A 57,671-nucleotide genomic window follows, 5' to 3' on the forward strand; every position below is an offset into this window, starting at 1 on the left:
CCGAATGCGCGGCGTTGCCGGAAATCCGCCCGGGCATGCGCTGCCCGACAGGCGAGGTACGCGCCACCGCCGGCTACAACCTGCCGGCGCGGCATGTGCTGCACACGGTGGGTCCGGTGTGGCAGGACGGCCAGCGCGATGAGCCGGCACTGCTGGCCAACTGCTATTGGAAGTCACTGCAGTTGGCCGAGCAGCTGGGCCTGCATTCCATCGCGTTCCCGGCGATCAGCTGCGGCGTGTACGGCTATCCGCTGCACCAGGCCGCGCATATTGCCGCCACCGAAACGCTGACCTGGCAGCGTTCACACCGCGAGCCGCAGCGGATCATCCTGGTGGCCTACAACGCGGCGACCTTCAAGGTGTACCAGCAGGCGCTGGCGGCGCTGGGCCAGGCCGCAGCGTTGCCTGCCGCCAGCCTGGCGTCGACCCCGGTAGAGCCACGCTCTGCGTGGCTGACGTAGGCCCCGGCGAAACCCAGCCACGCAGGGCGTGGCTCTACGCCGCGGGGCTCAAAAAAAACGCCGGCGATCAGCCGGCGTTTTTTCACCACATGCGGACGGCGAGGATCAGCCGTTCCACTTGCCCAGTGCAGCCTGGCCGTTTTCCCTGGCGCGGTCGTACACGGTCTGCTGTGCCTTGGCGACATTGGCCTTGGTGTCCTTGGCCCACAGCTTCAGCGCGGCCTGCTGCATGGCGCGGCCGTAGGAGAAGCTCAGCGGCCACGGCAGGTTGCCCATCTGGTTCATGGCGTTGAGGTGGGCGGTGGACTGTTCGTCGCCCTGGCCGCCGGACAGGAACACCACGCCCGGCAGGATCGCCGGCACGGTGCTCTTGAGGCACATGACGGTCGATTCGGCCACTTCCTCGACATCGGCCTGCTCGTCGCAGCCCTTGCCGGAGATGACCATCGAGGCCTTCAGGATGGTGCCTTCCAGCAGCACGTTCTGCTGGTACAGCGCGTCGAACAGCGAACGCAGGGTGGCTTCGGTGACTTCGTAGCAGGTTTCGATGTCGTGGTCGCCGTCCATGATCACTTCCGGCTCGACCATCGGCACCAGGCCGCATTCCTGGCACAGCGCGGCATAACGGGCCAGCGCGTGGGCGTTGGATTCGATGCAGGTGCCCGACGGAATGCTTTCGCCGATGTTGATCACCGCGCGCCACTTGGCGAAGCGCGCACCCAGCTTGTAGTACTCCTGCAGGCGCTCACGCAGGCCGTCGAGGCCTTCGGTGACCAGTTCGCCCGGGCAGCCGGCCAGCGGGTGGGCGCCCTTGTCGACCTTGATGCCCGGGATCATGCCGTTGTCGGCCATGTACTTGGCGAACGGCACGCCGTCCCTGGTGGACTGGCGGATGGTTTCGTCGTAGAGGATCGCGCCGGAAATGTGCTCGTTGAGCTTCGGCGTGGTCAGCAGCAGCTCGCGGTAGGCACGACGGTTCTCTTCGGTGTTCTCGATGCCCACGCTGGCGAAGCGCTTGGCGATGGTACCGGTGGATTCGTCGATGGCGATGATGCCCTTGCCCGGGGCGACCATGGCCTGGGCGGTTTCGGCCAGCTGTTCGATGCTCATGTATTTCCTGTGGCGGGTGCGGGAAAAACACGATTATAGCGGGCCGCTTCCGTGAACTGCCTGTTCACGGAATCTGGAAGCGATTCCATCGGGTAATCGGTGACCGATGTTGATCGCGGCGATCATTACCGCCTGGGTCGGCCAACGGCCGACGCTACCGGTTGCGCGCGTAGAGCCGGGCTCTGCCCGGCTGCGCACGGGCCGGGCAGAGCCCGGCGCTACCTCAGAGGTCGCCCAGGCCGCCGGCGCGGCCGTCTTCACCCACTTCCAGCAGGCGCAGGGTGTTGGTGGCGCCATGGGTTTCCATGTGCTCGCCGCTGGTGAACACCACGCGGTCGCCGGCCTGCAGCTGGTTGGCTTCCACCAGCAGGCGGATGCTGCCGCGTGCCGCTTCACGCGGGGTGAAGCCGCGGCTGTCGAAATTGATCGGGAACACATCGCGCATCAGCGCCATCTGGCGGCGGGCGCCGTCGTGGCGGGTCACCGCGAACACCGGTGCCGAGGCGCGGAAGCGCGACAGGTAGCGCGCGGTGCCGCCGGATTCGGTCATCGCCACGATCGCGCGCACGCCCACGTGCTGGGACAGGAACATGGTGGCCATGGCAATGGCCTGGTCGGCACGTTCCAGGTTGCGCGGCGAGGCGCCGAAATCGGTCTCGGTCTGGAACTGGCGTTCGGCACCCAGGCAGATGCGGGCCATGGCCTCGACGGCCTTGACCGGGTACGCGCCAGCCGCGGTTTCGGCCGACAGCATCACGGCGTCGGTGCCGTCGATGACCGAGTTGGCCACGTCCAGCACTTCGGCGCGGGTCGGGATCGGGCTTTCGACCATCGACTGCAGCATCTGCGTGGCGGTGATCACCACCTTGTTCTGGGCCAGCGAGGCCTTGATGATCTTCTTCTGCAGGCCCGGCAGTTCGGCATCACCGATTTCCACGCCGAGGTCACCCCGGGCGACCATCACCACGTCGCTGGCATCGACGATTTCTTCGAGATTCTCGATGGCTTCGGTGCGCTCGATCTTGGACACCAGCGCGGCATAGCAGCCGTGCGACTCGGCGATGGCGCGGGCATCGTTCATGTCCTGCGCGTTGCGGCAGAACGAGACGGCGATGAAGTCCACGCCGATCTTGGCCACGATGCCGATCAGTTCCTTGTCGCGCTCGGTCAGCGCGCCCAGCGACAGCCCACCGCCCTGCTTGTTCAGGCCCTTGCGGTCGGACAGCACGCCATCGTTGAGCACGGTGTTGACGATGCGCTCGCCCTGCACTTCCACCACCTGCAGCTGCATCAGGCCGTCGTCGAGCAGCAGCACGTCACCGGCCACCACGTCCTGCGGCAGGCCCAGGTAGCTCACGCCGACCTGGGTGGTATCGCCGGCCGGCGCATTCGTCGAGGCGACCAGATCGAAGCGGTCGCCCGCCTTGAGGTGGATCTTGCCTTCGGTGAAACGCTCGATGCGGATCTTCGGGCCCGGCAGGTCCGCCAGGATGCCCACTTCCACGCCCACGCGCTGGGCGGCGGCGCGCACGTCGGCGGCGCGCTTGGCCTGGCCGGACGGGTCGCCGTGGCTGAAGTTGAGGCGGACCACGTTCACGCCGGCGCGGAACAGATCCTCCAGCACGCCCGGCGGGTCGGTTGCCGGTCCGAGGGTGGCAAGGATCTTCGTACGGCGCTGACGCTCAATCATGGTTAAAGGGCTCCCGGGAAAGGATTGAAATTAGCACACCCTTCACGTCCCATGAATACGTTTACAGCATTGTCGCGGCTGGGTTCTGCCGATGTCCTGCAGACAGTCCAACCAGACCGTGCAGGACAGGCCCGGACCCGGCGACGACATGCGGCGGCGTACGGAGCGCCGCCGCAGGAAACAACTCAGCTGCCGCGCGCTTCCAGTGCGGCGACCGCCGGCAGGGTCTTGCCCTCGAGGAACTCGAGGAAGGCGCCGCCACCGGTGGAGATGTAGCTGACCTGGTCGGCGATGTCGTACTTGTCGACAGCGGCCAAGGTGTCACCGCCACCGGCAATGGAGAACGCCGGCGACGTGGCGATGGCGTGGGCCAGCGCCTGGGTGCCGTGGCTGAAGGATTCGAACTCGAATACGCCAACCGGGCCGTTCCAGACCACGGTACCGGCCTTGGCGATCAGGCCTGCGTAGTGCTGGGCGGTCTGCGGGCCGATATCCAGGATCAGGTCGTCCTCGGCCACCTCATTGACCGCCTTGACGGTGGCCTCGGCATCGGGGAGGAACTGCCTGGCCACCACCACGTCGGTGGGCAGCGGAATATCGGCACCACGCGCCTTGGCATCGGCCACGATCTTCCGCGCGGTATCCAGCAGGTCCGGCTCGTACAACGACTTGCCCACGGCATGGCCGGCGGCGGCGATGAAGGTATTGGCGATGCCCCCCCCCACGATCAGCTGGTCGACCTTGCCGACCAGGTTGGCCAGCAGCTCCAGCTTGGTGCTGACCTTGCTGCCGGCCACGATCGCCAGCAGCGGCGGCGCCGGGGCGAGCAGCGCCTTGCCCAGTGCGTCCAGCTCGGCCATCAGCAGCGGGCCGCCAGCGGCGACCGGCGCGAAGCGGATCACGCCATGGGTGGAGGCCTGGGCGCGGTGCGCGGTGCCGAAGGCATCCATCACGAACACATCGCACAGCGCGGCGTACTTGCGCGACAGTGTTTCGTCATCCTTGCCCTCGCCCACGTTCATGCGGCAGTTTTCCAGCAGCACGATCGAACCCGGCGCGACCTCCACGCCGTCGACCCAGTCGCGCACCAGCGGCACGTTCACACCCAGCAGCTGGGACAGGCGCAGCGCCACCGGGGCCAGCGAATCGGCGTCGCTCCATACGCCTTCCTGCGGGCGGCCCAGGTGCGAGGTGACCATCACCGCCGCGCCCTTTTCCAGTGCCAGCTTCAACGTCGGCAGCGATGCGGTGATGCGCTGTTCGGACGTGATGCGGCCGTTTTCGATCGGCACGTTCAGGTCCTGGCGGATCAGCACGCGCTTGCCGGAAAGGTCGAGGTCGGTCATGCGAACGATGGACATGGGGCAGCAACTCTTTGGCGGAAAAGGAAAGGGCGCCGCGCACGGCGCAGACGCCCATTGTAACGGCCGGGGAGCGTCAGCCGGCCACACCCCCGACGGTAGCGCCGGCCGTTGGCCGGCCTCATGAGCGCCGGGCAGATCTGCATGGGCCGGCCAACGGCCGGCGCTACCGCTGGTTTCGCAACAGGCTCACGGCGAACCCGCCGACGACCAGCACGCCCAGCACCAGCAGGCCCCACAACAGCCAGCGCTTCCAGTCGCGCTCATGCTGCACGGCGGCGTCTCCGGCGAGCACCTGCGGTGGGCCGTGCACGGTGGCCACGGCCGGTTGCCACTGCGCGCCCTGCTGCTCGCGCAGCTGGGCGATGACCGTACCCACCGGTGCGTCGGTGCGCGCAGCGCGCACGCTGCCGGCAGCCACGCTGAACGGCGCCTCGCCCTGGCTCAGGAACACCAGCGCTTCAGGCTGGTAACCCAGCTTCAGCGTGGGTGCCGTGCTTACCTGCGCCTGCGACGCGGTGAGTTTCCAGAAACGGTCGCGGGTCGGCACCGCCAGCGCCTGCGCCCGCGACTGGTTGCGCCCGGCGCTGTCCTGCAGCTGGTAGGCCACCCACGGCCCGGCGCGCACCTGCCACGGCTGGTTGGGATCGTCGCGGCTGAGCAGGGTCCACTGCACGACGCTGTTGTCGGCGGTGGTGATGTTGGCCTGCGCGATCGGGAAGCGGCCGTCCAACGTGTATTCGAATTCCCCCGGCTGGCCCGCAGTGCCGGTCAGCGTTCGCCATTGCCAGTCGATCGCCTGCGCGGTCGGTACGCGTTCGGCCTGCACGGCGGTCAACGGCGGCAGCACGTCGGCGCCCTGCGGCAGGACACGGAAGTACTTCGCCTGCCGCCCGATTTCGATGCGGCGCTGCTGCAGCCGTTGCCCGTCGTGCTGCAGGTCGACCAGCGGCACGCCCTCGGCCACCGCCTGCCAGTCGCGCAGGTCGTCGCTTGCGTCCACCCGTACCCGCACCTGCAGTGCCTGCGCCGCCTGCCAGTCCAGGCGCAGCGCCTGCACGCCGTTGCGCAGCGCGCTGGCGTCCACCAGCCAGCCCCCCGGCTGCGCACTGCCGCCACTGCGACCGAGCCGCGCCTCGACCCGGCGCACGCTGCCGTCGCTGTTGCGTTCGGTCAGCAGTTGCAGGTCGTCGCTGGCGCCACTGCCCTGCGCCGGCAGCGGGAACCAGGGCAATGCCTGCCACTGCGCCGGCTGCGCCAACGGCTGGTCGGCCGCCAGCAGCGCCGCGGGCAGGGCCTGGCCCTGCGCGTTGAACACCTGTACGTCGGCCAGCAGCGGCGAAACCGCACTTCGGTACTGGTCCTCACCCAGGGTCAGCCGGTAGGCGCCGGCCTGCGGCGCCGAAAGCTGCAGCGGCCACTGTTCACGGTAATCCTGGCGGGCATCGGCTGCCCATAGCGCAGGCGCGGCCACGACAAGCGAAACGGCGGTGATCGCGCGTTGGAAGAATTTCACGGTTGCGGCTCCACGGTAGCGTCCGGCGCGCGCGGCGGAGCCGGCGCCAGGTAACCCACGACGGTGCACAGCAAGCCGTAGGCGATGAAGGAAGAAATACCGAGCAGGTTGCCCAGGTGCTGGCGATCGATCAGCACCAGCTTGGCCAGCACCACGCCCATCAGCACCGCACCGACCAGCCACAGCGCACGCTGCCCGCGACGCGAGCCCCACACCCAGCTGATCACACCCAGCACGCTCCAGACCACGGTCAGGCTGGTCTGCGCCAAGGTGGACGACCACAGCCGTCCGTTCCACGGCACCCCGCCCCAATGGTGCACGGCGTGCAGGGTAATGCTGGTCAGGGCGATGAAGCCGGCCAGTGCCAACAGCGGCACACGGCGGGCCCGCAGCGCCTGCGGTGCCGGGCCCCGCCACCACCAACGGGCCAGCAGGGCCAGCACCGCCAGTTGCGCCAATTCCAGCGGATTGAACAGCGGCACCCAGGGCAGCGGCAGGGCCGGGCCCGGTGCGAACAGGAACCCGCACCACGCCAGCCCCAACACGGCGAACAGGGTGCACTGCAGCGCCTGGCGGGCGACGTCGAAGCGTTCGCCCAGCGGCAGGGTCAGCCAGCGCCAACGCTGCAGCGCGATGGCCGCCACGGCCAGCCACGGCAGCAGCGTGGCCGCCAGCGCCCAGCCTTGCGCCAGCGCGAAATGGTCGGCCAGCCACGAAGCGGTGAGCGACAGCACCATCGGCCACAGCAACCACCAGATGAACTGCGCCGCGACCGCCGCACGCCCCTGCCCGCCGCGCAGGCACCACAGGCTGCGCAGCCCCAGCAGCGCAAACGCTCCCCAGGCCAGCGCTCCGTACCCGGCAAACGGCTGCCCATGCAGACCGGTCTGCCAGAGCGCCAGCGGGAACGCGCACAGCAGCATGCCCAGCGTGGTCAGCACCAGCGCGCGCGCCTGATGACGGCGGTGCACCTCGGCGGCGACCCAGCCGGTGACGCCCGCCAGCACCAGCAGCCCGTGCACGACCTGGTCGTCGGCGAGGAATCGCGCAATCTCATGCGTGTTTCCGCCGAGCCACCAGAGCAGGCCCCACAGGTAATACACGATGGCCGGCGCATCGCGTCCGGCGCGGCGGTAACTGAAGGCCGACGCAAAGCCCGCCAGCGCCAGCAGCAATCCACTCATGAACGTCGGGTTGGCGATGGCCGTGGCATCGTGCAGCCAGTAATCGGCCCCCACCACAAACCCGAACGCCGCCCCCATCTGCAGCAGCGCACCCGCGACCTGCGGCAACCACCGCTGCTGGCGAAGGCCCAGCCAGACCAGCGCCGCGCCCTCCAGCGCAAACACACTGGCCGTAGCACGCGCCGACAGCGCCAACGGCACCGCCAGCGTCGCAAAGCCCACCGCCAGCACCGCATGCGACTGACCCAGCGCCGCATAGCGCCGGCGCCGGATCAACGCCCACGCCAACCCCGCATACAGCGCGGCCAGCCCCAACGCGCACAGCGCCAGCACCAGACGGTCGTCATGCAGCATGCCCGCCTGCAGCGAGAACGCGATCAGCGGCGTTCCGAACACCAGGCTGCCATCGACCAGATCGCGCTTCTCCGCCGGCTGGCGGCGCGCGTACAGGATCGGGATGAGCAGGTAGAACGCAAAGAACAGCAGCAGGAACGGCTCGGTACTGGCGAACTTGTCCGCGTTGTACTGCAGCACGCCCCACACCGTGCCGATGCCGAAGGTGAACACAAAGCCCAGCAGGTTCAGCACCCGCCACGGACGCCACCACGCAATGGCGAAGATGGCCGCATTGAGCACCGCGTAATACGAGAACAGCGCCACATGGTTGCCACTGCCGGTGGACAACCAGATCGGCGCCATGAATCCGGCCAGGATGCCCAGCACCGCCAGCGTGCGCGAGTTCTGCACCACCGCCAGCACGCCCATGCCCGCGATCAACACGATGCTCAGCGCAAACGCGATGCCCGGATCGATCAGCTCATAGCGTTTGAACGCCGCAAAGATCGTCAGCAACAGGATACCGATCGCCCCGCCCTGCAATGCCAGCGCGAACATCCGCCGGCGCTCGCGCTGCACCCAACCGAACACCAGCCCTGCCAGCGCACCGGCCGCAATCGCCGCCAGCCGCAGCTCGATCGGCGCATTGAGCCAGCCCTGGTCGCTCGCATACTTCAGCAACGCCGCCACACCCGCCAGCAGCACCAGCATGCCGATCTTCACCGGCACGTTGCCCTCGGTGAACCAGCGCTTGATCGTACCCACGATCCGCTCGCCAATATCCGGACCGCTCGGCGGCGGCGGCACAAAGGGTTCGGGCCCAGGTGCGGCTGCCGACGGCAGCGGCGGAGGCGCAACGCGGGCAGCATCTGCAGCGAACGGTTCGGCGACTGGCTCTGCGGCGGCCAGCGGAACCTCCGGCGCCGGCGCAGGCACGGGAGCCGACGCATAAGGGCGCTCCTCCCATGCAGCACTCACGGCAGGTTTGGCCGCCGGCACGACGGTGTCGCTACGGGCTTGCTCCAGCGCCGCCACCCGTCGGCGCAGCCCGGAAATCATCACCAGCGCCACGATCAGCAACACCGGCACCGCCAACAGCACCAGGACCGCCAGGACAATCAAAGCTTCCATTCCGCGTCATCCTCAAGGGAACGCCACAGCCCACCGGGACGAGCGTGGCGCCAGCAGCAGCGCAGCCATGCTACCTGAATCGGGCACAAAACCGCTTTGGCCCCGGCTTTCCTCAATGGCCACCGACCCAGCGTCGGAGGGTCGCCGGGTGCGGGGGTACGGGACCGTAGAAAACATGGATGTTTTCTACGAGCCTCCATGGGTGAAGGCGCACTGCTTGCGAGGCACTGCCTCGCGTGCGACTGAACGCCCAATCGCTGGCGATTGGGCTGGGGCCCGGAGGGCGATTCACGGCGTGTCCCGTACCCCCGCACCCGGCGGCCCCAACCAGGAATCTGACACACCAAGGCTGTTCGCCAAAGATCGTCAGCCGCCGGGCGAGGGCCGGCGACACGTACCGCCGGCAAGTGCCGACCAAAAAAAACGGCGAACCGAAGTCCGCCGTTTGTTCTCATGCTTCATGGCCGTGCGAGGTTGCCGGCCATGGGCCGGCACTACCTGGCAACGACCTTGGCCATTTCCAGGCACTTGTTGGAATAGCCCCACTCGTTGTCGTACCACGACACCAGCTTGACGAAGGTGCTGTCCAGCGCGATGCCCGCGTCGGCATCGAACACCGAGGTGTGCGTCTCGCCGCGGAAGTCCGTCGCCACCACCTTGTCTTCGGTGTAGCCCAGGATGCCCTTCAGCGCGCCTTCGCTCTGCGCCTTCACTTCAGCGCAGATCTCGGCGTAAGTCGCTTCCTTTTCCAGCTCGACGGTCAGATCGACCACCGACACGTCCGATGTCGGCACGCGGAAGCTCATGCCCGTCAGCTTCTTGTTCAGCTCCGGGATCACCACGCCAACCGCCTTGGCCGCACCCGTCGACGACGGAATGATGTTTTCCAGGATGCCGCGACCACCACGCCAGTCCTTGTTCGACGGACCGTCAACGGTCTTCTGCGTCGCCGTGGCCGCATGCACCGTCGTCATCAGGCCGCGCTTGATGCCCCACTTGTCGTTGATCACCTTGGCCAACGGCGCCAGGCAGTTGGTGGTGCACGACGCATTGGAAATGATCGCCTGGCCGGCGTAGGTCTTGTCGTTCACGCCGTACACGAACATCGGCGTATCGTCCTTCGACGGCGCCGACAGGATCACCTTCTTCGCGCCCGCATCGATGTGCTTCTGCGCAGTGTCCTTGGTCAGGAACAGGCCGGTCGACTCGATCACCACGTCCACCCCCACCTCGTCCCACTTGAGGTTGGCCGGATCACGCTCCTGGGTCAGGCGGATCTTCCTGCCGTTGACCAGCAGGTCGCTGCCCGACACTTCCACGTCAGCCTTGAAGCGGCCATGCACCGAATCGTATTTCAGCATGTACGCCAGGTAATCCGGCTCCAGCAGATCGTTGATGGCCACGATTTCGATGTCATTGCCGAAATTCAGCACGGCCGAACGCAGCACGTTGCGCCCGATGCGACCGAAACCGTTGATGCCAACCTTGATTGCCATGTTCACAAGCTCCTGCAGCCGCGACAGTGCGGCGCCGATGGAAAGGGCCGCCATTCTAGCAAAGCCCGACCCGCCCCGGCCCCCGGGATCGGGATGGGAAGCGGTTACAAGCGGAAAATCCTGGATTGATCCGGATCAAGGCGCGCCAAGGCCCGGGCGGGAAAACTGGCCCCATTCCACCCCGCCACGAGACAGCACCATGCGCAAGCCCTCCCCCCTCCTGCCCGCCAGCCTCGCCGCCGCCCTGGCCCTGGCCGCCAGCCCCGCCATGGCCCAGTCCAAGGGCGACTGGACGATCGCCGCCGGCGTCCACCAGGTGGCCCCCAAATCCAACAACGGCACCCTGGCCGGCGGCCTGAAGGTCGACGTGGACAGCGACATCAAGCCCACCATCACCGGCGAATACTTCATCGCCGACAACCTGGGCATCGAGATCCTGGCCGCCCTGCCGTTCAAGCACGACATCAACATCGACGGCCTCGGCCGCGTTGGCAGCAGCAAGCACCTGCCGCCGGTGGTGTCACTGCAGTACCACTTCAACAGCAAGGGCAAGGTCTCCCCGTTCGTCGGCGCCGGCCTGAACTACACCACCTTCTTCAGCGAAGAGACCAGCGGCGCACTGGCCGGCAGCACGCTCAAGCTGGAAGACTCCTGGGGGCTGGCCGCGCATGCCGGCGTGGACTTCGCCATCGGTGACAAGGGTGCCCTGCGCGTCGACCTGCGCTGGATCGACATCGACAGCCACGTGAAGCTGGACGGCACCACGTTGGGCACGGTCAAGATCGACCCGCTCGCCTACGGCGTGGCGTACGTGTTCAAGTTCTGACAACACCCCTCGCCGCAATGACACATCCCCGGCGTCGGCCGGGGGTGTTTTCTGGCCAGATCTGGAAAATGTCCCCGGCAGAGCGGCCCGTTAGAATGAGCCGATGAAAATCGCCTCCCTGCTGTACTCCTCCGCGCTGGTGCTGGCGCTCACCACCGCTTCCACCGATGCCCTGGCCTGGGGCGCACAGGGCCACCGCCTGGTCGCCCGCATTGCCGAACCGCGCCTGACCCCGCAGACCCGCGCCGAAGTGGCCCGCCTGCTGGCCAATGAACCCATTCCCACCCTTCCGGCCATTGCGGCGTGGGCCGACGAACTGCGCGCCAAGGATCCAGGGTTGGGCAAGCGCTCGGCCGGCTGGCATTACGTGAACATCGGCGAAGACGATTGCCATTACGAGGTCGAACGCAACTGCCGCAACGGTAATTGCGTGGTCGAAGCACTGAAAGCGCAGACCGCGATCCTTGGCGACCGCAGCCGCACGGATGCCGAACGTGCGCAGGCACTGAAGTTCGTCGTGCACTTCGTCGGCGACATCCACCAGCCCATGCATGCCGGTTACGCCCACGACAAGGGCGGCAACGACTTCCAGGTGCAGTACAACGGCCGCGGCACCAACCTGCATTCGCTGTGGGACAGCGGCATGCTGAACACGCTGAAGCTCGATGACGATGCGTATGCGAAGCGTCTGTCCGCGCTGAAGGCGCCGAAAGTGGCCAAGCGCTCGGCCATCGCCACCGATGCCGTGCAATGGGCCGAAGCCAGCTGCCGCATCGCCATTGCACCTGGCGTTTACCCCACCCAGCGTACCCTTGCCCCCGAGTACACCGCGACCTACCTTCCGGTTGCGGACGCCGCGCTGCGCCTCGCCGGCGAGCGCCTGGCGGTGCTGCTCAATGACACGCTGGGTAAACGCTGAGGTTTCACCATGTCACCGCATGTCGCCAGTTTCTTCCACCCGGGCAGCAACACCTTCAGTTACGTGGTGCATGACCCGGCCACCCGGCAAGCGGTGGTGATCGACCCGGTGCTGGACTACGACCCGGACACCAACACCGTCGGTGCCGGGCCGCTGCAGCCGCTGCTGGCGCACGTGCGCCAGCACGCGTTGGACGTTCGCTGGCTGCTGGAAACACACGCGCATGCCGACCATGTCAGCGCGGGGCGCTGGCTGAAGCAGCAGTGGCCGCAGGCAACGCTGGCGATGGGCGGCGGGATCGTAGAGGTACAACGCACGTTCGCGCCACGTTATGGGCTGGATGTGCCCACCGACGGCTCGCAGTTCGACCACCTGTTCGCGGACGGCGAAGCCTTCGCTGTCGGCGACATCGCAGCCGAAGTGATTGCCGTGCCCGGGCACACCAGCGACAGCGTCGCGTACCGGATTGGCGACGCGTTGTTCACCGGCGATTCGCTGTTCATGCCCGATGGCGGCACGGCGCGCTGCGACTTTCCCGGCGGCGATGCAGCGTTGCTGTACCGCTCGATCCAGCGCCTGCTCGCCCTGCCCGATACCACCCGGGTGTTCATCTGCCACGACTACGGTCCGGGCGGGCGTGAGGTCGCTAATGAGACGACCATTGGCGAGCAGCGTGCCCACAACATCCACCTGCACGATGGCGTCGGCGAAGCCGAGTTCGTCGCCATCCGCCAGGCGCGGGACGCCACGTTACCGGAACCGAAGCTGATGCATCCTTCGGTGAAGGCCAACATCCAGGGCGGGGCGTAGATCCACGCGGGGCACAGTGCGGTATCCCGCATGAGCGGAGATACCCGGGCGCGTGGCGACGCGTTCATCGCATGGGCGCCCATCGATCATTCGGCGCGACTCTACCGCGTTTTTACCGTGTGCTGGCCATGCACGATTTCAAACGTGAAGGCGTACAACAGGCTCACCGCCACTGGCTCGATCCGAACGGCAGCGGTGCAATCGCCACGGTTGTCCGGCACGCTGCCCGCCGCGAAGTGACATATCGCCGCCGGTGTGTAGCGCCACTGGGCCACGGCTTCCTGTGCAGCGGCCAGCAGCGGCGCGTTTTCCGTCGCGATACCTGCCCTGCACTCTGCGCGATCGCTCAGCGGCACGCTGCGCTCCACCGTGCCTTCCGCGTTCACCACCACTTGCAGGCAGACCGTGGTCGGCGCCAGCGCCGTGCGCGGATCGCGCGCGCCCACGACCGGATCGGGGGCCGCATACAACTGCGGCATGCGGTAGCCCTCGCCTGGCTGCATCTCATAGGTCTGCACCGCGCCGGCACCTTCTTCCCCCTTCGCGGGCAGGCGCTGATGCCCCACGTTTTCGGCTCGCGTGTCCACCGTGGTGAGCTGCGGCCCGGTGGCGCACCCGGCCAGCAGCAGCGCTGCTGCCGGCACCATCAGCGCCAGCTTCACGGTGCGGGCTCCGGTTCATCCAGGGCAAAGGTCAGCGGAATCTGCAGCGCCGCCGCCACCGGCCTGCCATCGCGCAGCGCGGGCTCGAAGGTCCACCCTTTTGCCGCGGCGATGGAGACCTCGTCGAACACGCCGGTGGGGCTGGAGCTGAGCACCCGGATATCGTCAGGCCTGCCCTCGGTGTCCACGTTGACCCGCAGTACCACCTTGCCCGAAACGCCTTGTTCGAAGGCGTGCCTGGGATACGTCGGCGGCCCCATGTTGCGGACCTTGACGTCGGCGGTCGTACCGCCTTCCGCCATACCCTGCGCAGCCACGGCAGCCGCTTCAGTGCTGATCGATGGGCCTGCGCTGGCAGTGTCCTGGCTGGCCCAAGCCACGGTGCCCGCGCCGGCACACAGCCCGATCACCAGCACCTGCCCCGACAGCCACGGCAGTCCCTTCGGCTTGTGTTCCTTCAACATGGCAATGCGCTCCTTCAACATCGGTTGGCTGCGCCAGTGGCAGGCCACGGGCGCAACCGGGTGGACCAACTGCGCTTTCAGCAGCGCGTTGGCGTAAAGCCGGCGCAGGGCCGGATGCGGGTCCACCGTGCGTGCGTCACAGGCCAGCTCCTGGTCGTACAGGAACCGACGCGCCGCCCACGGCAGCAACGGGTGGAACCAGAACAGGCAGCGCAGCAGCGCCAGCGCGGCATTGGCCCAGTGGTCGCCATGGCAACGATGCTGGTGTTCGTGCTGCAGGATCAGGTCGCGCTCGGCGGCGCTGAAGCGCGTATCAAAATCCGGCCCCACCACCACGCGTGGCGCCCACAGCCCGACCAGTGCAGGCAGGCCCGGGTCTGCGCTGGCCTGCCAGCTGCCATCGCTGCGGGGTTGCAGCGCGCCCAGGCCACGTTCGAAGCGCTGCTGGCCGCGCCATTGCAGCGCCGCGACCAGTATCACGCCGGCGCCCCATGACGCTGCCAGCAGCACCGGCCACAGCGTCGCGTTGGAAGGCACCACCGGCGCACGCAGCGCAGCGCCCAGGACCAGCACCGGCGTGCTGTCCGCCAGCGGCAGCACGGGCGCGGGCAGCAACGGGGCCAGCAGCACCAGCGGCAGCAGCCACCAGCTGCGATACACCAGCGCCGCGCCACCCAGGCGTTGCAGCAACGGCCGCATCACCGCAAGCAGCAGGAGCGCTACCGCCAGCCAGGTACTGGCCTGAAGCAGGCCTTCCAGCAGCTCACTCATGGTCCAGCGCCTGGATCAGCTTCTTCAGTTCGGCGATGTCCTGTGCGCTCAGTTCGCCGCGCTGGCTGAAATGCGCGACCAGCGGCGCGACCCGGCCGGAAAACAGCTTGTCCAGCAACCCGCTGCTCTGCTCGGCCACCCAGGCCTGGCGCTGCAGCACCGGCGTGTAGAGGTAACGCCGCCCATCGCGGCTGGCGCTGACCGCGCCCTTGGTCAGCAGGCGGTTGAGCAGGGTCTTGATGGTGGGCTCGGCCCAGTGGCGGTCGGCCAGCGCCGCCACCACCTCGTCAGCCCCTTGTGGGTGCCGGTTCCACAGCACTTCCATGACCACTGCTTCGGCTTCACTGATCTGGCTCATCATTTACACCCGTAATCGACGGTCCGATTACAGGCGTAATCTCTCCTCTTGTCAAGACCCGCATCGACACCTGATTCATGCGCGGGGCGTGAAGATGCCTGGACGATGCCAGACTTTGCAGGAACGCGCCGCATGACCGAACACCTCACCGACCTGGACGCTGCGACCGACTGGCTGCTGCAGCGTGTCGACGGGCCGCTGCGCATCGGCGCACCGCTGGCGCTGGGCAAGCCGCACCGGCTGCTCAACGCGCTGTATGCGCGGATCGAGGGTGACCCTTCCCGCCCGCTGCAGATCTACACCGCGCTGTCGCTGAACCCGCCCACGGCCGGGGGCAGCGGGCTGGAAGCGCGCTTCATGGCGCCGTTCACGGCGCGGCACTTCGGCGAGGATTTCCCGCGCCTGGCCTATGCCGATGCGATGGTGCGCGACCGCCTGCCCGCGCACGTGCAGGTGGAAGAGTTCTACATGCAGTCTGGCGCCCTGCTCGGTTCAACGCAGGCGCAGCGCGGCTACACCAGCCTCAACTACACCCATGCCGCCGATGCGGTGGCGCAGCGCGCGCCGCACGCGATCGTGCAGAAGGTGGCGATGCGGCCGGACGACCGCCGGCTGTCGCTGTCGTGCAACAACGACATCACCCAGGACACGATCGATGCGATGCTGGCGCGCGGACTGCCGCGGCCCCTGCTGATTGCCGAGATCGATCCGCAGCTGCCCTACCTGGGCGGCTCGGCCACGGTGGATGTGTCCTTCTTCGATCTGGTGATCACCCCGCCGGCCCCCTACCCGGACCTGTTCGGCCTGCCGCGCCAACCGGTTGGCGATGCCGACTACGCCATCGGCCTGTATGCCAGTGCGCTGGTCCGCGATGGCGGCACGCTGCAGATAGGCATTGGCACGCTGGCCGATGCGATCAGCCACGCGCTGGTGCTGCGCCATACCGACAACGCCCGCTACCGGCAGATCCTGCACGCGCTGGACCCGACCCTGGCCAGCCACCCGACGGTGCTGGAATGCGGCGGATTGGAGCCGTTCGAGGTGGGCCTGTACGGCTGCAGCGAGATGCTCAACGAAGGCTTCCGCCGGCTGGTGCAGACCGGGGTGATCCGGCGCAAGGTGCACGATGACCTGGCGCTGATGGAGCGGATCGAAAGCGGCAGCACGCTGACCATCGACCACGCCACGCTCGAGGCCGAAGGCGAATACCTGCACGGCGCGTTCTACCTGGGCTCGCCGGAGTTCTACCAGTGGCTGCGCGAGCTGCCCGACGAGGAATGCAGCGCGATCGGCATGCGCCGGATCAGCGAGATCAACCAGCTGTACGGCGGCAACGAAACGCTGGAGCGGCTGCAGCGCCGGCACGCGCGTTTCTTCAACTCCTGCATGATGGCCACCGCGCTGGGTGCGGCGGTGTCCGACGCGCTGGAGGATGGGCGGGTGGTGTCCGGCGTGGGCGGCCAATACAACTTCGTGGCGATGGCGCATGCACTGCCCGAGGCGCGCAGTGCGCTGATGTTCCGCGCGATCCGCGAGGACAAGGGCACGCTGCAGTCGAACGTGCGCTGGAATTACGGTCACACCACGATTCCGCGCCACCTGCGCGATATCTACATCAACGAGTACGGCATCGCCGACCTGCGCAACCTCACCGATGAGGATTGCGTGATCGGCATGGCCGGGATTACCGATGCGGCGTTCCAGGGCGGTCTGCTGCAGACGGCGAAGACGTCGAAGAAACTGGCCACCAACTTCAGCGCACCGGAGCATTGGGCGCGCCGCAACACGGCCGCCGCGGTCAGCGCATCGCTGGCCCCGTTCCGCCAGTCCGGCGTCCTGCCCGACTACCCGCTGGGTAGCGATTTCACCGAGGTCGAACAGCACCTGGTCAAGGCCTTGGGCTGGCTGAAGCAGAACACCCAGACGCGGAGTGCCAAGCTGCGCACGGTGCTGGCGGCGCTCACCCAACCCGCTGGCGACGGCGATGTGGTGTACCTGCAGCGGATGGGGTTGGAGGCACCGAAAACGTTCGGCGAGAAGGTCGAAGCGCGGTTGGTGCGATTGGGGTTGGCGCGGACCGCGTAACGGCCAACGCGTGGCCTGGCTCAGCAGCGGCACGCATCCCGCGCCGGTTGGGGCGGTTCCCAAACGACCGCCGACCACGCCTATCGGCACGTAAACGCATGACCCCAACCGAAGCTGGCGCTTCGGCAGGCGCCGCCAATCATTTCCATGCGTTACCGGGTGCGGGTGCGTTACGTGCAGTCGTTTGGGAACCGACTCTACCAACAACAGCAACGGCAACAACAACGGCAACGGCAACAGAAACAACAACAGCACAGCCACCGCGACCAACGGCAGCGGCAACGCATTCAAACGCAAACGGCGCTTTCCTTGCGGAAAGCGCCGTTTGGGTTACTTCACCTGCTGGCGGTTAGCTGGCCAGCTGTGCCTTGGCCGCTGCCACCACAGCATCGGCAGTGATGCCGAAGTGCTTGTACAGCGCATCGGCCGGGGCCGAGGCGCCGAAGGTGTCGATGCCGATCACGGCGCCGTCCAGGCCCACGTACTGGCGCCAGAAACCGGTGACGCCGGCTTCGACCGCCACGCGGTTGCGTACCGCGTTCGGCAGCACCGATTCACGGTAGGCCGCGTCCTGGCGCTCGAAGACGTCGGTGGACGGCATCGAGACTACGCGGGTCTTGATGCCGGCCGCGTCGAGCTCGGCCTTGGCGGTCACCGCCAGGCCCACTTCCGAACCGGTACCGATCAGGATCACGTCCGGCACGCCGCCTTCGGCATCGGCCAACACGTAACCGCCACGGGCGATCTGCGCCACCTGGTCGGTGTTGCGCGGCTGGTGCGGCAGGTTCTGGCGGCTGAAGACCAGGCAGCTCGGGCCGTCCTGGCGGGTGATCGCGGCCTTCCAGCTGACCGCCGATTCGACCGCATCGCACGGGCGCCACACGTCGTTGTTCGGGATGTAGCGCAGCGACGCCAGGTGCTCCACCGGCTGGTGGGTCGGGCCGTCTTCGCCCAGGCCGATCGAATCGTGGGTGTACACGTGGATGGCGTGCGCCGGGATCAGCGCGCTCATGCGCACGCCGTTGCGGGCGTAATCACTGAACACCAGGAAGGTGGCATCGAACGGAATGAAGCCGCCATGCAGCGCCAGGCCGTTGGCAATGGCGGTCATGCCGAACTCGCGAACACCGTAGTAGACATAGTTGGCGTTCGGATCATCGGTGGCCACCGACTTGCTCGCCTTCCACAGCGTCAGGTTCGAGTGCGCCAGATCGGCCGACCCCCCCACCAGCTCCGGCAGCAGCGGCGCAAAGGCTTCGATGGCCAGCTGCGAAGCCTTCCGCGAGGCGATGGTCTGGCCTTCGGCCTGGACCTGGGCGATGTAGGCATCGGCCTTGGCGACGAAGTCGGCCGGCAGTTCGCCGTGCGAACGGCGGGTCAGTTCTTCGGCTTCGGCCGGGAACTGCGCGGCGTACTTGTCGAACTGCTGTTCCCACTCGGCCTGGCGCAGGGTGCCGGTACCGCCGGCACGCCAGCCGGCGTAGATCTCTTCCGGAATCTCGAACGGACCGTAATTCCAGCCCAGCTGCTTGCGGGTGGCCTCCAGCTCATCCTTGCCCAGCGGTGCGCCGTGGCTGGATTCCTTGCCGGCCTTGCCGGGCGAACCGAAGCCGATGGTGGTGCGGCAGCAGATCAGGGTCGGCTTGTCGGACTGCGACAGCGCGCGCTCGATGGCCGCCTTGATGCTGTCCGGATCGTGGCCATCGACGCCGCGCACCACGTTCCAGCCATAGGCCTCGAAACGTTCGGGGGTGTTGTCGGTGAACCAGCCTGCGGTGTTGCCGTCGATGGAGATGTGGTTGTCATCCCAGAAGCAGACCAGCTTGTCCAGGCCCCAGGTACCCGCCAGCGAAGCCGCTTCGTGGGACACGCCTTCCATCAGGCAGCCGTCGCCCAGGAACACCCAGGTGCGATGGTCGACGATCTGGTGCTCGGGGCGGTTGTAGCGCTGGGCCAGCAGCTTTTCCGCGAGCGCAAAGCCCACCGCGTTGGCCAGGCCCTGGCCGAGCGGACCGGTGGTGGTTTCCACGCCGGGGGTTTCATGGTGTTCCGGGTGGCCGGCGGTCTTGCTGCCCAGCTGGCGGAACTGCTTGAGCTGGTCGATCGGCAGGTCGTAGCCGCTCAGGTGCAGCAGCGCGTACTGCAGCATCGAGCCGTGGCCGTTGGACAGCACGAAACGGTCGCGGTTGAACCACTTCGGGTTGTTCGGGTTGTGACGGAGATAGTCGTTCCAGAGGACTTCGGCGATATCTGCCATGCCCATCGGCATGCCGGGGTGACCGGACTTGGCGGTTTCGACCGCATCAGCGGCAAGGAAGCGGATGGCATTGGCCAACTGGCGGCGGGTGGGCTGCGTCATGGTTCTGTCGGGTCGGGAGGCTCCCGCTTTCTGCGGGCGGGATATTGTCGCAGCTCCAGCGCTGGCGCGCTTGCGCTGCGCCAACATCTGCCCCACGTTTCGCGATGCGAAACGCGGGCCCCGGGGCATGTCTCCTATCCCCGCGCCTGTCGGCGCGCCCCCTTAGCGGCAAGCCGCCCACGCATGCCTCCTATCCCCGCGCCTTCGGCGCGCCCCCTTAACAAAGGGGGCTGTTTCACCGGATTGACTTCGCGCGGGCCTTCATTTTCATGAACGAAAACTTACGGTTGGCGTCATTCGCGGAGTACGACCGGGCCCGGGACAGGGCTTTCCTCGGTCTCTCCCTTGGCTACCAGGGTGGTCAGGGCCAGGTCGCCGGTGACGTTGAGCGCGGTGCGGCACATGTCCAGGAAGTGGTTCACGCCCAGGATCAGGCCGATGCCCATCGGGTCCACGCCGACCATGGCGCAGATCATCGCCACCACCGGCAGCGAACCGGAGGGCACGCCGGCGGTGCCGATGCCGCCCAGGATGCAGACCACCATCACCATCAGCTGCTGGGTGATGCTCAGGTCCACGCCGAAGAACTGGGCCAGGAAGATCACCGTCACGCCTTCGAACAGCGCGGTGCCGTTCTGGTTGGCGGTGGCGCCCACGGTCAGCACGAAGCGCGAGACCTTCTGCGGCAGGCCCATCTGGTCGGCCACGCGCAGCGCGGTCGGCAGGGTGGCGTTGCTGGAGGCGGTGGAGAACGCCATCACCGTGGCTTCCTGGGTATCGCGGAAGAACGCCAGCGGCGAACGGCCCGACAGCCACACGGCCGCGCCATAGGTCACCACCATGTGCAGGGCCAGCGCCAGCACCACCACGCCCACGTAGGCACCCAGCCGGATCAGCAGGTCGAAACCGAAGATCGCGGCGAGGTTGAACATGAAACAGGCCACGGCATACGGGGCCAGCCGGATCACCAGGTTGATCAGGGTCATCGAGACTTCGAACACACCTTCGATGACCTTGCGCAGCGGCGCGGTCTTTTCATCCGGGGACAGCACCATGCCGATGCCGAACATCAGCGCGAAGAACATCAGCGACAGGATCGCGCCGTTGCTCGAGGCCGCAGCCAGCACGTTGCTGGGCACGATCGACAGCAGCATGTCCATGCCCTTGGGCTGCTCGCCGATGTTGGCCACGATCTCGCGGCTGCGCTCGACGTTTTCATGCAGCAGCTGCTGGGCCATGGCCGGGTCCACGCCCACGCCCGGCTTGAGCACGTTGACCAGCACCAGGCCCAGGCCCACCGCGATGCCCGACAGCAGCACGGTGTAGGCCAGGGTCTTCCAGCCGATCCGGCCGAGCGAACGGATGTCGCCCATCTCCGACACGCCCATGACCAGCGCCGAGAAGATCAGCGGCACGATCAGCATGAAGATCAGGTTGAGGAACAGGCCCGACAGCGGCGTGGTCAGGTAGGTCATCACCGCGCGGGCGGCATCGGGCAGCCAGGGAATGCCACCGCCGATAGCGTGGACGATCAGCCCAAGCACCAGGCCAAGCGCGAAGCCAATGCCCATTTTCCAATGCAATGGCAGCTTCTGCCGGGTCGTTGCGGCCTCAGTCATGGAGCGGTGTTCCTTGAAATATAGAGAAAGAGCTTAACAAAGCCGACCATCACGGCCGGGGGGCCGCTCAGCGTCCCGAAGGATAGAGCGGCGCCAGGCCAGTATTTTCCGCCGCCTGCAGCGGCTGCCAGTGCGGTCCGTCATGGAAGGCGCGACGCAGCGCCTGTCGCGTCTGGGCCGCATCGCCACCGTCACGGCTCCAGCGGGCAGCCTGCATGTCGCACAGGGCTTGCCGTTGCGCCGGCGCGGCCAGGCGCGCCAGCACGGCATCCAGGCCGTGTACGCCGCCCATCCTGCCCAGCAGCGCGACGATCTCGTCCAGCCCCTCGTGGTCCAGGGCGCGGCGCAGCTCACCGCGTGACGGCATCTGCGCGGAAGCGGCAGGCCCCACCGCCGCGTGGGATGCGCCGGGCGCTGCCACGCGCCGGCGGCGCCATGCCCACGCCAACGTCAGCAGCCACAGTGCCGCAAAGCCGGCAGCAGCCGCGATCCAGCCCCAGGGCCGGTTGGCCGCCACGGCTACGGTGACGGCGTCGGACGGCGGCGCGCTGGCCCCCGGTAACGGCGAGGTGGTATCCAGCGCGGTCGGCGCTGGCGCCGTGCCAGGGGCTCCGGCCGCCACGACCAGGCGGAGGTCCGGCAGCGTGGCGGTGCGCGCCTGGCTGCCACGCACGTCCCACCAGGCCATCTGCGGGCCCGGAATCACCAGCGTGCCGGGCTGGCGCGGCACCACGGAATAGCGGCGGGTCAGGGTCAGGCGCGGGGTGCTGCCGTTGAAGGTTTCGTCGTACTGCGGCGGCTCGGCGAACACCTGCGCGCCCGGGCCGACATCCAGCGGCGGCAGCTCGGGGAACTGGGCGCGGGTGGCGCCATCGGCCACCGCCTCCACCACCACCGTGAGCGCCTCGCCGGCGCGGCCCCGGGTGGGCACGGCGGTATAGCGCAGGCGCAGGTCGTGCAGCGGCAGCCACGGCTGCGGTGCCGCGTCGGGTTGTGCCCGCACCTGCAGGGTGCGATCCGGCGCGTTGGCGCGCAGCCGGCCATCGCCGCCGAACAGGTCATCGAAGAAGCCGCCTGCGCTGCGGCCGTTGAAGCGTGCACCGGGCAGCACCAGCGGCCCGCTGCGCTCGGGAATCAGCAGGTAGCGGCGCTCGACCAGGTTGTAGCGCCGCCCGTTGACCTCGCGGACCAGGCTGCGATCCTCGCCGACGCGCTGCATCGAGGCGCCTTCCGGCGCATCCACGCCCAGTTCGCCCGACAGCAGTTGGGACGCGTAGTACAACTGCACCACCACGCCCACGCTCTGCTGCACGTACGGGCTGTCGTCATCGACCTCCATTTCGACGAAGGCGGTGGCGTTGCCGGGCACGGCGGGCGTAGCGGCTGCACTGGCGGCCACGGTCAATCGCAGCGGCGCCGTCCGCGCCGCGCCCACCTGGAGGGCGGGAATGGTCAGCACGCCACTGCGCCGGGGGCTGAGTGCCACGCCGTACAACGAGCGCGACTGCACCGCGCCCTGGCTCCACTGCACCTGGCGGCTGCTGGTCTGGCCGCTGAGCTCGAAATCGGCCTGCAGGGGCGCGTAATCCGGTGCGCCGGCATCGGTCTCGATGTTGAGCGTGACCGTGTCGGTATCGCTGATCGCATCCCGGTCCAGCCAGGCGCGCGGCTGCGCATGGGCCAGGCTGCTCACGCCCAGCAGCAGCCAGCCGCAGGCGCGCCACCAACGTTGCGTGGAGGTTGCTGCGCTCATTGTCCTTCCCGTTTCCTGCGTTCGCTTTCCAGTTGGAATTTCTGCCGCAGCAGGCTGCCCGGTTCGTCAGGCACCCGCCGCATCCACGCTTCTACCGCCTGGCGCTGCTCGCGCTGCTGCGGCGTTTCGCTCGCCTCGCGGCGCTGCGCCGGGGTTTTCCCGGCGTCGGCCGGTTGCCGTTCGAGCGCCTGGCGCATGCGCTCGCGCTGGGCCGCATCCGCACGCGCCTGCTCGGCCGGATCCGGCTTGCCCGCGTCGGGATCCTGCGGTGGCGTGCCCTGCCCCTGCTTCGGCTGTCCCTGTTCGCCCTGCGCGGCGGGATCCTGCTTCTGTTGCTGCTGGGGCTGCTGCTGGGCCTGCTGCGACGGTTGCTGTTGTTGCTGCTGTTGCTGTTGTCCGGAACCCGGTGGCGGCTTGCGCTTGCGCGCCGCATCCACGGCGGCACGGTTGGCCACCGCATCGGGCATGCCCGGACGCTGCCTGAGCGCCGCGTCGTAGGCGGCAATCGCGGCGTCGTACTGGCCCTGCCGGGCCAGCGCGTTGCCCAGGTTGTACTGGGCCTCGGCGTCGTTCACGCCCTCGAACTGCTGCTGAGCGGCCTGGAAATCGCCGCGCCGGTAAGCATCCACCCCGTCGGCCACGCGCTGCTGGTCGCGCTGGTCCGCGCGCTGCCACCAATTGCGTTCGGCGGCATGCGCTGGCGCGGGCAGGGCCAGCGGCAGCATGACGCACAACAGGGCCACGGCCGCCACGCCACGGCGACGGAACGCCCACAACGAGAGCAGCATCAACGGCGGCAGCAGCCAGAAGCCTTCATCGCGCCAGGCCATGCCCTGGCCTTCCCGGCTTTCCCGCTCGCCCGTGCCGGTACGCGGGTTCAGTACGCCCAGCGACTTCAGGTCGCCCTCGTCGTCGGCCACCGGCGCATAGCGACCACCGCCGGCATCGGCCACGGCGCGCAGGGTGTGCGGTTCCAGCTGCGCGCGGGCGATCTGGCCATCACCGCTGCGGTAGGCCGCGCCCGCTGCGGTGCCGAGCCCGAGTACCGAGACGTGCATGTTCTGCGCCTTGGCAGCGGCGGCGGCGGCCCGCGCCGCGTCATCGGCGCGGTCGGTCAACAGCAGGATGTCACCCCCCTTGGCGCCAGACTGCTGCAGCAACAGCACGGCGGCCTCGATGGCGCGGTCGGCGCGCTGGCCGTCGCGTGGCATCACGTCCGGGGCCAGTGCATCCAGGAACAGGGCCACGTTGGCGGTGTCGCCGGTCAGCGGTGCAACGGTGAAGGCATCGTCGGCATAGGCCAACAAGGCCACTTCACCGCCGCTGCGCTCGCGCAGCAGCGTGGCCAGCTTGGCCCGCGCCTGCAGCAGGCGCGACGGCGGCAGGTCGGTAGCGGTGGTGCGCGAAGACAGATCCAGCGCCACCACCAGCGGCGCCGGCGCCTGCCACAGCGGCTGTGGCAGTTGTCGCCAGCCCGGGCCGGCCAGGGCCAGCACGGCCAGTGTCCACCCAACCAGCAGCAGCGCCAGGCCGCTCCAGGCGCGGCGCCCGCCGGCGACCAGCAGGTGCGGCAGCAGGTGCGCATCCACGTTCTGCCGCCAGACGCTGCCGCGGCGGCGGCGCCAGTACCAGAGCAGCGCGATCAGCGGTAGCGCGGCCAGCGCCCAGAGCAGCACCGGGCGCGCGAAATGTACCTGGGTCATGAGCGTGTTCATGCCCAGCGCCTCGGCAGCAGCCAGCCCAGCGCACCCAGCAGCATGGCCAGGGCCAGCGGCCAGGCGTAGCGTTCGATATAGGGGCGCACCGCCGCACCGGCGGCGGTGATCGGCTCCAGCCGGTCCAGTTCGGCATAGATGCCGGCCAGTTCATCGGTGTTGCGCGCGCGGAACGCGCGGCCGCCGGTGAGGTCGGCAATGCGGCGCAGCGTTGCCTCGTCGACCGGGTCGTCGCCTGCGGCGATCTGCACGCCGAACAGGCTCATGCCGCCGTCGCCACCGAACGCCACCGGATACACGCGCACCCCTTCGGCCTTGGCCAGTTCGGCCGCGCGCAGTGGCTGCAGCACACCGGCGTTGCTGACGCCGTCGGTAAGCAGGATCAGCACGCGCTGGCCTTCGGGCTGTTCGCGCAGGCGCTTGACGGCCAGCGCGATGGCATCGCCGATGGCGGTATCGCGCCCGGCCAGGCCGACTTCACTGTCGGTGAGCTGGTTGCGCACCGTGGTGAGGTCGGCGGTGATCGGGGTCAGTGTGTAGGCGCGTTCGCCGAAGATCAGCAGCCCCACCCGGTCACCGGCACGGCGGTCGAGGAAGTCGGCGAGGACCGCTTTGGCGGCAGAAAGTCGCTGTACGACCTGGTTGCCCAGCATCATGTCGGGTTCGCTCATGCTGCCGGACACGTCCACCGCGAGCATCATCTGCCGGCCCTGCTGCGGCGGCGTGACCGCTTCGCCGAGCTGTTGCGGTCGGGCCATGGCCACGCACAGGCACGCCCAGGCCAGCCACAGCAGCAGGCGCCCGACCCGCCACGCATTTCCACCGCTGGCCTGGCCGAGTTCAGCCAACGCGCCGGCGGCATACGGCACGCGCAGCGCAGGGGCCGCAGCGTTGCGGCGCGGCCACCCGCGCATCAGCCACGGCAGGGGCAACGCCAGCAGCGCCCACGGCCAGGCCAGCGCATCCAGCCACGGCAGCACGGCGGGCAGTCCCGGGATCATCGGCCGCTTCCGCTGATCAGCTCGAGGAAGCGCGCGCGCGCAAGGTCGCGGACACGCTGGACGGCTACCGCGTCGAGGGCGCGGCGGTAGCCGCCGTCCAACAGCAGGCGACCCTCACCGTCGGAAAAGGCGCGGCTGCCGGGAGCATCAAGGAATTCAAGCCAGGCCTGGCCCTGCAGCAGTTCCGCGCCTGGTTGGCGGCGGCGCGCGGCGCGGCGCAGCAGTTCGGCGATCGCCGCGACCTGGGCACTGCCTGCGTCGGCGGCATCGACCGCGCTGTCGAACACCTGCAGCCAGCGGCGCTGCCGGCGCCGACGTTGCGCCCGCCATGCCCAGGCCAGCAGCACGGCCAACGCCAACGCCGCCAGGACCAGCCACCAGCCCAACGGCAGCGGCCACCAGGACGGGACGGCCGGCAGGTGCACGTCGCGCAGCTGCAGCGAGGCGGCCACGCTCATGCAACCACCGCCGACGGCAGCGGGCCGAGCCAGCAATCGCTGGCATCGTCGGTGCTGACCACGTGAACCTGGATGCGGCGCGCGCCGAGGCTGCGTTGCAGGTCGTCCAACGGTTCGACGAAGCGTGCATGCCAGTGCGCCCGCACCGCACTGTCGTGCAGGTCCAGCACCACCTGCCGGCCGTGCGACAGGAAGGGCAGCACGCCCTCCGGCGGCGCCAGCTCGAGCGGATCGGCCAGCAGCATCAACTGCACTTCGTGATGCATGGCCAGCGCGGTCCAGCGCGGAATGTCGATGGCGGCCGCACGTGCCGGGTCGGCCAGCACCACCACCCGGGCGCCGGGGCGCAGCACCCGCGCGGCCTGCTGCAGGGCATGGTCCAGCCCGGCGTCGTCGGGGGGCGGCGCGGCGTACCAGCGGGTCAGCGCATCAAGCACGCGGAGCACGCCCCGGGTGCCGCCGGCAGGCGGGATCGGCGCTTCGCTGCGGCTGCCCCGCAGTGCGGACAGACGGTCACCCTGGCGCTGTGCCAGCCACGCGGCCACGGCACCCACCCGCGCAGCCTGCACCGACTTGAAGCGCACCCGGGTGCCGAAATACAGCACGGGGTCGGTATCGGCGACCAGCAACGTCTGTCGCTCGCGTTCGGCCTGGAACAGTTTGGTGTGCGCGCGGCCGGTGCGTGCGGTCACCCGCCAGTCGATATGCCGCGCATCATCGCCGGCGACGTATTCGCGCGATTCGGCGTACTCCATGCCACGCCCGCGCATCGGCGACGGCGCTTGGCCGGCATGCGCCAGCCGAGCCCGGCGTGCCGGGGCCAGCCGGTGCGCGCTACGCCGCAGCGCGACCAGTTCGGCCAGGGTGGGCTGCACGCCGTTGCCCGCCAGCGCATCGGCCGCAGTGTCTTCCAGGGCGGTCATGCGAATCTCAAGGCACCGGGATGCGGGCCAGCAACTCGGCCACCAGCCGCTCGCCATCCCAGCCTTCGGCCGTGGCTTCATAGCTGGGCAGCACGCGGTGGCGCAGCACGTCGGGAGCGACACTGCGCACGTCTTCGGGAGTCACGAAGTCGCGGCCGGCCAACCAGGCGCGTGCACGCGCGCAGCGCTCCAGCGCGATCGAGCCGCGCGGGCTGGCGCCCCAGGCGATGCGCTTTGCCAGTGCCGGGTCATAGCGGCCCGGGTCACGGGTGGCCAGCACCAGCTCAATCAGGTAACGCTCAAGGGCGGGTGCCATGTGCAGCGACAGCACCGCGCGCCGGGCGGCGAACACGTCTTCCAGTGGCATGCGTGCCGGCGCCGCCGGCGCAGTGCCCAGCGCATCACGCGCGCGCTCGCGGGCCAGGCGCAGGATTTCAGCTTCGGCGTTGGAATCGGGATAGCCGATCCGCACGTGCATCAGGAACCGGTCCAGCTGGGCTTCGGGCAAGGGGAAGGTGCCCTCCTGCTCGATCGGGTTCTGGGTGGCCATCACCAGGAACAACGAGGGCAGCGCATAGGTATGCCGACCCACGGTGACCTGGCGCTCGCCCATGGCCTCCAGCAGTGCCGACTGCACCTTGGCCGGGGCCCGGTTGATCTCGTCGGCCAGCAGGATGGGGTGGAAGATCGGGCCAGGCACGAATTCGAAGCGCCCCTCCTGTGGCCGCCAGATCTCGGTGCCGGTCAGGTCGGCGGGCAGCAGGTCCGGAGTGAACTGCACCCGCGAAAAGTCGGCCTCCAGGCGGGCGGCGAGGGCCCGGATGGCAGTGGTCTTGGCCAGCCCGGGGGCACCTTCCACCAACAGGTGGCCATCGGCCAGCAGTGCGGTCAGCAGGCGCTCGACCAGTGCGTCCTGGCCGACGATCTCGGCCGAGAGCGAGTCGCGCAAGGCACGGAAGCCGGCATGCAGGCGGTCGTGTTCCGGGGTGTCAACGAAGGGCGTGGGGTCGATTGCGGGCATGGGGGGTGGCAGGTTCATGGCGTCCATCTGACCCACGCAACAGGCGTAAGGTTCCGCCCACATGATGGCAGGGGTTGCCGCGCAGCGGGATCAAGATTGCCTGAACGCGACTACGCTTGATCCCCACCGCCGAATATCGCGCTGCAGTAGGGACCCGCCATTTTGAAACGCCGGCACACCAGCGGCCGTTCGGCGTAGATGCCGCACGCCATGGTTGAACGGTCAAGCGCCACGCACCAGCCGTCCGCGCCTTTGGCCATCGCCCGCTGGCCACCCGCGATTTCGACCGTCAGCTCGGGCGGGAGGGACTCTGACGGCGCCAGCACCGCGGTCAGCCGGCAGCATTGCGCGGCGCAACGGGAACAGTGGGGGGTGGCCATGCGTCAGCATAGCGCGGCGCTCTTCGCCAACTGTGAACCGCACCGATCACCCAAAAAAAAGATCCGGTGCCTTTCCGGCACCGGATCCTTGATTACCGACGGTCTGCTGGAACCAGGACTCAGTTGGTCTTGGCCACGCGCAGCACCTTCGGGGTGACGAAGACCAGCAGTTCGGCCTTGTCCTTGTTGCGGCTGCGCTTCTTGAACAGGTTGCCCAGGAAGGGAACGTCGCCCAGGAACGGCACCTTGTTGACGCTGTTGCGGTCGGTGAACTCGTACACGCCGCCGATCACCACGGTCTGGCCATCATCGACCAGCACCGCGGTGTTGACTTCGCGGCGGTTGATCGAGGGAACCTGGCCGTAGCCTTCCAGCACGATGTAGCTCTCGACTTCATCCTTCTTGACCGCCATGTTCAGGAACACGCGGTTGTCGTTGGTGATGGTCGGGGTGACCTTGAGCTCCAGCAGCACTTCCTTGAACTGCACGTTGGGCGTTGCGGCCTGGCCGGCAGAACCACCGGTGATGGTGACGTAGCCGATTTCCTTACCCTGCTTGATCACCGCTTCACGCTGGTTGGTGGTGACCACGCGCGGGTTGGAGATCACTTCACCACGCGATTCCTGCTGCATGGCCGAGAGTTCCACGTCCAGCAGGTAGCCGGCGTTGAGGATCGACAATGCCAGCGAACCCGGGTTGCTGGCCGCGGCCACCGGCAGGTTCCAGTTCAGGCCACCGGTGTTGATGGTGCGCGGCCCGCGGACCGGTACCGGTCCGGTACCGCCACCGGCGGCCCACTCGTTGAGCGCTTCCTGGTACTCGGTCGCGTTCTCGCCATCGCTGGTGATGTTGCTGTGGTTGGTGGACGTGTTGCCGCTGAAGTACACGTTGTCGCGGCTGCCGGTGATGCCGAACTTGGCACCCAGTTCACGCGCGAAGGTGTCGGTGGCGATCACGATGCGGCTTTCGATCAGGACCTGGTCGACCGGGCGGTCGATCACGTTGATCAGCTCGCGCATACGCGCGACCTTCTTGGGGATGTCGCTGATCATCAACGTGTTGGTGCGCTCGTCGGCAACCAGGCGGCCACGCGAGGACAGGAACCCGCTGTCTTCCTGCGAGCTGCCACCGCCGGAACCACCACCACCACCGCCACCGCCACTGCCGCCACCGATGCCCTTGGCTTCGGTCAGCGCTTTGAAGATCTGCGCGGCGTTGTGGTAGTTGATCTGGACGTAATCGGTGATCAGGTCCTGGCGGTTTTCGATCGCGATGCGGGCGTCTTCCTTCTCCTGCTCGAACTTGGCCAGCTCCGGCTGCGGGGCAACCCACACCACGCCACCGTCACGACGCTTGTCCAGGCCCTTGGCGCGCAGCACGATGTCCAGCGCCTGGTCCCACGGCACGTTGACCAGGCGCAGGGTGACATTGCCTTCGACGGTGTCGGAGGCAACGATGTTCAGGTTGGACTCCTCGGCGATCAACTGCAGCACGGTGCGCACCGGCACGTCCTGGAAGTTGAAGGTCACCGGCTTGCCGCTGTAGCCACGCTGCGCGACCGCAGTAGCCGCCTGGGTCACGGTGGTGGCGTTGATCGCACCGGTGGCCGGGGCGCTCTTGCGGGCGCTGATCTCTACCACGTACTCGTTGCCGGTCTGGTAGGCCAGCGACTCGAAGGCCGTGTTGGTATCCAGCACCAGCTGGGTGCCACCGCCGTACGGACGCGGATCAATGCGCTGCACCGGGGTGGCGAAGTCGCCGACGTTGATCGACTTCTGCAGGTTCCCCGGCAGGGTCGCATTACCGACGTCGATCACGACGCTGTTGCCCTGGTTGCGCAGGTCCGGGTTGGCACCCTTTCCATCGAACTGCAGGATCAGCCGGCCGCTGCCGTCTTCACCCCGCTTGAAGTCGATCTTGGACACCGCCAGCGAAGCCGGTGCGGCGGCCGGCGCAGCGCCGGCCCCCTGGGTGGTGGCTGCGGCTGCCGGCGTGGCGGCCAACAGGGTGCCATTGGCCACCATGAGCGCGACTCCCAGCGCGCACAGGTGGATCAGCTTCGGGCGCCGGTCGGGACGCTGCAGCATGGCGTTGGAAAAGGTCATCGTGCTATCCCCATAATCATTCATTGATCTTCAAGCGCAAGCGATGCAGGCCGTTCCAGCCAGCCGCCCGCGCCATCCGGCACCAGTTCAATCAGTTCGATCCGGTCTTCGAAGACCCCGGTCACCCGGCCGTCGCTCTGCCCCATGTAGACGGCCGGACGCACCCGATAGGTGACCCTGTCCGGCGCCATCACCAGCGCGACCAGTGCGCTGCCCTTGCCGATCGAACCGACCATGTCCAAGGCATCCAGCGGGAAGGCTTCCAGCGGCTCCTTGCGGCGGTTCGGATCCGGGCGCAGGCCCGAACCTCCGGCCTGGGGATTGGCCCAGGCGTCGGTGAACGGATCACGCATGCCCTGTGCGGAGTACTCGAACGTCTCGAACTGCTGCATGACGGGCAGCGGTTCGAGCGGCGGTGCCGGGCGGGCGCGCACGTCGGCGACCCACTTCTCCAGGTTGGGCGCGTCACCGGGCGTGCTGGAGATGCTGCGTGCGCAGCCTGCCAGCAGGACCAGCATCAGCAGACCACATACCCGTGCGGTGCTGGCCAGCGTCATTTCTTGCCTCCCTTCGAACCTGCTGCCTGGGCGGCTGCTTTTTCCTGCGCTTCCATTTCCACGTCGTCCAGGTAACGGTAGGTCTTGACCGTGCCCGACAACTCCAGCGCGCCGCTGCGCGCGGTGATGCCGGTCTTGGGGTCCTTGGGCTTCAGGTTGATGTCGTGCATGGTCAGGATGACCACGCGCGGCAGCGAAGCCACGCCGCTGACGAACGCACCGAACTGGTGGTAGCTGCCCACCATGCGCAGGGCGATCGGCTTTTCGGCGTAGAACTCCTTGGGCACTTCCGCCCCGGGCTGGAACAGCTCGTTGACCAGGCCACTGGACAGTGCGGTCTGCGAGATGTCGATGATCAGGTCCGGCATTTCGGTCTTGCTGGGCAGCTGGCGCAGCATCTGCTGCAGCACCTGCTCCATCTGGGCCAGCTGCTGCTTGAGCGGCTCCAGGTTGACCGCACGGCCCTGCTCCTTCTCGAAATCGGTGCGCAGCGTGACTTCCGTCCGCTCCAGCGATTCGAGCTCTTCACGCTTGCCGCTGATCAGCACGAACCAGGCCAGCACGACGATCACCAGCGACAGCAGGGCACAGAAGACGATCTTCGGCTGCTGCGGCCAACTGCCGATGTTGTTGAAGTCCAGGTCCTTCAGGTTGACTTTCTTCTGGCTCATGCGGCCCCCTTCTGCGGCGTGCTGGACGCCGCCGGTTGCGTTGCCGGGGCGGGAACGATGCGGCTGCCCGAAGGCGCAGGCGCGGTCGGCTCGGTTGCAGGCGCCGGCGTGGTGGCCGGCGTGGTTGCCGGTGCAGCGCTTCCGGCCGGGGCCGGGGCCAGCGGGGCTACCTCGGGGGCAGCCGGCGCGGCATTCGGGTCGGTACCCGGTGCCACCACGGTGCCATCCGGCGCAATGCCATCAACCGCTTCGCTCTGTGCCGGCAGCGTCACCTTGACCACGAACACGTAAGGCAGCGCCGAGATATCGGAGACGGGGCCAACCGGCTTGTCCTTCTCCTGTTCCGGCTTCCGGGCTTCGATCACCGACAGTTCCGGCTTGGTCATCCAGCCAGAGCTTTCCAGGTTGCGCATGTAGGCGCTGACCCGGGCGTTGGACTGGGTGCGCCCTTCCAGCGTCAGGATGTCGCCTTCCTGCTTCAACGCGGTCAGCACCAGCCCATCGGGGATGGTCCGGACCAGCGCGTCGAACAGGTGCACCATCTGCGAGCGCTTGGCCTGCAGCTGTTCGATCACCTTCTTGCGCGCCAGCAGACGATCCTTCTGGCGGTCGAGGCGGTCGATTTCCTTGTTCTGCTCCTTGACCCGTGCAATCTCGGTCTGCAGGTACGCGTTGCGATCCCCCTGGCCACTGACCTGACGGTCGTAATAGAACCAGATGAGCGCCGACAGGACCACGCCTGCGATGGCGGCAAAACCCAGCATGCTCATGAACTCGCGCTGGCGTTGCTTGCGCCGCTCGGCGCGCCAGGGCAATAGATTGATTCTTGCCATCAGTCGAAGCTCCTCAGCGCCAGACCGGTGGCAATCATCAGCGCCGGGGCGTCCTGGGCCAGGGCATGTGCCTGGACCTTGGGACCCAGCGTCATCTGCGCCAGCGGATTGGCCACCACGGTGGCCACGCCCAGCTGTTCCTCCACCATCTCCGGAAGACCGGCCAGCGCCGCGCAACCGCCGGCCAGCACGATGTGGTCGACCCGGTTGAACTCGCTGCCTGCATAGAAGAACTGCAGCAGGCGGCTGATCTGCTGGACCGTGGCTTCCTTGAACGGTTCGAGCACTTCCATCTCGTAGCTTTCCGGCAGCCCGCCCTGGCGCTTGGCCAGCCCGGCTTCCTCGTAGGTCAGCCCATAGCGGCGCATGACCTCGTCGGTGAGCTGCTTGCCACCGAACACCTGTTCGCGGCTGTACAGGCTGCGCCCGCCGCGAAGTACGTTCAGGGTGGTCATGGTGGCGCCGATGTCGACCAGCGCGACCACGCCATCGCTGGCGATCGGCAGTTCACTGGCCACCAGTGCGAAGGCGTTTTCGACCGCGAAGGCCTCCACGTCCATCACCCGGGCGGTCAGGCCACCGAGTTCCAGCGCCGATTGGCGCAGCTCCACGTTCTCCGAGCGCGAGGCGGCCAACAGCACCTGGACCATTTCCGGGTTGTTGGGAATCGCGCCGAGCACCTCGAAATCGAGGTTCACTTCCTCGATCGGATACGGGATGTAGTTGACCGCTTCAAGCTCGACCTGGGCTTCCATGTCGTTCTCGTCCAGGTCAGCGGGCATCGGGATGAGCTTGGTGATGACCGCAGAGCCAGCCACGGCCGCGGCGGCATGCCGGGCCTTGGTGCCTGAACGGTTCACCGCACGGCGGATGGCCTCACCCACGGCCTCCACTTCCACGATGTTCTTTTCCACCACCGCATTCGGCGGAAGTGGTTCCACAGCATAGTGTTCCACACGGAAACGATTGCCACTGCGGGAAAGCTGCAAGAGCTTTACTGCAGTCGAGCTGATGTCGACGCCAATAAGCGGCGACTGGCTTTTTGGGATAAGCCCCACGGTTTCTCCCCTGCCGACGGGCACTTGGACGCATAACCTGCGCCCGCGCATTAATAACGTTTTATTTGCAAATGGCAACCATCAACGTGCAAAACGCGCAGTAGCTCACGTTTCACGCGTCCCCTGACGGTGACCGAAATGCTCTCCCCGGGAACAACCCCAGCCGTTCCCTTGCGTAATCTATACTCTGCGGCCACGAAATTCGCAATCGGAATCTGACACTGATGACTCGCCTTCGCCGCTGGCTGCGCTGGTTGCTGGTCGCCTTCCTGGTCCTGGCACTGATCGGCGCCGCGGTCGCCGGGGGCCTGTACTACGCCATTTCCTCCCGTCTTCCGGACGTCCAGACCCTGCGCGACATCGAGATGCAGGAGCCCATGTACGTCTATGCCGCCGACGGCAAGCTGATGGCGGTCTTCGGCGAGTCCCGGCGCACCCCGATCACCATGAAGGAGGTTCCGGAGCGCCTGAAGCAGGCCTTCCTGGCCACCGAGGATGCCCGCTTCTACGAGCATGGGGGCGTGGACTACAAGGGCATCGGCCGCGCGGTCTGGCTGCTGGCCACCACCAACGACAAGCGGGTGCCGGGCGGGTCGACCATCACCCAGCAGGTGGCCCGCCAGTTCTTCCTCAGCTCCGAGTACAGCTATACCCGCAAGCTGGCCGAGATCCTGCTGGCGCGCAAGATCGAGCAGGAATTGAGCAAGGACGAGATCTTCGAGCTGTACCTGAACAAGAGCTTCTTCGGCAACCGCGCCTACGGCGTGGCGGCGGCGGCCGAGTTCTATTACGGCAAGAAGCTGGGCGAGCTGAGCCTGGACGAGATGGCCTCGCTGGCCGGCATCCCCAAGTTCCCCTCCAGCGGCAACCCGATCAGCAACCCCGAGCGCGCCCGCGAGCGCCGCGACTACTACGTGCTGCAGCGCATGGCCAACCTGGGCTTCATCAGCCAGGCCGAGGCGGACGCGGCCAAGGCCGTGCCGATGCACGCCAGCGCGCATGAGCCGCCGGTGCAGGTCGAGGCCCCCTACGTGGCCGAGCTGATCCGCCAGGAAATGATCGCCCGCTTTGGCGGCGACGTGCTCAACAAGGGCTACCACGTCACCACCACCATCAACGCCGACATGCAGACCGCGGCCAACCTGGCCGTGCGCGACGGCCTGCTGGCCTACGATCACCGCCACGGCTGGCACGGGGTGGAACAGCAGGTGGCGCTGGGCGCAGGCGACGATACCGCCGCCCTGGCGGCCCACCTGCGCGGCATCAGTGCCCAATCCGGGCTGCTGCCGGCCATCGTGGCGGCCACCGGTGCCGATGGCAGCGCCACGGTGGTACTGGGCAACCGCAACGAACTGGTGCTGCCGGCATCGGCGGCCAAATGGACCGGCAAAAGCCCGGCCAAGCTGGTCCAGCGCGGCGATATCGTGCGCGTGCGCACCGGCGACAAGGAAGGCGAGTGGCTGCTGGACCAGATCCCGCGCGGACAATCGGCGCTGGTTTCGCTGGACGCTGAAACCGGCGCGCTGAAGGCGCTGGTGGGCGGCTTCAGCTTCTCCGGCAACAAGTTCAACCGCGCCACCCAGGCGCGCCGCCAGCCGGGTTCGAGCTTCAAGCCGTTCATCTACGCGGCGGCATTCGACAAGGGCTTCAATCCGGCTTCGATCGTGCTCGATGCCCCGGTGGTGTTCCGCGACCGCCGCGGCAAGACCTGGCAGCCGCAGAACGACGGCGGCGGCTTCCGTGGCCCGATGCGCCTGCGCGAAGCGCTGGTGCAGTCGCGCAACCTGGTGTCGGTGCGCCTGCTCGATGGCATGGGCGTGGAGTACGCGCGCAAGTACATCAGCGAATTCGGTTTCGCCGAGGCCGAGCTGCCGCCGAACCTGTCGATGTCGCTGGGCACCGCGTCGCTGACCCCGCTGTCGGTGGCGCGCGGCTATGCCACGTTCGCCAACGGCGGCTCGCGCGTGGACACCTGGCTGATCGACCAGGTCAGCGACCGCGATGGCAACCTGGTGTTCAAGGAAAACCCGGCCCGGGCCTGCCGCGAATGCGTGGGTACCAGTGGCGGCGCCCCGGTGAGCCAGGTGGTGGACGGCTTCAATTTCGGTGCCGCCGCCGCACCGGCGCCGGCCGGTCCGGCCCGGCCGCAGCAGCCTGCCGAACCGGCGGTCCCGGTCGACCCGAACGCGCGCACCGCACCGCGTGCGATCGATGCGCGCACCGCTTACCAGCTGGTGTCGATGATGCGGGACGTCGTCCAGCGCGGCACCGGCACCGCCGCCAAGGTACTGGGGCGGGAAGACGTGGGCGGCAAGACCGGCTCCACCAACGACCACCGCGACGCCTGGTTCTCCGGTTTTGGGGGTCCCTACGTCACCACGGTGTGGGTGGGCCGCGACGACTTCCGCTCGCTGGGTTACCGCGAGTACGGCGGCCGGTCCGCACTGCCGATCTGGATCGACTACATGCGCGTGGCGCTGAAGGACACCCCGATCGCGCAGAACGAGCCGCCTTCCGGGATGGTCCAGGCCACGCTCAATGGCGCTACCGAGTGGGTCAAGGTGGAGGACATGGAGAAGCTGGCCGAGTACGACTTCAATACCCAGGCTCCGCAGGCCGACGACGCGGCGTTTGATATTTTTTGATTTGTGGCTTCGTTCGGCATGGCGTTGACACGCATGGCGTGTCACTACGATCCGTGGTCGAGCGATGTTGGGGTCGAACGACCGGATTTGGTCGAGCGTTTTTGGGGTCGAACGACCGATTTTGGTCGGGTGGCCTGTGGTCGAACGACCATTTTTTGGGCGGGACGTTGCGTAGGGACACGCCGTGCGTGTCCTGATCGGCACACGATCGGTGTATTGTCGGGGCAGGTCGTCAAGGGGAGGAATGCTCATGCATCGGGCCCGCCAGCATGCCGAGAGCCAGACCCGCGAACGCCGCCACCGGCTCGCCCATGAGGCGGCGCGGTTGATGGCCGAAGGCGGAATCCGCGATTACCACCAGGCCAAGTTGAAAGCCGCCGGGCGGCTGGGCATCCACGACGATGCCTCGCTGCCGCGCAATACCGAGATCGAAGACGCCCTGCGCGAGTACCAGCGCCTGTTCGCCGGTGCCGGGCATGGCACGCAGCTTCGGCAGCGCCGCGAAGCCGGCCTGCGTGCGCTGGAATTCCTGCACGGTTTCGCACCGCGCCTGTGCGGCCCGGTGCTGGACGGAACCGCCGACGCCAACAGTCCAGTGCAGCTGCAACTGCACAGCGACGATGCCGATGCCGTGCAGCGTTTCCTCGAAGAACACCGCATCCCGGCCGAGTCGCGCATGCGACGCCTGCGCCTGGACCGCGAACGCACGCTGGACGTGCCGGTGTGGGTGTTCTCCGCCGAAGGGCTGACCTTCGACGTGGCGGTGCTGCCCTACGACGCGCTGCGCCAGCCGCCGCTGTCGAGCATCGATGAGAAGCCGATGCGGCGCGCCTCGGCCGCGCAGGTGCGCAGCCTGCTGGCCGAGGACGAGATCAGAGGCTATCTGGACAGCCCCTGAGCGCTCGCCGCGCAGGCCCTACCAGCCGACGCCGACGCCCACCGCCACGCTGCTTTCGCCACCTTGGCTGAAGGCACCGCTGAGGCTGAAACTGGTGGTGGTGCGCCGATCCAGCACGCGCTGGTACCCCACTGCCAGGGCCGATTCGCCATCGGCATGGCCCACGCCCGCGCCCAACCGGTTCCAGGTCGGCAGGCCGGCCGTGTTCATGGCCATGGCCGCCTGGGCGCTGCCCATCGCCACCATCCGGTTCATGCGGCGGTCGAGGCGGTCGAAGCGACGGTCAACCCCGGCCATCGCCTGGTCGGTATAGGCATTGGCGCGCTGCACGGCGTCGTCCACGGCGCGGGTGTCGACCGGCGGCAGCGGCGCTTCCCTTGGCTGCGCCGCTGCCGCCACCGGCTCGTCCGCGCGTGCGTCGCTCCGGGACGCGGTTGCCGTGGTAGCGGACGTTGCATCGGCTGGCGCATCGGTGATCGCCTCCGCCGGCGCGGCGCCGGCCTCTTCACCCGGACCGCCGCCCTTCCCTGCCAACGCGCCAACCTGCTCGCCCATTTCACCGAGCACCCGGTGTGCGTCGCTCACCGCGTTGTCGAGCGCGTCCACGGCACTGGCCACGGTGCCGTGCCACGTGCCCTGCACCGCGAAGCGCATGCCGCGCACCCCGCCCTCGGCGTTGATGCCGGTGCCGAGCACGGCGGCCATGTCCGACAGCTGCCGCAGCGAGACCACGTCATCGGCGGCAATGCCGGGCAGCACGTTGGTGATGCGCCGGCGCAGACCCTGCCCGCCCACCGAGACCTCCCACGGGCGCTGTACGATCGAGCCGAAGCCAAGCGCCACGCTGTCGTGCGCGTCCGCCCATACCTGGGTGGAGCCACCGAGCGCCATGCCATTCTCGGCCAGCACCCGCGACCGCGTGCCCAGCGCAAAGCCGTCGTGCGCCCCTTCCAGCACGATGGCCGCACGACCCAGCGCCACCGAGTTGTGGCCCAACGCGGTGGCGTAGCTGCCGTAGGCGGTGGAACCATTGGCCACGGCGCGGGCGTCGGCCCCCACCGCGGTGGCCAGGAACCCGGCATGCGCCGGCAGGCTCTCTTCGTCAGACCCGATCTTGACGTAGCGTTGCACATATTCCAGTGCGGCCACCCGCGTTTCAGCAGCGAACAGCTGCGCCCCGTTGACCGCGTGGTGGCTGTCGGCCGCGACCTCACCGGCACCCAGCGCCACCAGGCGTGCGCCGCGCAGGTGCACGGTGGCGTCCTTGTCGAAGCGCACCACGTCGCTGAGGTCGGCGCTGACGCCCTGCACGCCGTCGCGCAGCAGGTCGATGTCAAAACGGTTGCGCGCGATCCGCTCGTGATGGTGGTTGACCTGCCAGAGCGCATCGTCCCAACCGGGTGGCAGCGTCGGTACCTCGACCGGCGCCGGTACGGGTGCCTCGCAATACACCGGGCGGTCGCGAACCTGGTCGCGGCCGAACACGCCGGCCATGCCCACGCCGACGCCCAGCCCACCGGCGAAGGACACGGTGCGCGCGGCCATGGAGGCGCTGTCGTCGCGCAGCTCCGCCTCGACCTCGTCGGGCAACACCGCGGGGGCCGCCAGGGCGGCACCCGGCAGCATCAACAACAGCGAGCGGTAAAGAAAATGCATGGTGTTTCCTCTCAGGGCAGCAGGATCTGCTGGTGTTCGCGGTAGCCGTCGCGGCTGAGCCGGTAGTCCACGCGCAGCCGCGCGCCGGCCGTCGGCTGGAACGGCAGTGCCAGTGCGGCACCGGGATAGACGCTGCGCTCAATGTCATGGGTGGTGCAGACCACGGCAATGCAGTGCTCGATGCGGCGGATGCCCAGCCGCAGCGTGCCGCGGTTGTGCAGGCTGCCGTCGACCAGCTGCATCGCGACCTGCCCGTCGGCGGGCAGCAGATTGGCCAGCACGCCCCAGACCAGGCTGACGCCGATGGTGGCGCTGGCGATGTGCCCAGGTTCCGGCGCCGCGTCGGGGTCTTCACCGCGCACGCCTTCGAAGTACACCCGGAACGCGGTTTCCTCGGTCACCGGCGCCAGCGCAATCACCCGCACCAGTCGGCTGCCGCCGCCGGCCAGGGCGAACATGGCCGGCGTCACCACCAGCGCGGCGTCGGCACCGGGGGGTTCGTCGACTTCGTGTTCGGCGTCGGTGGCCGCTGCAACCACACGCTTGACCGTGGCCCTGACGTACTGGGTCCGCGGCGACTGCGCGTGCACGCGGATGCTGGTGGTGCGCCCGGCGTCGACGTGCACGCGCATCGGGTGAACATCCAGGTTGGCCGACACCGGGGCGGCAGGCAGCAGCAACAACAGGGCAACAACAGGTCGGCACAGGCGCATGGTGGTCTCGGCGGGCATCAGGGGCGGCGGGTGGGCAGGCGCATCTCGAGGGTGAGATCGCCCTGGTAGCGGCCGTCGCGCTTTTCGGCGGCCGGCACCCGGGGGGTGACGAAGGTCAATGGGGTGGGTACGCAGTGCACCGGCTGATCCATGCCCGGCAGCAGCACCGGACGCAGTTCGGCGCTGTCGATGCCGTCCAGTACCGTGTGCGCGTCGCGGGCCAGCGCACGGGTCCGGCCGGCATGCAACACCTGCAGCTGGTAGTCGAGGCGGTCATGCGGCGCGCGACCTCCCCCCTGGTGCCACACCGAGAATTGCTGCGGCGCCCGCCCAGGCACCTCGGGCCCGCCATCGCGTGCGATCAGCACCAGCGCACTGCTGGACGAGCCCATGCCGTCGTACAGGCACATGTCCAGTACGCCTTCGCCGCCCACGCTGGCCGGCGGCGGCTGGGTGCGAAGGTGCAGTTGCAGGTCCATCTGCGCGGCCGACCCGCCATGTTCGGGCAGGTGGATGGCGGCGCGGCCGGGATCGGTGACGGTGACGTCCAGCACGAACACGTGCCGGCCCAGTACGGCACCGCCCAGCCCGCTGCGCACGTCCAGGTGCAGCTCGGCCTGCCAACGCCCGGCCACCAGCGCACCGATCTCGCTTGCCTCCACCTGCAGCGTCGCGGCGGTCCCGGCCGGGGCGATATGGCACTCGCGTACGGCCGAGGTCCACAACGGGTACTCGGATTTCTCCCAGAAATCTTCGCTGCAGGTCCGCTCCCACTCCACGCGCTCCAGCCAACCGACGACGCCGATCTCCCTGCGCTGGCCACTGCGCTGTTCGTGGAACTCGAGCTGGATCGGTCGGCGCCCGCCCGGCCCTTCGCCGCTGTCGCTGCGCGGGCAGCGCCCGCGTGCAGGCGTGTCGGTGCAGGTGACATGCAGACCGCCGTGGCCGTATGCCACTTCCTGGAAACCCAGCACGGTGCGTGGCGGCCACAGCGACAACGGCAACGGCGCAGCCCGGTCGAAGGCATGGCGGAGGGGGGTGACCGTGATGCCCGGCGCCGGGATCGTCACCGGTGGCCGCTGAGCGTGCGCAGGCAGGGCTGGCAACAGTGCCAGGGCCAGGACGATCGCGTGCGGTCGTTGCAGACGCCACCTCACGGCATGCCCAACGCGATCGGCGGCGCTTCATCGAGCAGCCGCTGTACCCGCGGCTGCTGGGTGATGGTGCCCGGCAATGCATCGCGCGCCAGCGGCGCGCAGGCAACCTGCCCCACCAGCAGCACCACGCTGCGTTGCTCGTGCACGTGCAGCGGGCACTGCAGCAGCTGGCCTTGTTGCAGCAGGTACAGCACTTCCTGGCGCTGCGTGAACTCGGCGATGAACCCCCCGTCGCGCCCCAGCGGCGGCAGCGCCGCGTTGAGGATGCGCGCGCCGGCCAGTGCGCCACCGGCGGCATCCCGGGCGCTGCCGATGTAGGAGAACGTGGCTTCCACCCCGACCGGCAGCGCGATCACCCGGCCTGGCAGCAGGAAGGGCCGGTGCGCCGTCCCCGGGTGGGCCACGCGCACGTCGGCGTCCCGCAGGGGGGCGGCCACATCGTGCACGTCGACGCGATGGCGCTGGTAGCCACTCAACGGCAGCAGGCGTCGCTGGCCGAAGCGCAGCACCTGGCGTCGCTGCGCGCCGGCCTGCACTTCGGCGGCGGCGCCGTCCAGCGCCGGCAGGTCGGCGGCGGCCACGCTCACGGCCACGCCGGCGTCGGCGCCACTCGCGCCGCCCCAGAACAGGCCGCGTGGCGACAGCGCCAGCGCCGAGCCATGACTGAGGCTGTAGGCGGTGCTGTGCGGCCGCCGCTGGTGGGACAGCACCGCGCCGGTATGTCCCAACGGGGTGTAGCTGCGCAGCGCCAGCAGGGCGTCGGTGGTGCCGGTGTCCTGCACGCGCAGTTCGGCGCCGGCCTCGCGCGCGCTGCCGTCCTGCTCCTGGCGCCACGACTGCGCCAGCAACAGGCTCCGCTCTGGATCGCCATGGCGGAGCTGGCGCGCATCGATGCCAACCCGCTGCAGCACGTTGCTGCCGGCCGCGTGCCGCAGCCGCGACAGGGTCACGCCAAGCTGCGCGCCCTGGTCATGCAGCGGCCCGGACTGGCGCCAGGCACCGAGCCGCGCGCTGATGCTCAAGCCGCGCCACTGGCGGGTGTGGCTGTAGTTGGCCTGCACGCTGCGCGTGGTCTGCGCCAGGCGCGCGGGGAAACGCGGCAGCACGGGCGCCACGCGGCGGCGGGTATGCCCCAGGTACAGGCTACCGACGCCGAGCGGCACGCTCAGCGACGCTGACAGCGCGTCGGCGCAGCCAAGCCGGTCGCGGTCGACCGCCAGCAGCGCGCGGCAGCGGGCCCCGCGCAGGCGCTGGCGGTAGAAGTTCCAGGAAGCGCGGTTGCGCACGCTGAGCTGCTGCTGCCCCCCGCGGCTGCCATCGCTGCCAGCGATGACGCCGAGTTCGGCCTGCAGGTCATGCGCGCCGAAGCGGTGACGCGCACCGGTACGCAGCTCGGCATACCGTGATCGTCGATCCGGGCCACGCCAAGGCTCATTCCGAACTGGCGGGCCAGCGGCAGGCGCAATCCGGCCTGCAGCGTGCTGTGCCCGAAGGGGGTGACCGCCGCGGGTTGCCGCCCGCCCTGCACGAACCACTGCAGGCCGGGCTGGCCCCAGTCCTGGCCGCGCACGAATGGCTGGGTCTCGCTGCGCACCAGGCGCCCATCCTCGTGGATGCGCAGGGTGACCTCGTAGCTCCCCGACGGAAACTGGCGGGTGTCCAGGTCACTGACTCCGGGCGGCAGGTAGAAGGTCTGCAGCAGGCGGTCGCCGTCGAAGGCGTCCACGCGCGCGGGCCGCGACAACAGCACGGTGATCGGGGCCTCACCGGGGTTGGCATCGGCATCGACATAGGCTTGGGTGGTGCCCACGCGCACGCCGTCGAAGCGGTCCAGCGGGAGCAGCCCGAGACCGAACTGGCCGCCCTGGTTGCTGGCAAGGTTGCGCCGGTCCATGCGCCCGAGCTGCAGGTAGTGGCGCCGGGCCAGGTCGTGGCGGTAGTACAGGTCGTCGACCTGGAACCGATCGCGGGTGGGTTGGCCGGGCCAGGCGTGGCGCGCGTAGTTCCAGCTGCCACCGAGGTGCCCGCTGCGCAGTACGCCGAGTGCGGCACTGCCCTGCGCGTTGAGCGCGTGCTCGCTGCCGTTGCCACTGAGGGTCAGTCCCTGCTGGTGCAGCAGGGCGTTCTCGGCCTGCTCGCTGAGCGTGTGCAGGCCATCGCTGGCAGGCGCATCGCGTGGCAGCCAGCGCAGGGCCGGAAACAGCAGCAGCGCGCTGTCGCCTTCGTCGAAGATGGCAGACACGTGGTGGGGATCCTCCGAAGGGGCACGCCAGCCGCACCCGGGTTGCGGCTGGGCGTGGACGCAGGCCAGGTGGCTGTCGCGCGGCAAGGCGGCCGACAGTGCAGGCAGCAGGCTCTGCTGGGCGGACAGGGACAGGCCCAGCGCCGCCAGCACCTGTGCGGGGTCTTCAAGCTGGATGTGGTCGAGGGTGACCCAGGCGGGCCAGAGCCCGGCCGAACGACCGAACGCGCGCACGTCGAGGCGTTCGCGCTGGCCAGTGACCAGGTCTTCGAAACCGGCCGGCACCGGGCTCGCCTGGGCGGCCACGGTGGCCAGCATCAGGGCAAGCGCCACCGCCAGCCGGACAAGGGCGGGAGCAGGAATGCGCATGGCGGAAGGGCCGGCACCGGCCGCTCAGGCACCGGTGCCGGCGTGACAGGTCAGAGGCTGCTGGCCCGCTGCACCAGCACGAGGCTGACCGGGCCGTCATACAGGCCGGCAGCGGCGATCGGACCGGGCGTGGCCTGGGCAACGGTCAAGGGCATTTCAATGGAGGCCCCGGGGATGGCGCCGAGGAACAGCTGGTCGGCAGAGAAGGCGATCGGCGCGACGCCGAGCTCGCGGCCATTGAGGCTGACCGAAAGCGGCACGTCGACAGCACCCGCAGCGGTGACCTTGGGCATCAGCACGGCCGGTTCGGCCAGGCGCACGTCGACGTCGAGGCTGGTGTCGTTGGAGAACACGCGCACGCGTTCGCTCCAGCTGCCGAGCCCCTGCCCGGCGCGATAAGGCATCTGCACGGCATCGGGAAGCACGCTGCCATCGGCCTTGAGCAGCGACAGGGTCGGGTCGACATTGGCCCAGACGGTGATGTGCGCTTCAGCCGCGTGGGCGGACAGTGCGGCAGTTACAAGCGCGAGGCCGAGCGCGGCCTGCTTCAGAGTGCGGTACATGGATTTCTCTCCCTTGATTGGAATGCACCTCGCATGAGGTTGTCGTACGCACCGCTTGCATGCAGTGGCGGCGACACGATCAAGGTAGGCAACGCACCCCTGCGTCCACACGCAACCATTCTTAAACCGGCCGCGCGTGACTGCGATCTGCGACCGCGCGCGCGATACGACGGGAACACAAGCATTCCGAGCATGTTGGAGGCGAACACGTCGCTGCCTGTCGCCACGAGCCAGCGCCTCGCGCGCAAAAAAAAACACCTCCTTGCGGAGGTGTCTTTCAGACGTCACCTGGCGCTGATCAGCCCTGGTAGTCGCGCACGTCGCTGCCGGTGTAGACCTGGCGCGGACGGCCGATCTTCATTTCCGGGTCGACCTGCTGCTCCAGCCAATGCGCGACCCAGCCGGAGGTGCGGCCCAGGGCGAACATGACGGTGAACATTTCGGTCGGGATCTGCAGCGCCTTGTAGATGATGCCGCTGTAGAAATCGACATTCGGGTACAGCTTGCGGGCAACGAAGTAATCGTCCTGCAGCGCGGCCTGTTCCAGCTTCACGGCCACGTCGAGCAGCGGATCCTGCACGCCCAGCTGCTTGAGCACCTTGCCGGTCATCTCACCGATGACCTTGGCGCGCGGGTCGAAGTTCTTGTAGACGCGGTGGCCGAAGCCCATCAGGCGGAAGCCGGAGGTCTTGTCCTTGGCCTTGAGCACGGCCGATTCGACGTTGTCGGCCGAACCGATTTCTTCGAGCATCTTCAGCACGGCTTCGTTGGCACCGCCATGGGCCGGACCCCACAGCGCGGTGACGCCAGCGGCGACCGACGCGTACGGGTTGGCACCGGTCGAACCGACCAGGCGCACCGTCGAGGTCGAGGCGTTCTGCTCGTGGTCGGCATGCAGGATGAAGAGCAGGTCCAGCGCCTTGACCACGTCCGGGTTCAGTTCGTACTGGCCATCGGCCGACTCGAAGGTCTGCTTCAGGAAACGGCTGACGTAATCCAGGGAGGTGTCCGGCGTGTTGGCCGGCAGGCCCTTGCCGTGGCGGTAGATCAGCGCCGACAGCGTCGGCACCTTGGCGATCAGGCGCACGGCCGACTGGCGGCGCTGTTCGGCGTCGGACAGATCCAGCGAAGCGTGGTACCTGGCCGACAGCTGCGCGATGGCCGCTGCCAGGATGGCCATCGGGTGGGCATCCTTGTCGAAGCTGGCGATGAGGGCATTGATCGAGGCATCGACGTTGGCCTCGGCAGCCAGCTCGTCGGTGAAGGCCTTCAACTGCTCGGCGCCCGGACGCTCGCCGTTGATCAGCAGGTAAGCCACTTCGACGTAGCTGGACTTTTCCGACAGCTGTTCGATCGGGTAGCCGCGATACAGCAGCACGCCCTTGTCGCCATCGATATAGGTGATGGCGGACTTGCAGCTGGCGGTGGCGGTGAAGCCGGAGTCGTAGGTGAAGAGACCGGTTTCCTTGGTCAGCTTCGAAATATCGACGCAATCGTTGCCGAGCGTGGGTTTGATGACAGGCAGAACAACCGACGTGTCGCCGGCGTTGAGCGTGACCTGATCAAGATCGGACACTGTGTGCGCTCCTCAGGGGAAGGCGCCCACCCAAGCGCATGGGGCGGGCACGTGAAAGAAGTCCACAACCTGTGCTGTGGATCACGTCATTATCGCACAGCACCATTTGCCACGCCCTAGGACGGAAGTCGTAGACGACGGGCCGCCCCGCCCTGTCCGCGCAGGCATCGCGGCGCCTTGGAGGGGTCGATGTGGACACTGCGTTCCGCCTGCCCGGTCAATTGATGAATCGTTGTTCATCCGCCAGCAGGGTTTACCGCGCGCACAAAAAAACAACGGCCGCCTGGGCGACCGTTGTTCTGATGAAGCAGCTTCAGAAGCTTACTCGGCAGCAGCCGCAGCCGGCTTGCCGAAACGCTTCTGGAACTTGTCGATACGGCCGCTGGTGTCGATCACCTTGTGCTTGCCCGTGTAGAACGGGTGCGAAGCGGAGGAGATTTCGATCTTGACGAGCGGGTACTCGTTGCCGTCTTCCCACTTCACGGTTTCTTTTGCCGCCATGGTGGAACGGGTCAGGATCTTGAAATCAGAGGTGACGTCCTGGAAAACGACGTCACGGTAGTTCGGATGGATATCGTCCTTCATGGGGCACACACCGTAAATAAGGTCAGGGAAACGCAAGAGCGGCAGTATAGCCGGAGCCGCCGCCAAGGGCAAGCCAAGACCATATCCCGCGTGAAGAGACCGCCGCTGCGGCGTCAGACGACGCCGAGCGCACTCCGGACCTGGGCCTCAAAACGCCCCTGGTCGTAGGCCATCAGCAGCTGGGTGTTATCCGGCTGCCCGGTCTGGCGGTTCCAGTCGACAATGGTAGCACCCCGGCTGTGCACGCCGGCCAGTTCGACATTCAGCGGACGCGCCTCGACCCGCAGGGCGCCCTCGGGCTGCAGCGCCCAGGCCATGGCCAGCGCGTCGGCGGCGAACCAGCGCTCGCCCCGGCTGTCTTCGGACCACAGGCGGGTCTGGCGCGAGATCAGCTCGTAGAAGCGGGCCTTGTCGCTGTCGAAGGCCAGCCACTGCTCGACATCCTTGTGCAGCAGGCCGTGGGCGACGGTGGCTTCCCAGTCGGCGACTTCGATATGCGGGAAGCCGGTGAACACCACGTGGGCCGCTTCCGGATCGAAGGCGATGTTGAATTCGGCGGCCGGGGTGATGTTGCCGTGGCAGGTCACCGCCCCGCCCATGACCAGGAAGCGCTTCACGCGCTGCGGCAGGGTCGGGTCCAGCTTCAGCGCCAGGGCCAGGTTGGTCAGCGGGCCGAGGGCGACCAGGAACAGCTCGCCAGCGTACTCATGCGACAGGCGCAGGATGGCCAGCGCGGCATGCTCGGCCTCGGCCTGGCGCTTCGCGGCGGGCAGGTGGACGTCGCCAAAACCATCGGCGCCGTGCACGTGCGCTGCATCGACCGAGGGATGCAGCAGCGGGTCGGCGGTACCGGCGAACACCGGCACGTCTTCACGCCCGGCCACTTCACACAGTTTCAGCGCATTGCGGACCGTGTGGTCCAGGCCGACATTGCCGGCGGCAATGGTGAGGCCGACCACGTCGTGGCGTTCGTCGGCAAAGGCCATCAACAGGGCCAGGGCGTCATCGACACCCGGATCGGTGTCGATCAACAGCGGAATCTTCTTGGTCATGCGTGCCGTCTTGGTTAAGCGGCAAGGGACTTTCGCACCCCGGGATGACAAATACAAGGCGCGGCCCAGGCGGCGCGTCGGGTGGAGAGCCCCCGGCGTCCGGGGGCGGCCGCGAAGCGGCGGGGGTGCGGAAGCACGATAAAAAGGGGCCCGCGATGCGCGAAGCGGATCGTGGGGCGGCAGCGCGCACGCGATGACGCGTACCCGCCGGCCGTTGGCCGGCCCAAGCGTCGCGTCACGCCCCTGCATACCGGACCGCAGATCCGATCCACCGCTCCACCACCCGGTCCGCCACCACCGGCGCGTCCGCCAACAACCGCTCGGCCAATGCGTGCACTTCCGGCAGCAGGTCCGCGTCGCGCACCAGGTCGGCCATGCGGAACCCGGCCAGGCCGGTCTGGCGGGTACCCAGCAGCTCGCCGGGCCCGCGTAGTTCCAGGTCCTTTTCGGCGATGACGAAGCCGTCGTTGGTCTGGCGCATGGTTTCCAGGCGCTCGCGTGCCATCGCCGACAGCCGCGCCTGGTACAGCAGCACGCAGCGCGACACCGCCGAACCGCGGCCCACCCGGCCGCGCAGCTGGTGCAGCTGGGCAAGGCCCAGCCGCTCGGCGTTCTCGATCACCATCAATGAGGCATTGGGCACGTCCACGCCGACTTCGATCACGGTGGTCGCCACCAGCAGGTCGATCTGGCCGGCCTTGAACGCGACCATGGTGGCCAGCTTCTCGCTGGCTTTCAGCCGCCCGTGCACCAGCCCCACCCGCACGCCCGGCAGCAGCGCCTGCAGCGATTCAAACGTGGCCTGTGCCGGGGTGGCATCAAGCTCATCGTTCTCTTCGATCAGGGTGCACACCCAATACACCTGGCGGCCTTCGCGGCAGGCCAGGGCGATGCGCTCTATCAGTTCGGGTCGGCGGTCGTTGTTGAGTGCGACGGTCTGCACCGGGGTGCGCCCCGGCGGCAGTTCGTCGATCGCCGACACGTCCAGATCAGCGTATTCGGACATCGCCAGCGTGCGCGGAATCGGCGTGGCCGTCATCACCAGCTGGTGCGGCACGCTGCGCCCGCCCGGCCCCTTGTCGCGCAGCGCCAGCCGCTGGTGCACGCCGAAACGATGCTGCTCATCGACGATGGCCAGCGCCAGGTCATGGAACACCACCGCCTCCTGCATCAACGCATGGGTACCCACCACTACCTGTGCCTGCCCGTTGGCGACCTGCTCGAGCACCTTCGCACGTGCCTTGCCGGTGACCTTGCCAGCCAGCCAGGCCACCTGCACACCGAGGGGTTCCAGCCAGCCGCGCAGGTTGGTGAGGTGCTGTTCGGCCAACAGCTCGGTCGGCGCGGCCAACGCAACCTGCTTGCCCTGCTCCACCGCCAGCATGGCCGCCAGTGCGGCCACCACGGTCTTGCCCGAGCCGACATCGCCCTGCACCAGCCGCAGCATCGGGCGTGGCTGGGCCAGGTCCTCGCGGATCTGGATGAACACCCGCTTCTGCGCGCCGGTCAGGGCGAACGGCAACTGCTTGAGCAGGGCCTTGGCGAGCCCGCCAGGCCCGGCCAGCGCAGGCGCGTGGTGTGCCTGCAGCGCAATACGCTGGCGGCGCAGGCTGAGGTGGTGGGCCAGCAGTTCTTCCAGCGCCAACCGGCGCTGGGCCGGATGGGTGCCGGCCGCCAAGGCCGCCAGGTTGGCGTCCGGTGGCGGGCGGTGCACGGTCAGCAGCGCGCTGCGCAGCGAGGGCAGTGCCAGGCCATCGAGCCAGCCGGGCGGCAGCAGTTCCAGGGTGGATTCTTCGGGCAGCCGGTCCAGCGCCTGGCCGATCAACCGGCGCAGCGTGGCCGGGCCGATGCCTTCCACGGTGGGATACACCGGATCCAGGCTGTCGCCCAGCGCCGGGTCATCGGTGCTGCCAAGGACCTGGTAACTGGGGTGCACGATTTCCAGGCCCAGCTGGCCCGGCTTGGGCGTGCCGAAACAGCGCAGGCGGGTGCCCACCGCGAACTGGGCGACCTGCTGCTGGCGGAAATGGAAGAAGCGCAGCACCAGCGTGCCCTGCCCTTCATCTTCCACGGCCACTTTCAGGGTGGGACGGAAACGCATGCCGCGGTTCACCGCCACCACGCGCACGTCCACCTGCGCCGGCACGCCGTTGCGCAGGTCCTGGATGCGGGTCAGCGCGGTGCGGTCTTCGTAGCGCAGCGGCAGGTGCAGCCACAGGTCCTGCAGCGAGGACAGGCCGCGTGCCACCAGCTTGGCGGTCACGGCGGGGCCCACGCCGGCAAGCACCGCCAGCGAGGCTTCGCCGGACGGCGCCAGCGCCGGGGTGACCGCCGGTCTACGTGCCATGTGGCAGTCAGTCGATGACCATGACCGCGTCGACCTCGAAGTTCGCGCCCTTGGGCAGGCCGGACACTTCGATGGTGGAGCGGGCCGGGAACGGCGCCTGGAAGTAGTCCTGCATGACCGCGTTGACCTTGGCGAACTCGGCCAGGTCGGTCAGGTACAGGCCCAGGCGGACCACCTTGTCCAGCGAACCGCCAGCGGCTTCGGCCACGGCCTTGAGGTTGTCGAACGCGCGGCGGGCCTGCGCTTCCACATCACCGGCGCCGACGATGTCGCCGGTGGCCGGGTCCAGCGGAATCTGGCCCGAGAAATACACGGTGTTGCCGGCACGCACGGCCTGCGAATACGGACCGATCGCGGCCGGTGCGTTTTCGGTGTTGATGATCTGGCGGGACATGGGGCGTCCTTGGATTTGGAGAGAACCGTCATTGTATCGGTTCCGCAGATTCGGGCGTGTTGAACGGTGGTGGGCCGCGTGGGACACGCATGGCGTGTCGCTACCGTCGTCCAGACCGCGCAGGGACACGCCATGCGTGTCCTCGCGGTGCCGGTTCCGTTCCTATTGCCGGCGTACCGATTGAACGACTGACAAACGCCGCAGCCGGCGCATCACCTCGGCCAGGTGGTTGCGGTCACGGACCTGGATGCTGAAGGCCAGCACCGCGGCATTGAAGTCGCGGTCCAGGTAGTCCACCCGTTCGATGTTGGAATGGCTCTGCGCGATCGCCGCGGCCAGCTGGGCCAGCACGCCGGTGCCGTTCTCCACTTCCACCACCAGCGCGGTGTCGTAATCCCCGGAGACGGTGGCATCCCATCCGATCGGCACCCAACGCTCGGGCGACTTGCGCAGCTCGGCCAGGTTCGGGCAGTCCAGGCGGTGCACCACGATGCCCTTCCCGGCGGTGTGGTAGCCCATGATCTCGTCGCCGGGAATCGGCTGGCAGCAGTTGGCGAAGCTGACCACGCCGCGCTCGCTGCCGTTGATCAGGATCTTTTCCTGGGAGTGCTTCGAATGCGCACCGCCACGCAGTTCGGCATAGGCCATCAGCGCCTGCGCAGCCTGGTTGGGCATCCAGTTGCCCAGCGCCACTTCGGCCAGCAGGGCTTCCAGGCGCGGGTAGCGATGTTCGGCCAGGAACGCATCCAGGCGCCCCTTGGGCAGCCGTTCCAGCGAGCTGTCCATCGCCTCCAGCGCACGGTCCAGCATGCGGTGGCCCAGCTGCACGGCGTCTTCGTGTTCGAGCTGCTTGAGCTGGTGGCGGATCGCAGTGCGCGCCTTGGAGCTCACCACGAACTCCAGCCACTGCGGCTTGGGCGTGGCCGAGCGCGCGGTGATCACTTCCACGGTCTGCCCGCTGACCAGCTTGGTGCGCAGCGGCACCAGTTTCTTGTCCACGCGCGAGGCCACCGCCATGTTGCCCACGTCGGTGTGTACCGCATAGGCAAAATCCAGCGCGGTGGAGTTGCGCGGCAACGCCAGGATCTTGCCCTTGGGCGTGAACAGGTAGACCTCGTCCGGGAACAGGTCGACCTTGACGTTGTCCAGGAATTCCAGCGACGAGCCGGCGGCGCGCTGCGAATCGATCAACTCCACGATCCACGCGTGGGCACGGCTCTGCGCGCTGTTGGGGGTGTCGCCACCGAACTTGTAGGTCCAGTGCGCGGCCACGCCGCGCTCGGCGATCAGGTCCATTTCCTCGGTGCGGATCTGCACTTCGATCGGGGAACCGTACGGGCCGAACAGCACCGTGTGCAGCGACTGGTAGCCGTTGGCCTTGGGAATGGCGATGAAGTCGCGGAAGCGCCCATCCAGCGGCTTGAAGGTGGCATGCACCGAGCCCAGCGCGTGGTAACAGTTGGGCACGCTGCGCACGACCAGGCGGAAACCGAACACATCCATGACCTGGTCGAAGGATTTGTTTTCGTCGCGCATCTTGTTGTAGATGCTCCACGGGGTCTTGATCCGGCTCACCAGGCGGTGTTCCAGCCCCTCCTTGGCCAGCCGTTGCGACAACTGCACTTCCACCTGCGCCATCGCCTCGCGGCGGACCACGGGCTGGCTGCGGATGTGCTTTTCCAGGATCGCATGGCGCCACGGGTACAGCGCCTTGAAGCCCAGGTTCTGCAGCTCGCTCTTGACCAGGCTCATGCCCAGGCGCTGCGCGATCGGGGCGTAGATTTCCAGGGTCTCGCGGGCGATGCGGCCACGCGCTTCGGTGCTCTGCGCGCCCAGCGTGCGCATGTTGTGCAGCCGGTCGGCCAGCTTGATCATGATCACGCGCAGGTCGCGCGACATCGCCAGCAGCATCTTGCGGAAGCTTTCGGCGGCCGCTTCCTGGCGGTCGCGGAACTTCAGCTTGTCCAGCTTGGTGACCCCATCCACCAGCTCGGCCACGGCTTCGCCGAATTCGGCGGCCAGCTCTTCGCGGGTCAGCGGGGTGTCTTCGATGGTGTCGTGCAGGATCGCGGCGATCAGCGCCTCCACATCCAGGCCCAGCTCGGCCAGCACCTGTGCCACCGCCACCGGATGGGTGATGTAGGGCTCGCCGGACTTGCGGGTCTGCCCGGCATGCGCGGAGGCCCCTACCTCCCAGGCACGACGCAGCAGCGGCAACTGCTCGGGCGGCAGGTAATGGGCTGCGCGTTCAAGCTGGAGGACATAGTCGGGTACGGCCGCGCCAGAGGACGTGGCGACCTTGGCAGAGGGGCCTGGGTTCATGGCTGGAAGACTATTCCAGCGACGGGATAACGGCAAACTATTGCGTCACGCCCTGAACGCAAACAGCCCGCCAGGGGCGGGCTGTTCGAGGACAACGATGATCGCTTGAACGATCAGTCGTCGTTCTTGGACATGTCTTCGTCGGCGACGACTTCGGCAGCAGCCCATTCCAGCGCTTCACGCTCGGCACGCTCGCGTTCGGCCTTCTCGACTTCGTCGATCAGGGCGTTGTCGATCTTGCGGGCGGCAATTTCGCGCAGCGCCAGCACGGTCGGTTTGTCTTCGGTTTCGCTGTTGTCCAGGGTGGCCTGAACGCCATTGGCCAGCTGACGGGCGCGCTTGGACGCCATCATGACCAGCTCGAAACGGTTATCGACGACTTCCAGACAATCTTCTACGGTGATGCGGGCCATGCGGGCTCCCGGCAGCCGGCAAGGGCTGCTCATCGAATGAGGGAAAGGGGACGGATTGTACCGGCCGGGGCTGGACAAAATCAAGCCGACCGGTTACCCGCCCCTTGTGAATCAGTCAGTTGCCGTTGCGTCCTGGGTCAGCAGGGCCTGGATCAGGCCCGCGTGGCGGACCTTCTGCGACTCCCGGCGCAGGCGGCTGGCCGTGAAGATGGCGCATAACTCGTCCACGGCGGTCTCGAACACCTCGTTGACGATGACGTAGTCGAAGTCGTTGAAGTGCAGCATTTCCTCACGGGCAGCGGCCAGGCGCTGGGCGATGACCGCCTCGCTGTCCTGCCCGCGCTTGCGCATGCGATCCTGCAGGGCCTGCTTCGAGGGCGGCAGGATGAACACCGTGACCGTGCCCGGGACCAGCTGGCGCACCTGCTGGGCCCCCTGCCAGTCAATCTCCAGCAGCACGTCCTGGCCGGCCGACAGCTGCGGCTCGACCGACTGGCGGGCGGTGCCCTTCCAGTCGCCATGCACCCAGGCATGTTCGAAGAAGTCGCCGGCGGCGATCATCCGCTCGAACTCCTGCGCGCTGACGAAGTGGTAGTGCTCGCCGTTCACTTCACCCGGGCGCATGGCGCGGGAAGTGAACGAGATCGACAGGGCGATCTGCGGGTCGCGCGCCAGGGTGGCGTTGACGATGCTGCTTTTGCCGGCCCCGGACGGGGCGGCCACGATGTACAGCGTGCCGCGGGCCGGTTCCGGGCTCTGGAGGGGCTGGCTGCTCATTCGATGTTCTGCACCTGTTCGCGGATCTGGTCGATCAGCACCTTCAGCTCGACGGCGGCGTTGGAGGTGCGGCTGTCCACCGACTTGGAGCCCAGCGTGTTGGCTTCCCGGTTGAATTCCTGCAGCAGGAAGTCCAAGCGGCGGCCAACCGGCTCGCGCTGCTTGAGCACACGGCGGATTTCCACGATATGGCTGCGCAGGCGGTCCAGCTCCTCGTCCACGTCGAGCTTCTGCAGCCACAGCACCAGTTCCTGCTCGGCACGGCCGGGATCGACCGGATGTGGCAGGTCGGCCAGCCGGGCGGACAGCTTGGCGCGCTGGCCCTCGCGGATCAGCGGAATCAGGGTGGTGACCTCGGCGGCGATGCGCTCCACGCCATCGACCCGCTCCTGGATCGCCGTGGCCAGCTTGTCGCCCTCACGTTCACGCGCGGCGACAAACCCATCCAGGCTCTCGTCGAGCAGCGCCAGCGCTTCGGCCTGCAGCGCGACGGCGTCGACCGCTTCGCCCTGCATCACGCCCGGCACCTGCAGCAGTTCGGTGAAGCTCACCTGCAGGCTGGGGAAGCCCGGCGCCAACCGGCTGGAAAGCTCGCCGAGCTGAGCCAGCAGTGCGTCGTTGACCACCAGTGCCCCGGTGACCTCCGGCGCGCGCAGGCGCATGACCAGATCGATCTTGCCGCGGCTGCAGCGGTTGGCGACACGTTCGCGCAACTGCGGCTCCAGCGCACGCAGTTCCTCGGGCAGGCGCACGCCCACCTCCAGGAACCGGTGGTTGACCGAGCGCAGCTCACAGGCCAGCGTGCCCCAGGGCGTGGCGCGCTCGCCGCCGGCATAGGCGGTCATGCTTCGAATCATGGGGGTTTCCGGTGCTCTCAAAGTGCAAATGGTACCCTAGCGCTTCCTTTGGAGCCTCCTCGCCTGCCGGTCCCCGGTCCGGGCGCGGTCCCGCATCCCTCGTCTTACCGGAAGCCACCCATGTCCGATCCCCGTCCCAGCGGCCGCCAGGCCGACCAGTTGCGCGAAGTGCGCATCGAGCGCGCCTTCACCCGCCATGCCGAAGGTTCGGTGCTGGTCAGCTTCGGTGAAACCCGCGTGCTGTGCACCGCCAGCGTGGAAAACCGCGTGCCGGGCTTCCTGCGTGGCAAGGGCGAAGGCTGGGTCACGGCCGAATACGGCATGCTGCCGCGCTCCACCCACACCCGCAATGACCGCGAAGCGGCACGGGGCAAGCAGGGCGGCCGCACCCTGGAAATCCAGCGCCTGATCGGCCGCACCCTGCGCGCCTGCGTGGACCGCGGCGCGCTGGGCGAACGCACCATCACCCTGGACTGCGACGTGCTGCAGGCCGATGGCGGCACCCGCACCGCCGCCATCACCGGCGCCTACGTGGCACTGGTGGATGCGGTGAACTTCCTGCTCAAGCGCGGCGACATCAAGCGCAACCCGATCTTCGGTGCCGTCGCCGCGGTGTCGGTCGGCATCTATCGCGGCACCCCGGTGCTGGACCTGGATTACGCCGAAGACAGCGACTGCGACACCGACATGAACGTGGTGATGAACGACGGCGGCGGCTTCATCGAACTGCAGGGCACCGCCGAAGGCCACGCGTTCCGCCGCGAGGAGCTGGACGCGCTGCTGGCCCTGGCCGAAAAGGGCATCACCGACCTGGTCGCGGCCCAGCAGGCCGCGCTGGCGCAGCCGTGAACCGGCGCCTCGCCCTGGCCACCCTGGTGGTGGCCGATTACGACGAGGCGATCGCCTGGTTTACCGGCGCGCTCGGTTTCAGCCTGATCGAGGACATCGACCAGGGCAACAAGCGCTGGGTGGTGGTCGGCCCGACCGACGGCAGCGCGGCGGCGCTGCTGCTGGCCCGCGCCAGCAACGAGGAACAGCGCAGCCGGATCGGCAACCAGACCGGCGGCCGGGTCGGCTTCTTCCTCAACACCGACGATTTCCACCGCGACCATGCCGCGATGACCGCACGCGGCGTGGAATTCCTTGAAACCCCGCGCGAAGAGCCCTACGCCACCGTCGCCGTGTTCCGCGACCTGTACGGCAATACGTGGGACCTGCTGGAGCCCAAGCAATGAAACTGGTACTGGCCAGCGGCAACGCCGGCAAGCTGAAGGAACTGCAGGCCATGCTGGCTGGCTTGCCGCTGCAGATCGTGGCGCAGGCCGAGCTGGGCGTGAGCGATGTACCCGAAACCGGCCTGACCTTCGTCGAGAACGCACTGATCAAGGCGCGGCATGCCTGCGCCAGCACCGGCCTGCCGGCGCTGGCCGACGACTCGGGGCTGATCGTGGATGCGCTCGACGGCGCGCCCGGTCTGTACAGCGCGCGCTATGCAGGCAGCCCGACGGATGACGCAGCCAACAACGCCAAGCTGCTCGAGGCGATGCGCGATGTGCCGGCCGAGCGCCGCACCGCGCGCTTCTACGCGGTGATCGTGCTGCTGCGCCATGCCAACGATCCGCAGCCACTGATCTGCGAAGGCAGCTGGGAAGGCGAGATCCTTGACGAACTGCGCGGCAGCCATGGCTTCGGCTACAACCCGTTGTTCCTGGACACGGTGCTGGGCCAGACCGCTGCGGAAATGGCGCCGGACGTGAAAAATGCGATGAGCCACCGCGGCAAGGCGCTGCAGGTGTTGAAGCAGAAGTTGTCGGCGTTGACCTGATTGGAATGTTGATGTTTTCCCGAGGGCCGGCCAACGGCCGGCGCTACCGATGAGCACGATGCCAGAACACCATTGCCACCCCGGCGAGAGCTGCGACCACGACCACGCCGTGTCGCTGGTGCCGCCGCCGCTTTCGCTGTACGTGCACCTGCCGTGGTGCGTTCGCAAGTGCCCGTACTGCGATTTCAATTCGCACCAGGCCAAGGGCGACCTGCCGTTCGACGCCTACATCGACGCGCTGATCCGCGACCTGGACCAGGACCTGCCGCTGGTCTGGGGCCGGGTGATCAACAGCGTGTTCTTCGGCGGCGGCACACCCAGCCTGTTCCCGCCCGAGGCGATCGACCGCTTCCTGCAGGCAGCGTCGGCACGGCTGCGCTTCGCACCGAACCTGGAAGTGACCCTGGAAACCAATCCGGGCACGGCCGAGCATGGCCGCTTCGACCGCTACCGCGCGTCCGGGGTGAACCGGATCAGCTTCGGCATCCAGACCTTCAACGATGAAGCGCTGCAGCGGCTGGGCCGCATCCACGACAGCGGCGAAGCCGAACGCGCGGTGAAGCTGGCCCAGGATGCCGGCTACGACAATTTCAACATCGACCTGATGTACGCGCTGCCGCAGCAGACCCTGGCCCAGGCCGAGCACGACCTGGAACGCGCGTTCGCGCTGCAGCCTACCCACTTGTCGCACTACCAGCTCACGCTGGAGCCGAACACGGTGTTCTTCGCCCGCCCGCCGCAGGGCATCCCCGATGACGATTCGGCGTGGGACATGCAGGAGCATTGCCAGCGGCTGCTGGCCGACGCCGGCTACGCGCAGTATGAAGTGAGCGCCTATGCGCGGCCCGGCCGGCAAAGCCAGCACAATCTGAACTACTGGCGGTTCGGGGATTACCTGGGCATTGGCGCCGGCGCCCACGGCAAGATCAGCTCCGGTGCCGGACAGCAGGTGCTGCGCCGCTGGAAGCACAAGCACCCGCAGACGTTCATGGACACGGCCGGCACGGCCGCTTCGATCGGCGGCGACGAGGTGATTGGTGCCGACCGCCTGCCCTTCGAGTACATGCTCAACCTGCTGCGCCTGCATGAAGGCTTCCGGTTCAAGGACTTCGAGTCGCGCACCGGGCTTGACCGGGCGCGGATCGCCGCGCCGCTGCAGACCGCCCTCGCCAATGGCTGGATGACGGTGCAGGGCGACCATGTCCAGCCGACCGAGCTGGGCCGGCGGTTCACCAATGACGTGGTGGCGTTGTTCCTGTCGTGATGGATGCCGGGCAGAGCCCGCTATCTGCCGTGCAGAGCCCGGTATTACCTGCCGGGCAGAGCCCGGCACTACCGGGATTTCGGTGAAAACGTTAGATTCTGTGCTCTCAGGGGAGCCGGAACCTACAACGGATGTCTGCGTCCGCACCTTCATCGCCACCCGATCTGACCCGGTTCGCCAGCGTCAATGCACCGCCGCGCGTGCGTCGCCTGTTGGCCGCGCTGCATGCGCTGGCCGTGCAGACCTTGAGCACCCCGCTCAAGCAGACCATCGTGGAGCTCGAGCGCGAACTGTTCCGCGACGCCGAGCGCGCGCGCAACAGCCAGATCCAGGCCGATATCTACGCGCAGTCCCGGCGCCTGCACGAGGTCAACGCGCAGTTC

General features: G+C 68.0%; 49 protein-coding genes and 1 pseudogene (2 of these 50 cut by a window edge). 12 read left to right on the forward strand and 38 right to left on the reverse strand.

Annotated features, from left to right (window positions below; translation table 11 throughout):
* Window positions 1-461: the 3' portion of an O-acetyl-ADP-ribose deacetylase gene (locus J7J08_RS03890; protein ID WP_214901698.1), read on the forward strand. Its footprint begins 136 nt before the window's first position; the window shows 461 of its 597 coding nt (coding positions 137-597); its start codon lies off the left edge, out of view; its stop codon occupies window positions 459-461.
* 105 nt (window positions 462-566) lie between these two features.
* On the opposite strand, the gene J7J08_RS03895 is transcribed toward J7J08_RS03890, so the two are convergent.
* The 6 genes from J7J08_RS03895 to gap all read right to left on the reverse strand — a co-directional run bounded on the left by J7J08_RS03895 (window position 567) and on the right by gap (window position 10,285).
* A complete protein-coding gene (locus J7J08_RS03895) occupies window positions 567-1,571 on the reverse strand; it encodes a class I fructose-bisphosphate aldolase (RefSeq protein WP_214901700.1) in 1,005 nt (334 codons plus the stop codon).
* Between the two features lie 223 nt (window positions 1,572-1,794).
* Window positions 1,795-3,261, reverse strand: a complete 1,467-nt coding sequence (gene pyk / locus J7J08_RS03900; RefSeq protein WP_214901702.1) for a pyruvate kinase — start codon at window positions 3,259-3,261, stop codon at window positions 1,795-1,797.
* A 185-nt stretch (window positions 3,262-3,446) separates the two neighbouring features.
* Window positions 3,447-4,622 (reverse strand): phosphoglycerate kinase, encoded by a 1,176-nt coding sequence (locus J7J08_RS03905; protein WP_214901704.1) that lies wholly within the window; start codon window positions 4,620-4,622, stop codon window positions 3,447-3,449.
* A 166-nt stretch (window positions 4,623-4,788) separates the two neighbouring features.
* Window positions 4,789-6,138: a DUF3999 domain-containing protein gene (locus J7J08_RS03910; RefSeq protein ID WP_214901705.1), complete on the reverse strand. Its 1,350-nt coding sequence runs from the start codon at window positions 6,136-6,138 to the stop codon at window positions 4,789-4,791.
* Window positions 6,135-8,789 carry a DUF2339 domain-containing protein gene (locus J7J08_RS03915; RefSeq protein ID WP_214901707.1) on the reverse strand — a complete coding sequence of 885 codons (2,655 nt, stop codon included), beginning with the start codon at window positions 8,787-8,789 and terminating at the stop codon, window positions 6,135-6,137. The genes J7J08_RS03910 and J7J08_RS03915 overlap by 4 nt, the downstream gene beginning before the upstream one ends.
* 494 nt (window positions 8,790-9,283) lie before the next feature.
* Window positions 9,284-10,285, reverse strand: a complete 1,002-nt coding sequence (gene gap, locus J7J08_RS03920; RefSeq protein ID WP_214901709.1) for a type I glyceraldehyde-3-phosphate dehydrogenase — start codon at window positions 10,283-10,285, stop codon at window positions 9,284-9,286.
* Window positions 10,286-10,484: 199 nt separating this feature from the next.
* Between gap and J7J08_RS03925 the strand changes: the two genes are divergently transcribed.
* The 3 genes from J7J08_RS03925 (at window position 10,485) to J7J08_RS03935 (ending at window position 12,840) form a co-directional block, all read left to right on the forward strand.
* Window positions 10,485-11,111: an OmpW family outer membrane protein gene (locus J7J08_RS03925; protein WP_214901711.1), complete on the forward strand. Its 627-nt coding sequence runs from the start codon at window positions 10,485-10,487 to the stop codon at window positions 11,109-11,111.
* 103 nt (window positions 11,112-11,214) lie between these two features.
* Entirely contained in the window at window positions 11,215-12,030 is an 816-nt protein-coding gene (locus tag J7J08_RS03930; protein ID WP_214901713.1) for a S1/P1 nuclease, read from the forward strand.
* Window positions 12,031-12,039: 9 nt separating this feature from the next.
* On the forward strand, window positions 12,040-12,840 hold the full coding sequence (locus J7J08_RS03935) for an MBL fold metallo-hydrolase (protein ID WP_214901714.1): 801 nt from the start codon (window positions 12,040-12,042) through the stop codon (window positions 12,838-12,840).
* A gap of 101 nt (window positions 12,841-12,941) precedes the next feature.
* Here J7J08_RS03935 and J7J08_RS03940 read toward each other — a convergent pair whose 3' ends face one another.
* The 3 genes from J7J08_RS03940 to J7J08_RS03950 are packed head-to-tail and all read right to left on the reverse strand — an operon-like array spanning window position 12,942 to window position 15,095.
* Window positions 12,942-13,502, reverse strand: a complete 561-nt coding sequence (locus J7J08_RS03940; protein ID WP_214901715.1) for a hypothetical protein — start codon at window positions 13,500-13,502, stop codon at window positions 12,942-12,944.
* Window positions 13,499-14,737, reverse strand: a complete 1,239-nt coding sequence (locus J7J08_RS03945) for a TonB family protein (RefSeq protein WP_214901716.1) — start codon at window positions 14,735-14,737, stop codon at window positions 13,499-13,501. The genes J7J08_RS03940 and J7J08_RS03945 overlap by 4 nt, the downstream gene beginning before the upstream one ends.
* Window positions 14,730-15,095 carry a BlaI/MecI/CopY family transcriptional regulator gene (locus tag J7J08_RS03950; RefSeq protein WP_214901717.1) on the reverse strand — a complete coding sequence of 122 codons (366 nt, stop codon included), beginning with the start codon at window positions 15,093-15,095 and terminating at the stop codon, window positions 14,730-14,732. The genes J7J08_RS03945 and J7J08_RS03950 overlap by 8 nt, the downstream gene beginning before the upstream one ends.
* Window positions 15,096-15,227: 132 nt before the next feature.
* On the opposite strand from J7J08_RS03950, the gene J7J08_RS03955 reads away from it, so the two are divergent.
* Window positions 15,228-17,180 carry an acetyl-CoA hydrolase/transferase C-terminal domain-containing protein gene (locus J7J08_RS03955; RefSeq protein ID WP_214901718.1) on the forward strand — a complete coding sequence of 651 codons (1,953 nt, stop codon included), beginning with the start codon at window positions 15,228-15,230 and terminating at the stop codon, window positions 17,178-17,180.
* Window positions 17,181-17,529: 349 nt separating this feature from the next.
* Here the strand turns inward: J7J08_RS03955 and tkt are convergent, their stop codons facing one another.
* The 14 genes from tkt to J7J08_RS04025 all read right to left on the reverse strand — a co-directional run bounded on the left by tkt (window position 17,530) and on the right by J7J08_RS04025 (window position 33,633).
* Entirely contained in the window at window positions 17,530-19,539 is a 2,010-nt protein-coding gene (gene tkt, locus J7J08_RS03960; RefSeq protein ID WP_214901720.1) for a transketolase, read from the reverse strand.
* A 293-nt stretch (window positions 19,540-19,832) separates the two neighbouring features.
* Window positions 19,833-21,158, reverse strand: a complete 1,326-nt coding sequence (locus J7J08_RS03965) for a dicarboxylate/amino acid:cation symporter (RefSeq protein ID WP_214901722.1) — start codon at window positions 21,156-21,158, stop codon at window positions 19,833-19,835.
* A gap of 67 nt (window positions 21,159-21,225) precedes the next feature.
* A complete protein-coding gene (locus J7J08_RS03970) occupies window positions 21,226-22,911 on the reverse strand; it encodes a BatD family protein (protein WP_214901723.1) in 1,686 nt (561 codons plus the stop codon).
* Complete coding sequence (locus J7J08_RS03975; protein WP_214901724.1) at window positions 22,908-24,626, reverse strand: VWA domain-containing protein; 1,719 nt, start codon at window positions 24,624-24,626, stop codon at window positions 22,908-22,910. The genes J7J08_RS03970 and J7J08_RS03975 overlap by 4 nt, the downstream gene beginning before the upstream one ends.
* Window positions 24,623-25,627 carry a VWA domain-containing protein gene (locus J7J08_RS03980; protein WP_214901725.1) on the reverse strand — a complete coding sequence of 335 codons (1,005 nt, stop codon included), beginning with the start codon at window positions 25,625-25,627 and terminating at the stop codon, window positions 24,623-24,625. Before J7J08_RS03980 ends, J7J08_RS03975 begins: the two co-directional genes overlap by 4 nt.
* Complete coding sequence (locus J7J08_RS03985) at window positions 25,624-26,085, reverse strand: DUF4381 domain-containing protein (protein WP_214901726.1); 462 nt, start codon at window positions 26,083-26,085, stop codon at window positions 25,624-25,626. Before J7J08_RS03985 ends, J7J08_RS03980 begins: the two co-directional genes overlap by 4 nt.
* Window positions 26,082-27,008, reverse strand: a complete 927-nt coding sequence (locus J7J08_RS03990) for a DUF58 domain-containing protein (RefSeq protein ID WP_214901727.1) — start codon at window positions 27,006-27,008, stop codon at window positions 26,082-26,084. The genes J7J08_RS03985 and J7J08_RS03990 overlap by 4 nt, the downstream gene beginning before the upstream one ends.
* Window positions 27,009-27,015: 7 nt before the next feature.
* Window positions 27,016-28,029, reverse strand: coding sequence for a MoxR family ATPase (locus tag J7J08_RS03995; protein ID WP_214902399.1), 1,014 nt, complete (start codon window positions 28,027-28,029; stop codon window positions 27,016-27,018).
* A 110-nt stretch (window positions 28,030-28,139) separates the two neighbouring features.
* Window positions 28,140-28,409, reverse strand: a complete 270-nt coding sequence (locus J7J08_RS04000) for a YkgJ family cysteine cluster protein (RefSeq protein ID WP_214901728.1) — start codon at window positions 28,407-28,409, stop codon at window positions 28,140-28,142.
* 119 nt (window positions 28,410-28,528) lie between these two features.
* The gene (locus tag J7J08_RS04005; RefSeq protein ID WP_214901729.1) at window positions 28,529-30,514 is read right to left on the reverse strand and encodes a type IV pilus secretin PilQ family protein; all 1,986 of its coding nucleotides are present in this window, start codon (window positions 30,512-30,514) and stop codon (window positions 28,529-28,531) included.
* 20 nt (window positions 30,515-30,534) lie between these two features.
* Complete coding sequence (locus J7J08_RS04010) at window positions 30,535-31,032, reverse strand: pilus assembly protein PilP (RefSeq protein WP_251006429.1); 498 nt, start codon at window positions 31,030-31,032, stop codon at window positions 30,535-30,537.
* Window positions 31,033-31,067: 35 nt separating this feature from the next.
* A complete protein-coding gene (locus J7J08_RS04015) occupies window positions 31,068-31,742 on the reverse strand; it encodes a type 4a pilus biogenesis protein PilO (RefSeq protein ID WP_214901733.1) in 675 nt (224 codons plus the stop codon).
* The gene (locus tag J7J08_RS04020; RefSeq protein ID WP_214901735.1) at window positions 31,739-32,575 is read right to left on the reverse strand and encodes a PilN domain-containing protein; all 837 of its coding nucleotides are present in this window, start codon (window positions 32,573-32,575) and stop codon (window positions 31,739-31,741) included. The genes J7J08_RS04015 and J7J08_RS04020 overlap by 4 nt, the downstream gene beginning before the upstream one ends.
* Window positions 32,575-33,633 carry a pilus assembly protein PilM gene (locus J7J08_RS04025; protein WP_038686523.1) on the reverse strand — a complete coding sequence of 353 codons (1,059 nt, stop codon included), beginning with the start codon at window positions 33,631-33,633 and terminating at the stop codon, window positions 32,575-32,577. Before J7J08_RS04025 ends, J7J08_RS04020 begins: the two co-directional genes overlap by 1 nt.
* Window positions 33,634-33,857: 224 nt before the next feature.
* Between J7J08_RS04025 and J7J08_RS04030 the strand changes: the two genes are divergently transcribed.
* On the forward strand, window positions 33,858-36,278 hold the full coding sequence (locus J7J08_RS04030) for a penicillin-binding protein 1A (RefSeq protein WP_214901736.1): 2,421 nt from the start codon (window positions 33,858-33,860) through the stop codon (window positions 36,276-36,278).
* A 250-nt stretch (window positions 36,279-36,528) separates the two neighbouring features.
* Window positions 36,529-37,176: a hypothetical protein gene (locus tag J7J08_RS04035; RefSeq protein WP_214901739.1), complete on the forward strand. Its 648-nt coding sequence runs from the start codon at window positions 36,529-36,531 to the stop codon at window positions 37,174-37,176.
* Window positions 37,177-37,194: 18 nt separating this feature from the next.
* On the opposite strand, the gene J7J08_RS04040 is transcribed toward J7J08_RS04035, so the two are convergent.
* The 15 genes and pseudogenes from J7J08_RS04040 to J7J08_RS04105 all read right to left on the reverse strand — a co-directional run bounded on the left by J7J08_RS04040 (window position 37,195) and on the right by J7J08_RS04105 (window position 54,199).
* Complete coding sequence (locus tag J7J08_RS04040) at window positions 37,195-38,832, reverse strand: YadA-like family protein (RefSeq protein ID WP_214901741.1); 1,638 nt, start codon at window positions 38,830-38,832, stop codon at window positions 37,195-37,197.
* Between the two features lie 11 nt (window positions 38,833-38,843).
* Window positions 38,844-39,563 (reverse strand): fimbria/pilus periplasmic chaperone, encoded by a 720-nt coding sequence (locus tag J7J08_RS04045; protein ID WP_251006413.1) that lies wholly within the window; start codon window positions 39,561-39,563, stop codon window positions 38,844-38,846.
* Complete coding sequence (locus tag J7J08_RS13470; protein WP_343237699.1) at window positions 39,563-40,702, reverse strand: CfaE/CblD family pilus tip adhesin; 1,140 nt, start codon at window positions 40,700-40,702, stop codon at window positions 39,563-39,565. Before J7J08_RS13470 ends, J7J08_RS04045 begins: the two co-directional genes overlap by 1 nt.
* Complete coding sequence (locus J7J08_RS13345) at window positions 40,699-42,237, reverse strand: CS1-pili formation C-terminal domain-containing protein (protein ID WP_343237700.1); 1,539 nt, start codon at window positions 42,235-42,237, stop codon at window positions 40,699-40,701. The genes J7J08_RS13470 and J7J08_RS13345 overlap by 4 nt, the downstream gene beginning before the upstream one ends.
* A gap of 92 nt (window positions 42,238-42,329) precedes the next feature.
* A pseudogene (locus tag J7J08_RS13475) lies at window positions 42,330-43,313 on the reverse strand (TcfC E-set like domain-containing protein); the annotation flags it as partial.
* 50 nt (window positions 43,314-43,363) lie between these two features.
* Window positions 43,364-43,876, reverse strand: coding sequence for a CS1 type fimbrial major subunit (locus J7J08_RS04060; RefSeq protein ID WP_214901743.1), 513 nt, complete (start codon window positions 43,874-43,876; stop codon window positions 43,364-43,366).
* Between the two features lie 298 nt (window positions 43,877-44,174).
* On the reverse strand, window positions 44,175-45,452 hold the full coding sequence (locus J7J08_RS04065; protein ID WP_214901745.1) for a citrate synthase: 1,278 nt from the start codon (window positions 45,450-45,452) through the stop codon (window positions 44,175-44,177).
* A 321-nt stretch (window positions 45,453-45,773) separates the two neighbouring features.
* Window positions 45,774-46,037: a type B 50S ribosomal protein L31 gene (locus tag J7J08_RS04070; RefSeq protein ID WP_214901747.1), complete on the reverse strand. Its 264-nt coding sequence runs from the start codon at window positions 46,035-46,037 to the stop codon at window positions 45,774-45,776.
* 113 nt (window positions 46,038-46,150) lie between these two features.
* On the reverse strand, window positions 46,151-47,089 hold the full coding sequence (locus tag J7J08_RS04075; RefSeq protein ID WP_214901749.1) for a nucleoside hydrolase: 939 nt from the start codon (window positions 47,087-47,089) through the stop codon (window positions 46,151-46,153).
* Between the two features lie 235 nt (window positions 47,090-47,324).
* A complete protein-coding gene (gene recG / locus J7J08_RS04080) occupies window positions 47,325-49,436 on the reverse strand; it encodes an ATP-dependent DNA helicase RecG (protein WP_214901751.1) in 2,112 nt (703 codons plus the stop codon).
* Window positions 49,437-49,443: 7 nt separating this feature from the next.
* A complete protein-coding gene (locus J7J08_RS04085) occupies window positions 49,444-49,830 on the reverse strand; it encodes a RidA family protein (protein WP_068853882.1) in 387 nt (128 codons plus the stop codon).
* Between the two features lie 162 nt (window positions 49,831-49,992).
* A complete protein-coding gene (locus tag J7J08_RS04090) occupies window positions 49,993-52,152 on the reverse strand; it encodes a bifunctional (p)ppGpp synthetase/guanosine-3',5'-bis(diphosphate) 3'-pyrophosphohydrolase (protein WP_214901753.1) in 2,160 nt (719 codons plus the stop codon).
* A 113-nt stretch (window positions 52,153-52,265) separates the two neighbouring features.
* Complete coding sequence (rpoZ, locus tag J7J08_RS04095; protein ID WP_068853884.1) at window positions 52,266-52,565, reverse strand: DNA-directed RNA polymerase subunit omega; 300 nt, start codon at window positions 52,563-52,565, stop codon at window positions 52,266-52,268.
* A gap of 111 nt (window positions 52,566-52,676) precedes the next feature.
* Window positions 52,677-53,342: a guanylate kinase gene (gene gmk, locus J7J08_RS04100; protein ID WP_214901755.1), complete on the reverse strand. Its 666-nt coding sequence runs from the start codon at window positions 53,340-53,342 to the stop codon at window positions 52,677-52,679.
* On the reverse strand, window positions 53,339-54,199 hold the full coding sequence (locus tag J7J08_RS04105; RefSeq protein ID WP_214901757.1) for a YicC/YloC family endoribonuclease: 861 nt from the start codon (window positions 54,197-54,199) through the stop codon (window positions 53,339-53,341). Before J7J08_RS04105 ends, gmk begins: the two co-directional genes overlap by 4 nt.
* 120 nt (window positions 54,200-54,319) lie before the next feature.
* Between J7J08_RS04105 and rph the strand changes: the two genes are divergently transcribed.
* The 5 genes from rph to J7J08_RS04130 all read left to right on the forward strand — a co-directional run.
* Window positions 54,320-55,048 carry a ribonuclease PH gene (gene rph / locus J7J08_RS04110; RefSeq protein WP_214901759.1) on the forward strand — a complete coding sequence of 243 codons (729 nt, stop codon included), beginning with the start codon at window positions 54,320-54,322 and terminating at the stop codon, window positions 55,046-55,048.
* The gene (locus J7J08_RS04115) at window positions 55,045-55,434 is read left to right on the forward strand and encodes a VOC family protein (RefSeq protein WP_214901761.1); all 390 of its coding nucleotides are present in this window, start codon (window positions 55,045-55,047) and stop codon (window positions 55,432-55,434) included. Before rph ends, J7J08_RS04115 begins: the two co-directional genes overlap by 4 nt.
* Window positions 55,431-56,024 carry an RdgB/HAM1 family non-canonical purine NTP pyrophosphatase gene (rdgB, locus tag J7J08_RS04120; RefSeq protein WP_214901763.1) on the forward strand — a complete coding sequence of 198 codons (594 nt, stop codon included), beginning with the start codon at window positions 55,431-55,433 and terminating at the stop codon, window positions 56,022-56,024. Before J7J08_RS04115 ends, rdgB begins: the two co-directional genes overlap by 4 nt.
* A gap of 58 nt (window positions 56,025-56,082) precedes the next feature.
* The gene (gene hemW, locus J7J08_RS04125) at window positions 56,083-57,288 is read left to right on the forward strand and encodes a radical SAM family heme chaperone HemW (RefSeq protein ID WP_214902405.1); all 1,206 of its coding nucleotides are present in this window, start codon (window positions 56,083-56,085) and stop codon (window positions 57,286-57,288) included.
* Window positions 57,289-57,419: 131 nt separating this feature from the next.
* A protein-coding gene (locus J7J08_RS04130; protein ID WP_214901765.1) for a DUF1631 domain-containing protein crosses the window boundary here: on the forward strand, window positions 57,420-57,671 show its start. It continues 2,166 nt past the right edge of the window; the window shows 252 of its 2,418 coding nt (coding positions 1-252); its start codon is at window positions 57,420-57,422; its stop codon lies beyond the right edge, outside the window.

It is taken from the genome of Stenotrophomonas sp. ISL-67, from assembly GCF_018612915.1.
Taxonomy (GTDB): Bacteria; Pseudomonadota; Gammaproteobacteria; order Xanthomonadales; family Xanthomonadaceae; genus Stenotrophomonas.

Bases quoted from the DNA above. Each gene is read 5' to 3' on its own strand.
- J7J08_RS03895 (WP_214901700.1), bottom strand. From the start codon at position 1,571: ATGAGCATCGAACAGCTGGCCGAAACCGCCCAGGCCATGGTCGCCCCG.
- pyk (WP_214901702.1), bottom strand. From the start codon at position 3,261: ATGATTGAGCGTCAGCGCCGTACGAAGATCCTTGCCACCCTCGGACCG.
- J7J08_RS03905 (WP_214901704.1), bottom strand. From the start codon at position 4,622: ATGTCCATCGTTCGCATGACCGACCTCGACCTTTCCGGCAAGCGCGTG.
- J7J08_RS03915 (WP_214901707.1), bottom strand. From the start codon at position 8,789: ATGGAAGCTTTGATTGTCCTGGCGGTCCTGGTGCTGTTGGCGGTGCCG.
- gap (WP_214901709.1), bottom strand. From the start codon at position 10,285: ATGGCAATCAAGGTTGGCATCAACGGTTTCGGTCGCATCGGGCGCAAC.
- J7J08_RS03925 (WP_214901711.1), top strand. From the start codon at position 10,485: ATGCGCAAGCCCTCCCCCCTCCTGCCCGCCAGCCTCGCCGCCGCCCTG.
- J7J08_RS03930 (WP_214901713.1), top strand. From the start codon at position 11,215: ATGAAAATCGCCTCCCTGCTGTACTCCTCCGCGCTGGTGCTGGCGCTC.
- J7J08_RS03935 (WP_214901714.1), top strand. From the start codon at position 12,040: ATGTCACCGCATGTCGCCAGTTTCTTCCACCCGGGCAGCAACACCTTC.
- J7J08_RS03945 (WP_214901716.1), bottom strand. From the start codon at position 14,737: ATGAGTGAGCTGCTGGAAGGCCTGCTTCAGGCCAGTACCTGGCTGGCG.
- J7J08_RS03950 (WP_214901717.1), bottom strand. From the start codon at position 15,095: ATGAGCCAGATCAGTGAAGCCGAAGCAGTGGTCATGGAAGTGCTGTGG.
- J7J08_RS03955 (WP_214901718.1), top strand. From the start codon at position 15,228: ATGACCGAACACCTCACCGACCTGGACGCTGCGACCGACTGGCTGCTG.
- tkt (WP_214901720.1), bottom strand. From the start codon at position 19,539: ATGACGCAGCCCACCCGCCGCCAGTTGGCCAATGCCATCCGCTTCCTT.
- J7J08_RS03965 (WP_214901722.1), bottom strand. From the start codon at position 21,158: ATGACTGAGGCCGCAACGACCCGGCAGAAGCTGCCATTGCATTGGAAA.
- J7J08_RS03970 (WP_214901723.1), bottom strand. From the start codon at position 22,911: ATGAGCGCAGCAACCTCCACGCAACGTTGGTGGCGCGCCTGCGGCTGG.
- J7J08_RS03975 (WP_214901724.1), bottom strand. From the start codon at position 24,626: ATGAACACGCTCATGACCCAGGTACATTTCGCGCGCCCGGTGCTGCTC.
- J7J08_RS03980 (WP_214901725.1), bottom strand. From the start codon at position 25,627: ATGATCCCGGGACTGCCCGCCGTGCTGCCGTGGCTGGATGCGCTGGCC.
- J7J08_RS03985 (WP_214901726.1), bottom strand. From the start codon at position 26,085: ATGAGCGTGGCCGCCTCGCTGCAGCTGCGCGACGTGCACCTGCCGGCC.
- J7J08_RS03990 (WP_214901727.1), bottom strand. From the start codon at position 27,008: ATGACCGCCCTGGAAGACACTGCGGCCGATGCGCTGGCGGGCAACGGC.
- J7J08_RS03995 (WP_214902399.1), bottom strand. From the start codon at position 28,029: ATGCCCGCAATCGACCCCACGCCCTTCGTTGACACCCCGGAACACGAC.
- J7J08_RS04000 (WP_214901728.1), bottom strand. From the start codon at position 28,409: ATGGCCACCCCCCACTGTTCCCGTTGCGCCGCGCAATGCTGCCGGCTG.
- J7J08_RS04005 (WP_214901729.1), bottom strand. From the start codon at position 30,514: ATGACCTTTTCCAACGCCATGCTGCAGCGTCCCGACCGGCGCCCGAAG.
- J7J08_RS04010 (WP_251006429.1), bottom strand. From the start codon at position 31,032: ATGCTGGTCCTGCTGGCAGGCTGCGCACGCAGCATCTCCAGCACGCCC.
- J7J08_RS04015 (WP_214901733.1), bottom strand. From the start codon at position 31,742: ATGAGCCAGAAGAAAGTCAACCTGAAGGACCTGGACTTCAACAACATC.
- J7J08_RS04020 (WP_214901735.1), bottom strand. From the start codon at position 32,575: ATGGCAAGAATCAATCTATTGCCCTGGCGCGCCGAGCGGCGCAAGCAA.
- J7J08_RS04030 (WP_214901736.1), top strand. From the start codon at position 33,858: ATGACTCGCCTTCGCCGCTGGCTGCGCTGGTTGCTGGTCGCCTTCCTG.
- J7J08_RS04035 (WP_214901739.1), top strand. From the start codon at position 36,529: ATGCATCGGGCCCGCCAGCATGCCGAGAGCCAGACCCGCGAACGCCGC.
- J7J08_RS04040 (WP_214901741.1), bottom strand. From the start codon at position 38,832: ATGCATTTTCTTTACCGCTCGCTGTTGTTGATGCTGCCGGGTGCCGCC.
- J7J08_RS04045 (WP_251006413.1), bottom strand. From the start codon at position 39,563: ATGCCCGCCGAGACCACCATGCGCCTGTGCCGACCTGTTGTTGCCCTG.
- J7J08_RS04060 (WP_214901743.1), bottom strand. From the start codon at position 43,876: ATGTACCGCACTCTGAAGCAGGCCGCGCTCGGCCTCGCGCTTGTAACT.
- J7J08_RS04070 (WP_214901747.1), bottom strand. From the start codon at position 46,037: ATGAAGGACGATATCCATCCGAACTACCGTGACGTCGTTTTCCAGGAC.
- J7J08_RS04075 (WP_214901749.1), bottom strand. From the start codon at position 47,089: ATGACCAAGAAGATTCCGCTGTTGATCGACACCGATCCGGGTGTCGAT.
- recG (WP_214901751.1), bottom strand. From the start codon at position 49,436: ATGGCACGTAGACCGGCGGTCACCCCGGCGCTGGCGCCGTCCGGCGAA.
- J7J08_RS04085 (WP_068853882.1), bottom strand. From the start codon at position 49,830: ATGTCCCGCCAGATCATCAACACCGAAAACGCACCGGCCGCGATCGGT.
- J7J08_RS04090 (WP_214901753.1), bottom strand. From the start codon at position 52,152: ATGAACCCAGGCCCCTCTGCCAAGGTCGCCACGTCCTCTGGCGCGGCC.
- rpoZ (WP_068853884.1), bottom strand. From the start codon at position 52,565: ATGGCCCGCATCACCGTAGAAGATTGTCTGGAAGTCGTCGATAACCGT.
- gmk (WP_214901755.1), bottom strand. From the start codon at position 53,342: ATGAGCAGCCAGCCCCTCCAGAGCCCGGAACCGGCCCGCGGCACGCTG.
- J7J08_RS04105 (WP_214901757.1), bottom strand. From the start codon at position 54,199: ATGATTCGAAGCATGACCGCCTATGCCGGCGGCGAGCGCGCCACGCCC.
- rph (WP_214901759.1), top strand. From the start codon at position 54,320: ATGTCCGATCCCCGTCCCAGCGGCCGCCAGGCCGACCAGTTGCGCGAA.
- rdgB (WP_214901763.1), top strand. From the start codon at position 55,431: ATGAAACTGGTACTGGCCAGCGGCAACGCCGGCAAGCTGAAGGAACTG.
- hemW (WP_214902405.1), top strand. From the start codon at position 56,083: ATGCCAGAACACCATTGCCACCCCGGCGAGAGCTGCGACCACGACCAC.